Origin of the sequence: Pikeienuella sp. (assembly GCF_046290545.1) — a bacterium.
In the GTDB taxonomy this organism is placed as follows: domain Bacteria; phylum Pseudomonadota; class Alphaproteobacteria; order Rhodobacterales; family Rhodobacteraceae; genus Pikeienuella.
Genome location: NZ_JBKAGV010000006.1, coordinates 1 through 57,202 on the forward strand (window position 1 = coordinate 1; position 57,202 = coordinate 57,202).

Here is a 57,202-nt window from a genome sequence, read left to right on the forward strand (position 1 = left end):
GCTTTACTCGAGAGAGGCTGACCGCGGTCGGGCCCTCGTTGAGGTCGGCCACGGCGATGTCGAAGCTCTGGGCCCGAGACAGGCCGCCAGCGTCGGTCGCCGTGACGGTGACGCTCACCGTCGGCTCCGCCTCGTGGTCCAGGCTCACCCCGTCCTTCAGCTTGAGCTGGCCGCCGACGATCTCGAAGCGGGCGTCGGAAACGGAGAGCGTGTGCGCGTCGCCGTCATCGGGATCAGCGACGGTCACCGTCCCGATCACCGCGCCGGCGGCGTTCTCGTCCACGTCGGTCGCGGAGAGCGACACCGCGGTCGGGCCCTCGTTAAGGTCGGCCACGGCGATGTCGAAGCTCTGCGCTTTCGAGAGCCCGCCGGAATCCGTGGCGGTCACCGTCACCGAGACGGTGGGCTCCGCCTCATGGTCCAGGCTCACGCCGTCCTTCAGCTTCAGCTGCCCCCCGACGATCTCGAAGCGGGCGTCGGAGACGGAGAGCGTGTGCGCGTCGCCGTCGTCGGGATCAGCGACGGTCACCGTTCCGATCACCGCGCCGGCGGCGTTCTCGTCGACGTCGGTCGCGGAGAGGCTGACGGCGGTCGGGCCCTCGTTGAGGTCGGCCACCGCGATGTCGAAACTCTGGGCCTTCGAGAGGCCGCCGGAGTCCGTGGCGGTGACCGTCACCGAGACGGTCGGCTCCGCCTCGTGGTCGAGGCTCACCCCGTCCTTCAGCTTCAGCTGGCCGCCGACGATCTCGAAGCGCGCGTCGGAGACGGAGAGCGTGTGGCTGTCGCCGGCGTCCGGATCAGCGACCGTGACGGTCCCGATGACCGCGCCGGCGGCGTTCTCGTCGACGTCGGTCGCGGAGAGGCTCACCGCGGTCGGGCCCTCGTTGAGGTCGGAAACGGCGATGTCGAAGCTCTGCACTTTCGAGAGCCCGCCGGAATCCGTGGCGGTGACCGTCACCGAGACGGTCGGCTCCGCCTCATGGTCGAGGCTCACGCCGTCCTTCAGCTTCAGCTGCCCCCCGACGATCTCGAAGCGGGCGTCGGAGACGGAGAGGCTGTGGCTGTCGCCGGCGTCGGGGTCCGCCACAGTCACCGTCCCGATCACCGCCCCGGCGGCGTTCTCGTCGACGTCGGTCGCGGAGAGGCTCACCGCGGTCGGGCCCTCGTTGAGGTCGGAAACGGCGATGTCGAAGCTCTGGGCGCGGGAGAGCCCGCCGGAATCCGTGGCGGTCACCGTCACCGAGACGGTGGGCTCCGCCTCGTGGTCCAGGCTCACGCCGTCCTTCAGCTTGAGCTGGCCGCCGGCGATCTCGAAGCGCGCGTCGGAGACGGAGAGGCTGTGGCTGTCGCCGTCGTCCGGATCAGCGACCGTGACGGTCCCGATGACCGCCCCGGCGGCGTTCTCGTCCACGTCGGTCGCGGAGAGGCTGACCGCGGTCGGGCCCTCGTTGAGGTCGGCCACCGCGATGTCGAAGCTCTGCGCTTTCGAGAGGCCGCCGGAATCCGTGGCGGTCACCGTCACCGAGACCGTCGGCTCCGCCTCGTGGTCGAGGCTCACGCCGTCCTTCAGCTTCAGCTGGCCCCCGACGATCTCGAACCGGGCGTCGGAGACGGCGAGGCTGTGGCTGTCGCCGGCGTCGGGGTCGGAGACCGTGACCGTTCCGATCACCGCGCCGGCGGCGTTCTCGTCCACGTCGGTCGCGGAGAGGCTCACCGCGGTCGGGCCCTCGTTGAGGTCGGCGACGGCGATGTCGAAGCTCTGCGCTTTCGAGAGGCCGCCGGAATCCGTGGCGGTCACCGTCACCGAGACGGTGGGCTCGCCTTCTGTCCACGCCTCTTCAGCTTGAGCTGCCCCCGACGTCTCGAAGCGCGCGTCGGAACGGAGAGCGCGCGTCGGCATGGGTCGAGGCCGGTCACCGTCCCGATGACGCCCCGGCGGCGTTCTCGTCGATCGAGGCTGAGAGACGCGCGGTCGGGCCTGTTGAGGTCGGAACGGCGATGTCGAAGCTCGGCCCGAGACAGGCCGGTCGGTCACCGACGGTGACGCTCACCGTCGGCTCGGGTCAGCTCACGCCGTCCTTCAGCTTCCTGCCCGACGATCTCGACCTTGCGTCGGAGGCTGTGGCTGTCGCCGTCATCGGGGTCGGCGACGGTCACCGTCCCGATGACCGCCCCGGCGGCGTTCTCGTCGACATCCGAGGCTGAGAGGCTGACGGCGGTCGGGCCCTCGTTGAGGTCGGAAACGGCGATGTCGAAGCTCTGCACTTTCGAGAGCCCGCCGGAATCCGTGGCGGTGACCGTCACCGAGACGGTGGGCTCCGCCTCATGGTCGAGGCTCACCCCGTCCTTCAGCTTGAGCTGGCCCCCGACGACCTCGAAGCGCGCGTCGGAGACGGAGAGCGTGTGCGCGTCGCCGTCATCGGGATCAACGACCGTGACGGTCCCGATGACCGCCCCGGCGGCGTTCTCGTCCACGTCGGTCGCGGAGAGCGACACCGCGGTCGGGCCCTCGTTGAGGTCGGCGACGGCGATGTCGAAGCTCTGGGCCCGAGACAGGCCGCCAGCGTCGGTCGCCGTGACGGTGACGCTCACCGTCGGCTCGGCCTCATGGTCCAGGCTCACGCCGTCCTTCAGCTTCAGCTGCCCCCCGACGATCTCGAAGCGGGCGTCGGAGACGGCGAGCGTGTGGCTGTCGCCGTCGTCCGGATCGGCGACCGTGACGGTCCCGATGACCGCCCCGGCGGCGTTCTCGTCCACGTCGGTCGCGGAGAGCGACACCGCGGTCGGGCCCTCGTTGAGGTCGGCCACCGCGATGTCGAAGCTCTGGGCCTTCGAGAGGCCGCCGGAATCCGTGGCGGTGACCGTCACCGAGACGGTCGGCTCCGCCTCGTGGTCCAGGCTCACGCCGTCCTTCAGCTTCAGCTGGCCGCCGACGATCTCGAAGCGCGCGTCGGAGACGGAGAGGCTGTGGCTGTCGCCGTCATCGGGATCAGCGACGGTCACCGTCCCGATGACCGCGCCGGCGGCGTTCTCGTCGACCTCCGAGGCGGAGAGCGACACGGCCGTCGGGGCTTTGTTCGTTGCAGGGGCCGGCTCTTCTCCGTCCGGGTCCTGCGGCTCTGACTCCCCGACCGGTTCGCGCGGCGGCTCGGCCGGGCCTTCCGGCGGGTTCTCCTCGCCGGGCCGCTCCGGGTCTGCCGGCGCCGCCCCGTCGCCTGCGGGCGAAAGATCCACAATCGCCGCTGCCGACCGGGCGGGCGCGGCGCCTTGGCGGACCGGAGCCTCCGGAGCGAGATCGGGCGTGGCGTCGCCCTTGCCGTTCGGGATCGTCAGGGCGCCGTCCGGCGCGGGGGCCGCGTCGGATCGCGCGTCGGCGGCGAAGGCGTTGTACGGGGCGCCGCCCTCGGCGTCGCGCGGGGCCGCGTCGACTTCCGGGGCGGCGTCGGCGGGCGCGGCGCCGTCAGCTTCGCCGGCCGCGCCGCCCTCCTCGGCGACGGCGGAGCGCAGCGCCTCGGGCATCTCGGGCTCGCCATAGTGCAGCGTTGCGATGGCGCGGTTGTCTTCCTTCGCAAAGCGGTCGCCTTCGGTCGATTCGGCGAGGCGCCGACGCGCCTTGCGGTCGGCGTCCGCAGTCTCGACGTCGAAGCGCTCCGCGCCGCTCCAGGCTCCGTCCCGCGAATCCATAGGCCCCACCCCACGCACAACACGACAACCCGCATGGATGAGAATCGTTGACGCTTCCTTGCGGCCGCCTTCGCAGGAGCGGCGGGTTTTCGGAGAATCGCGCCTAGTCCGGGACTTGCCATAAAGAATGTCACAACCCGCAGCGGGCAAGTCTCAGGCGGTGGCGAGAGCCGCAGGAGCATCGATTCGGCATGAAAGAAGCGTTGACATCGGGAGAAGCGGCGATCGCCGCGCCCCCGCCGCCTGTCTCGGCGGTGGCGGCGTCGCTCGCCGTAAACCTGCTGACCCTGCTCTTGCCGCTCGTGATGCTGCAGATCTTCGACCGGGTGATCCCCTACCAGGCGTCGCACACGCTCCTTCTTCTGATCCTTGGGCTCTTCGCTGCGATCCTGCTCGATTTCGCGCTCAAGGCGGCGCGGGCGACGCTGATGTCGGCCTCGGCGGAGGACTACGAGCTTCGCCTTCACGCGCTGGCCACGAGGCGCGCGCTGGAGGCGGACCCGGCGGAGTTCGACGCCGAGCCGGCTCCGGCCCGGTTCGAGCGGCTCGCGGCCGTCACGCAGCTTCGCGACCATGCGGGCGGGGACGGCCGGCTGCTCGCGATCGACATCGCCTTCGTCGCGGTCTTCGCAGGGCTGATCTGGCATATCGGCGGCTGGCTCGTGGCGGTTCCGCTCGTCGCCGCCGCGCTCATGATCTGCGTCAGCCTCGCGTTCCGGAAGGTCCAGTTCCGCCTGTTCGACGAGCGGCGCTCGGTCGATGCGCGGCGATTCGCCTTCCTCAACGAGTTTCTCGAGCGGATGGCGACGATCAAGGCCCACCGGATGGAGGCGCCGCTCCTGCGCCGCTACGAGGTGCTGCAGGAGGGCTCCGCCTCGGCCAGCCGGCGGCTCGTGCTGCTCGCCAGCCTCAGCCAGTCCTTCGGTTCGGTCTTCGCGCAGGCGGCGACGGCGGCGATGGCTCTCTTCGGAGCCTATCTGGTGATCCATGGCGATATCGGCGTCGCGGAGCTTGCGGCCTGCACGCTGCTGAACGGCAGGGCGGTCCAGCCGATGCTGAAGCTGATCGGGGTCTGGTCGCATGCGGAGGGTGTGGCCGCCGCGCGGCGGAAGGTCTCGGCGCTCGCGGCGCTGCCCCGGCGCGCGGGTCCTGCCGTGACTCCTCCGGCGCTCTGCGGAGAAGTCGAGGCGCGGGGCCTGACGGCGCGGCGCGGCGGCTCGGAAGGCGCGCTGTTCGAAGGCCTTTCCTTCCACGTTCCGGCTGGCGGGCGTCTCATCGTCACGGGCGACGATGGCGCGGGCAAGACCACGCTCTTGCGTCTTATCCTGTCCGAAGAGCACCCGAGCGCGGGCGAGGTCCGGATCGACGGGGCGCCGGCGGCGGATCATGCGTTGAGGCGCGGGCGAGGCGGGATCGTCTACGTGGACCAGCGGCCAGCCGTTTTTCAGGGCTCGATCCTTGACAACATCGCCCTCACTGACCGGGCCGAACATGTGGAGCAGGCGCTGGAGGCCGCCCGTGCGCTCGGCCTCGACGAGGAAATCCGGCGGCTTCCCCAGGGCTACGAGACCATGCTTGGGCGTTCGGGCGGCGCGGCCTCTCACTCCTTCCTCCAGCGCGTGGCGCTGGCGCGGGCGCTCGCACTGAAACCGAAGCTCCTGCTCTTCAACGAGGCCAACACGGCGATGGACCGGCCCTCGGACGAGCGCGCGCTGGCCGCGCTCGCGGCGCTTGAGGGGACGACAACGTTGATCCTCGTCACGCGGCGGCCCGGATGGATGGCGTTAAGCCCGAACCTCGTGCGCCTGGTCTCGCCGGCCCGGCGGGCGGAGGAGACGAACGAAGTCTATCGCCTCAGTTGGCGGGAGATGACCTCCCGCGGCAACGGCGCGCAGCCTCCCTACCGGCTCAGCCTCGCCGAAATGGTCAAGCCCGGCCGGCCGGCGGCGCGGCCTCCGCGCCGGGCGCGGGCCGGCGGCCGCGCGTCCAGGCTGCAGGAGGCGGGATGAACGCCCCGGCCGCGATCCCCTCGCCCGAGGGCGCGACGCTCCGCGACGACGCGATAGGCCTCCTCCGCGCGCTGGTGCGGCAGGCCGGATGGGGCGGCGACGAGCGCGGGCTGCTGACCGCGCTGCCGCACATGGCGCCGGCGCTCGACGCCGCCGAACTGGTCTCGACGCTCGAGAATCTCGGCGTGCCGCACGCCGTGCTCCCCGCGCGGCTCGAACGGCTGATGGCGGATGATTGCCCCTGTCTTCTGATCGATTCGCGCGGCGCGGCGCGCGCGGCCTTCGATGCGCGCCCGGGCGAAGCGCTGATCCTCGAGCCGGGCGAGGCGGAGCCGTCTTGGCGGCGCGCGCCCCAGGGGGCGGGCCATGTCGTGCGCATCCTGCCGGCGACGGAGGGCAAACCGCCGCGGGTCATGGCGCTGATCGACCTCCTTCGCGGTTCGCGCGGGGTGCTGGCGAGCCTCCTGCTCGCCTCGTTCTTCACCAACCTGATGGCCTTCGCCACGCCGGTTCTGGTGATGGTGATCTATGACCGGGCGATCCCTGTAGGAGCGACGGACTTCCTGATCTCGCTCACCGGGGCGATGGCGATGGTGCTCGCCGCCGATATCGCGCTGCGCGTCATCCGGGCGCGGGCGCTCGCCGATCTCGGGGTGCGGGTGGAGCGCGGGCTCGGCCTCGCGCTCTTCCGCAAACTCATGGCGATGCCGCTCGGCCAGGTGGAGAAGTCCGGCGTGCACGAGCAGCTTTCCCGGCTCAAGCAGTTCGAATCGCTCCGCGACGTCTTCACCGGACCGCTCTTCTCGGCGGCGCTGGACCTGCCCTTCACGCTGCTGTTCTTCGTCGCCATCTTCGCACTGTCGCCGGTCATCGGCTTCATGCTCGCGGGGGTGACCTGCCTCTACCTGATCGCCGGCGTCGCCGTGGCCCCGGGGCGGCGGCGGCTCAACGAGGCGGCGGCTAAGAGCCGGGCGGCGCACCAGAAGCTTCTGTTCGAGATCGCGGTCAAGCAGCTCTCCATACAGCGGCTCGGCGCAGGTCCGGTCTGGGCGCAGAGGGCTGACAGGCTGGCTTCCGTCGCCGCGTCCGACGCAAGGCGGGCAAAAACCCGCGCGGTGATTGCACAGACGATCGGGCAGGGCCTGATGATGGCCGCCGGCGTGGGCGTCGTCGGGCTGGGCGCGGCGCAGGCGCTCTCGGGGGACCTCACTTTCGGCGGACTGATCGCGGTCATGGCGCTGGTCTGGCGCTATCTGGCGCCGATCCAGGCGCTCTACGCAGCGTCCGGGCAGATAGAGACCTTCTCCCGGAGCCGGCGGCAGGCCGATCGTGTGCTCGCCCTGCCGGAGGAGTTCACCCGAGGCGTCGCGACGAGCCGGATGAAGGCCTTTACCGGGCGGATCGCGGTGGTCAACGTCACGCACCGGTTCGACAGCGCGCTCGACCCCGTTCTCTCCGGCGTCTCGCTCTCGGCGGAGCCGGGCGAACTCGTCATGATCTGCGGCCATGGCGGCTCCGGCAAGTCGACGCTCCTGAGCCTGATCGTGAAGCTCTACGTCCCGACCGCGGGCAGCATCCAGCTCGACGGGATCGACTATCGCCAGATCGCGGCCGACGAGTTGCGCAACGCCATAAGCTATGACCTCCAGACGCCGGAATTTCTCCACGGCACCGTGCGCCAGAACCTGCAGATGGCGCATCCGACCGTCACCGACGAGGAAATCTGGCTCTGGCTCGAGCGGCTGCGCCTCGCGGCGGAGGTGCGGCGGCTGCCGGAGGGGATCGACACGCGGCTGACCGAGTCGCTGCTGAAGAGGCTCTCGCCGGCGATGGTGAAGGGGCTTTCGCTGGCGCGCTGCCTGCTGCGCCCGGCCGACATCTACCTCTTCGGGGAGCCCTGCATCGGGCTCGACAACGCGCGCGAGCAGGCCTTCCTCGACATCGTCGCGAGCCTGAAGGGCGCGAAGACCGTGCTGATGGTCACCAACAGGCCCTCGCATTTCGAGCTCGCGGACCGGCTCGTGATGCTCGATCGCGGGCGCGTGGCGGTGAATGAAAAGGGCGCGCCGGCGCGGCGCAAGGTCGCCGCCCTGCAGGCCCATCTGAACGGAAAGTGAGCAGGCCGTGTTCGGAAGAAAACCAGCGCAAGGCGTTCTGGCGGAGAAGCTGGCGCGCGAACGCTCGGCGGCGCCGCAGGCCGCGCGCCTGACCATCCTCGTCGTCGCCGGGCTGATCGGCGGCGCTATCGTCTGGGCGGGGGTTGCGGAAGTCGGCGAGCTCGCGCGGGCCGAGGGGGAGATCGCGCCGACCGGGGAGCTTCTCCGCGTCGATCATCTCGACGGCGGCGTGGTGGCGGAGATCCTCGTCCGTGAGGGAGAGCCGGTCCTCGCCGGCGCGCCGCTTGCCCGGCTGGAGCAGCCTCGCCTCCGCACGGAGCGGGATGAGACGGTGCGCCAGCTCGATTCGGCGCGGGCCGAGGCGGCGCGGCTTCGCGCGGTTCTGGCCGGGGAGGTTCCCGTCGCGACGCTCGCCTCGGCCGATCCCGGCGCGGCGATGGCTGATTATGCGGTCGCGCAGCACGCGCTCCATCGCGCGCGGATGGCGATGCTTGGCGAGCGGATCGAGGCGCGGCGCGCCGGCGTCCTCGCCGCGCGGCGGCTTAGGGACAATGCGGCGTCCCGCGTCCAGCTCAACGAGGGCAACGTGGCGCGGATGGAGGCGCTCTCCGCGAAGGGCCTCGTGAGCGAAGTGCAGATGACCCGGCAGCGCGACGTCACCGAGACGGTGCGCGCCGAACTGATCGGCGCGGAAGTCGCGCTCGCCGACGCGGAGACGGCGCTGGCCGAGGCGGAGGCCGCGCTCTCCGAAGCCGATCTCGCCTATCGGGAGGAGAACCTGAAGGCGCTCTACGTCGCGTTGCAGGAGGTGGAGCGCCTTTCGCTCCTGCTCGGGGAGATCGAGGGGCGGGAGGGCCGGCTCGTCGTCCGGGCGCCGGAGGCCGGCATCGTGCAGACCGCCGCCTACGGCGCCGCGGGCGAGGTCGTCCCGCCCGGCGGCGCGATGTTCGAGCTGCTGCCCACGGACCAGCGCCTCGTCGCGATCGTCCGCCTTTCGCCAAACGATATCGGCCATGTCGCGCCGGGCCAGGCGGTCGTCCTCAAGCCGACGACCTATGACGCGCGCCGCTATGGCGATCTCACGGGCACGATCGAATCCATCTCCCCCACTTCGGTGACGCCGGAGCAGAAGGAGCCCTATTTCCGCACGGTGGTCGCGCTCGACGACGACCATATCGGCTCCGGCGCCTTCCGCCGCCCGGTCCGCGCCGGCCTTGTCGTGAGCGCGGAAATCCAGACGGCGCGGCGGACCGTGCTGGAATATCTCCTGAAGCCCATCGAGCGGTCGCTCAATCACGCGATGACGGAGCGCTGAGCCGGTTTCCCCGCGCCGCCCGCCATGCCAGACTCGGGCGAGGCGAGCGGCGGCGGAGCGATGCGCATGGAGCGGGAGAGACTTGAGGCGCCTGTCGGTCGCCTGCGCCGGGTTCTGGACGGAAGCAGCGCGGCGCGCGCCGCGCCGGAGACGCCGACGGAGGCCTTCGCGCTGGCCGCGCTGGAGCGGCACAAGCGGGAGGGGATGGACCTCGCCTTCCGCGTCCGGCTCGGCGTCATGGGCGTCATCGCCGTGATGACCGTCTTCATTGCGCCGCGGGAGGAGGTTCTCTTCTACCTCGGCGTGGTCGCACTCTTCGTGCTCATCGGCTGGGCGCAACGGCGGGTCGCGCGCGTCGGCCGCTCTCGGGCGGAGCTGGCGCTGATCGTCTGCGACGTGGTTCTCCTCACGGTCGCCTTCCTCGTCCCCGGCCCGTTCTCGACGGCGGACTGGCCGGAGGCGATGCGCTACCGGCTCGACGGCTTCAAGTATTTCTTCCTCTTCCTCGCTCTCGGCTGCCTCGCCTATACGTGGCGCACGGTCTGGGCGATCGGCGTGATCGTCGCCCTCGCCTGGGGGCTCGGGCTGCTTGCCGTCGTGCTGCTCGGATCGGAGCGGCCGGAACTTGCGGCGGCGGCGCAGGCGGCGTTCGGCCATGACCCGGCGATGCTCGACTATCTCGACCCCACAGATCCGATGGCCTTTCTGCGCGCCGAGGAGGTCGTCGTCGTCCTCCTCGTGGCGGCGACGCTGGCGTTCACCATGCGGCGCTACGGCCGCCTCGTCCTCGGGCAGGCCGCGGCGGAGCGGGAGAGGGCCAATCTCGCGCGCTACTTTTCGCCCAATGTCGTCGCCGCGCTTTCCCGCAACGACGATCCGCTTAAGGAGATCCGCACGCAGGACGTCGCCGTTCTCTTCGTCGACATCGTGGGCTTCACCGCCTTCGCCGCGGAGCGGAAGCCGGTCGAGGCCATTTACGCGCTGCGGGACTTTCACCGGAGGATGGAGGCGGAGGTGTTCCGCCATGGCGGCACGCTCGACAAGTATCTGGGCGACGGGCTGATGGCGACCTTCGGAACCCCGGCCGCCGGCGAGGCCGACGCGACCCGCGCGCTCCGCTGCGCGCGGGCCATGGTCGCCGTCATGGCGGCGTGGAGCCGGGAACGGGAGGCGGCGGGGGAGCCGGCGATCCGCGCCGGCTTCGGGCTGCATTTCGGCCCCGCCGTGCTTGGCGACATCGGCGCCAACCGGCTGGAATTCGCGGTGATCGGAGATACTGTCAACGTCGCCAGCCGGGTCGAGGCGCTGACGCGCGAGCTCGGCGTCGAACTTGCGGCGACGGAGGCGCTCTGTGCGCAGGTGCAGGCGGAATCCGGGGCGGAAGAGCCGGCGCTCGCCGGGCTCGCGCCGGGGGCCGAGGCGACGATCCGCGGCGGCGAACGGCGCGTGGCGCTCCGGACGCTCGCCCGCGCATGAGGGGGAAGGCATGGATCTCGGACTGAAGGGAAGGCGCGCGGTCGTCACCGGCGCCTCGAAGGGAATCGGCTTCGGCGTAGCCGAGGCGCTGGCGGCGGAGGGCGCGGCGGTGACCCTCGTCGCGCGCGGCGGGCCGGGGCTCGACGCCGCGGTCGCCGCGCTGACGGCGAAGGGCGCGGAAGCGCGGGGCGTCGCGATGGACCTCTCCGCGCGCGGGAGCGCGGCGGCGCTCCTGGCGGAGACGGGCGCGCCCGACATCCTCGTGAACAACGCCGGCGCGATTCCGGGCGGGGATATCGACGCCATCGACGAGGCGCGCTGGCGCGAGGCCTGGGAGCTGAAGGTCTTCGGCTACGTCAACCTCTCCCGCGCCTTCCTCGCCGCGATGCGGGGACAGGGAGGCGGGGTGATCCTCAACGTCACCGGCCTCGCGGCGGAGCGGCATGACTGGGGCTATGTGGCCGGGACGACGGGCAACGCCGCGCTCAACGCCTTCACGCGCGCGGTCGGCGGGGTCAGCATCGAATACGGCGTCCGCGTCCTCGCCGTGCAGCCGGGCCTGACGGAGACGGAGCGGCTGGCGACGCTGCTGAAGACGGCGCGGAAGGCGAAGACGGGGGGCGAGGAGGGCTGGCGCGACGCGCTCGCCGCGAACCCGCTCGGGCGTGCGGCGACGGTGGCCGAGGTGGCGGACGTGGTCGCCTTCCTCGTCTCGGAACGGGCCTCCTACATGTCCGGAACGGTGGTGACGGTCGATGGCGGCGCGGGGGCGCGGAACGGGAATTTCTCCCGCTGAGGGCGCGGCGCGGGCCCCGGCGCTTCCCATCGCGGCGGGGGTCGGTTAAGCCTCTCGGCATGAGCAAGCCGCCCCTCACCCTCTTCCTCGCCGCGCCGCGCGGCTTCTGCGCGGGCGTGGACCGGGCGATCAAGATCGTGGAGATGGCGCTCTCGAAATGGGGCGCGCCGGTCTATGTCCGGCACGAGATCGTGCATAACCGCTTCGTGGTGGACGGGCTCCGGGCGAAGGGCGCCGTCTTCGTCGAGGAGCTGGAGGAATGCCCGCCGGACCGGCCGGTGATCTTCTCCGCCCATGGCGTTCCGAAGTCGGTGCCCGAGGAGGCGCGGCGGCGGGAGATGCTGTTCGTCGACGCCACCTGCCCGCTCGTCTCCAAGGTGCATATCGAGGCGGAGCGGCATCACCGGAACGGGCTCCAGATGGTCATGATCGGCCATGAGGGCCACCCGGAGACGGTCGGCACGATGGGCCAGCTGCCGGAAGGCGAGGTGCTGCTGGTCGAGACGGTCGGGGATGTCGCGCGCCTCGCCCCGCGGGATCCGGAGCGCCTCGCCTGGATCACGCAGACCACCCTCTCGGTGGACGATACGGCGGAGATCGTGGAGGCGCTGAAGGCGCGGTTCCCCGCCATCGTGGGCCCGCACAAGGAGGATATCTGCTACGCCACGACGAACCGCCAGGGCGCGGTGAAGGCGATGGCCCCGCGGATCGACGCGCTGATCGTGATCGGCTCCCCGAATTCCTCGAATTCCCAGCGGCTGGTCGAGGTCGGGCGGAAAGCGGGGTGCGGCTACGCCCAGCTCGCGCCGCGCGCGGCGGATATCGACTGGCGGGCGCTGGACGGCGCGAAGGCGGTCGGCGTCACCGCCGGCGCCTCGGCCCCCGAAGTGCTGGTCGAGGAGGTGATAGACGCCTTCCGCGCGCGCTACGACGTGACGGTCGAGCTGGTGGAGACGGCGGTCGAGAACGTCGAGTTCCGCGCGCCGCGGATTTTGAGGGAGCCGGCCTGATGCTGTCTGCGCAGTTTCTTCTCACCGCCTTCGTCGTCGTCCTCGCGCCGGGGACGGGGGTTCTCTACACCCTCGCCATCGGGCTCGGGGCGGGGCGGCGCGCCGCGATCTTCGCCGCGCTCGGCTGCACGTTCGGGATCGTGCCGCATCTGCTCGCGGCCTCGCTCGGCCTCGCGGCGGCGCTGCACGCCAGCGCGCTCCTTTTCACCATCGTGAAGTTCGCCGGCGTCGCCTATCTCCTCTGGCTCGCCTATCAGGCGATCCGCGCCGGCGGCGCGCTCCGGATCGAGCCGTCGCGGGAGCGGGAGCCGGGCTGGCGCGTGGCGCAGCGCGGCGCGCTCATCAACATCCTGAACCCCAAGCTCTCGATCTTCTTCCTCGCGCTCCTGCCGCCTTTCCTTTCCGGCGCGCCGGAGACGGCGACGGCGGAGATGATGACGCTCGGGGCCGTCTTCATGGCGATGACCTTCGCCGTCTTCGTCGTCTACGGCGCCTTCGCCGCCGCAGCGCGGGACTGGGTGCTGGCCTCCGAGCGGGCGATGCGCTGGCTGAACAGGACCTTCGCCGCGGCCTTCCTGCTCCTCGGCGCGCGGCTGGCGGCGGAACGCGCCTGAGGCCATGAGCTTCGCCATTCCCCGCCCGGCGCTGCTGCTCGGCCTCGCCGGGCTCCTGCCCTTCCTCTACGCCGCCCTTGCCGGGCAGGAGCCGCGGCTGGAGATCGACCTCGCCCCGGCGCTGCTGGTGGCGGAGGTCTACGGGCTCGTGATCTTCGCCTATATGAGCGGCGTCTTCTGGGGCTTCGCCGTGGCGGGGAAGAAGACGGCCGGGGATGCGGGCTGGCGCTGGCTCGGCCTCGCGGTGGCGCCCGCGGTCGTCATGGTCCTCGCGCTCGTGGTGGAGCCGGGGCGGCAGGCGGACCTCTTGCTCGTCGGCTTTCCGGCGCTCCTTCCCATAGACTTCCTCTTCCAGCGCGCGGGGCTCGCGCCGCGCTGGTGGCTCGCGCTGCGGCTCCTGCTGACGGCGGTGGTGGTCTCCTGCCTCTGGATCGCCGTGTCCGGCGCCGGGGAGGCGCTTTGATCCGCGCCGTCGTGTTCGACTGGGCGGGAACGCTCGTGGACCACGGCTCCCGCGCCCCGGCCCTCGCCTTCGTCGAGGCCTTCGCGCGCTTCGGAGTCGAGGCGACGGAGGCGGAGGCGCGGGCGCCGATGGGGCTGGAAAAGCGCGCCCATCTCCGCGCGATGCTGGCCGGGGCGCCGCTCCGGGCGCGCTGGGAAGCCGCGCAGGGCGAGGCCGGGGAGGCCGCGGTCGCCCGGCTCTACGAAGCCTTCGCCCCCCTCGCGGCGGACATCGCGGCGCGGGAGGCGGCGCCGGTTCCGGGCGCGCCGGAAGCGCTGGCCGCGCTCCGGGCCCGGGGGCTGCGGATCGGCTCGACGACCGGCTATGCGCGGGAGATCATGGATCATGTCATCCCCCGCGCCGCCGCCGCCGGCGTCTCCCCCGAGGTCGCGATCTGCGCCGACGAGGTGAAGGCCCCGCGCCCGGCGCCGGACATGATCCTCGCCGCGATGGCGGCTTTGGGCGAGGGCGACCCCGCCGCCATCCTCGTCGTGGACGACAGCACGCCGGGAATCGAGGCGGCGAGGGCCGCCGGCGCGCGGGCTGTCGGCGTCACGCTTTCGGGCAACGGCGCGGGGCTCTCCGCCGAGGCGCTGGCGGCGCTGGCGCCCGCAGCGCGCGCCGCGCTGCGCGGCCCGGCGGCCGCCCCGCTCCTCGCCGCAGGGGCGGAGGCGGCGCTCGACTCGGTGGCGGACCTGCCCGCATGGCTGGAGGCGCAGGCGTGAGCGGGGACGAGGAGACGCTCGCCTTCTATGACCGTGAAGGCGCGGCCTATGCCGACTGGTCGGCGCCCAAGGGCGAATACGCCTGGCTCGAAAAGTTCCTCTCGATGGCGCCGGAGGGGCGGCTCCTCGACTATGGCTGCGGCGGCGGCTGGGCGGCGAAGCGGATGCTGGACGCGGGCCGGAAGGTCGAGGCGTTCGACGGCTCCGCCGGCCTCGCCGCGGAGGCGTCGAAGCTGACGGGAATCAACGTGAAGGTGATGCGCTTCGAAGGGCTAGACGCCGTCGCCCGCTATGCCGGGATCTGGGCCTCCTTCTGCCTCCTGCATGCGCCCCGCGCCGCGATGGAGGGCAATCTCGCCCGCATCGCGCGCGCGCTCCGCCCCGGCGGGCTGCTCTATCTCGGCCTGAAGAAGGGGGAGGGCGAGGCGCGTGATTCGCTCGGCCGCTTCTATTCCTATTTCGGGCGGGAGGAGATCGGGCGCCTGCTCGCGGAGGCCGGCTTCCGCGACATCGACCTGCGGGAGAAGCAGGGCGGCGGCTATGACGGCGTGCCCGAGGAGGTGATGCACATCTTCTGCCGGAAATCCGATGCCTGAGTTCATCGCCTATACGGACGGCGCCTGCTCCGGCAATCCCGGCCCCGGCGGCTGGGGCGCGCTCCTCGTCGCGCGGAAGGACGGCGCGGTGGTGCGGGAGCGCGAGATCAAGGGCGGCGAGGCGCACACGACCAACAACCGCATGGAGCTCATGGCCGCCATCGAGGCGCTGAACGCGCTCGGCAAGCCGACCGAAATCACCGTCGTCACCGATTCCAACTATGTGAAGGGCGGCGTCACCCAGTGGATTCACGGCTGGAAGCGCAACGGCTGGAAGACGGCGGACCGGAAGCCGGTGAAGAACGAAGACCTCTGGCGCGCGCTCGACGCCGCGCAGGCCCGCCATTCCGTGACCTGGAAATGGGTCAAGGGCCATGCCGGCCATGAGGAGAACGAAAGGGCCGACAGCCTCGCGCGCGCGGGCATGGAGCCCTACAAGCCAAGAAAAAAGGGAGACGCGCCATGAGCTTCGATATCGCCGCCTTCGCCCGGCCCGAACTGGCCGAGAGCCCGCGCTGGACCGGCTTCCCGCCGTTCAACTTCGTCGGCGGGCACAATGACGAGACCTCCGTGCCGGTGGAGGCGCTGCGCGCCGCCGCCGACGCCGTGCTGGGCCGTGAGGGGCGGACGCTCGGCACCTATTTCCTGCAATCCGGCCCGCTCGGCTATCGCCCGCTGCGCGACTTCCTCGCCGCGAAGCTGAAGCGCGCGGCGGGGATGAGCGTGGACCCGGACGAGATCCTGCTGACGTCGGGTTCGCTGCAGGGGCTCGACCTCGTGAACGCGGCGATGCTGACGCCGGGGGACACGGTGATTGTCGAGGAATCGAATTACGGCGGCATCTTCCCCCGGCTCCAGCGCGCCGGGGCGCGGATGGTCACGATCCCGGTCGACGGGCAGGGGATGGACGTGGACGCCTTCGCCGCCGCGCTTGCGCGGCTGAAGGCGGACGGGGTGCGCCCGAAATTCCTCTACATCATCCCGACCGTCCACAACCCGACCGGCACGATCATGCCGCTCGAACGGCGGGAGCGCGTCGCCGCGCTCTGCCGGGAGCACGGGCTGCCGATCTTCGAGGACGAATGTTATTCGGACCTGATCTGGTCCGGCGAACGCCCGCCCGCGCTCGCCGCGCTCGCGCCGGAGAGGACGATTCATGTCGGCTCCTTCTCCAAGTCCATCGCCCCGGCGCTCCGCGTCGGCTACATCGTCGCGCCCTGGGCGATCCTCTCCCGCATCCTTTCCGCCAAGCATGACGCCGGCTCCGGCGCGCTCGAACAGATGGTGCTGGCGGAATTCTGCGCGGCGCATTTCGACGACCATGTCGCTAAGCTGAACCGCGCGCTGGAGGCCAAGCTCGATGCGCTCATCGCCGCGCTCGACGAGCATTTCGGCGCCTCAGTCGAATTCTCCCGCCCGCCGGGCGGCATCTTCCTCTGGGTGAAGCTGCCGGAGGGGGTGGATTCCACCCGGCTCGCGGAGATCGCCGCCGCCAAGGGCGTCGCCGTCAATCCGGGGCGCGAATGGTCCAGGGGCGGGGATGCCGGGCGCTGGATTCGCATCTGCTTCGCCAATCCCTGCCCGGAGACGATCCGGGAGGGGATCGGCCGGCTGGCGGACATCTGCCACGCCGAATTCGGGACGCCGGAGATCGGCGGGAACCGCCGCCGCGCTTCTTGACGTTTCCGTGACAAAGCCCGACCTTTCGCAGCGCACAACAACGGAGGCCTCCATGACCCCCCGCCGCTTCCTCACCGCCCTGCTCGGCTCGGCCGCGTTCGCCGCGACGGCGGGCGCCGCCGCCGCCGAGTATCGGCTCACCATCTTGCACATCAACGACCTCCACAGCCGGATCGAGGAGATTTCCCGCTTTGACGGCTCCTGCTCGGCCGAGGATTCGGCCGAGGGCAAATGCTTCGGCGGCGTCGCCCGCGTGAAGGCCTGGCTTGACCAGCGCCGCGCCGCGCTCGAAGGCCAGAACGTGCTGACGCTCGATGCGGGCGACCAGTTCCAGGGCTCGCTCTTCTATTCGACCTACAAGGGAGCCGCCGCGCTCGAATTCATGAACGAGATGGGTTTCGACGCGATGGCCGTCGGCAACCATGAATTCGACGACGGGCCCCAGGTGCTCGCCGATTTCATCAAGGGCGCGGGCTTCCCCGTCATCTCCGGCAACACCGACGTGAGCGCGGAGCCGCTCCTCGCCGGGCGGCTGCCCGGCCATGTGGTGGTGACTGTCGGCGGAGAGCAGATCGGGATCATCTCGGTTCTCGCCACCGATACGGACGAAACCTCCTCCCCCGGCCCGAACGTGAAGTTCGTCGACGAGATCGACTATCTGACCGGCGAGGTCGCGATCCTCGAAGCCAAGGGCGTGGACAAGATCATCGCGCTCACCCATGTCGGCTACAAGCGAGACATGGAGATCGCCGCCGCCGTGCCTGGGATCGACGTGATCGTCGGCGGGCACAGCCACACCTATCTCTCCGCCTCCGACCCGAAGCGCGAAGGCGCGTATCCCACCTGGGTGAGCGGCCCGTTCGGCGCGCTGGTGCCGGTGGTTCAGGCCTACGCCTATTCGAAATATGTCGGCGAGCTGACCGTCGAGTTCGATGACCGCGGCAACGTGGTCTTCGCCGAGGGCGACACCAAGCTGCTCGACGCCTCCGTCGCGCCCGACCCGGCGATCGCCGCGCGGGTGGCGGAGCTTGGCGGGCCGATCGAGGAGCTCAAGAACAAGGTCGTGGCCGAGACCGCTGCGCCCATCGACGGGGACCGGGCGAGCTGCCGCGCGCGTGAATGCGAGATGGGCGTCCTCGTCGCCGAGGCGATGCTGGACAGGACCGCCGCGCAGGGCGTGACCATAGCGATCCAGAACGGCGGCGGCCTTCGCGCCTCCATCGACGCCGGGCCGGTGACGATGGGCGAGGTGCTGACGGTGCTGCCCTTCCAGAACACCATCGCCACGATGAAGCTGAAGGGGGCGGACATCGTCTCCGCGCTGGAGAACGGCGTCAGCAAGGTCGAGGAAGGGGCGGGGCGCTTCCCGCAGCCGGCCGGCCTTCGCTATTCCTTCGATCCGGCGGCGGAGCCCGGCGCGCGGATCACCGGCGTCGAGGTCATGGCGGGCGGCGCCTGGGCGCCCATCGACCCGGAGGCGGTCTATGGCGTCGTCACCAACAACTACATGCGCCAGGGCGGGGACGGCTACGCCAGCTTCCGCGACGCGGCCGTCGACCCCTATGACTACGGCCCGAACCTCGAAGAGGCGGTGGCCGCCTATCTCGCCGCCAACTCCCCCTACACGCCCGCGCTCCGCGGCAATGTCGTGATCGGCGCGAGCCTCACCGGCGCGGCCGCGCCCGCGGCGGCCGCTCCGGCGGCGGCGCCTGCGGAGGCGGCGATGAGCTATGTCGTGCAGAAGGGCGACACGCTCTGGGCCATCGCCCGGTCAAAGCTTGGCGACCCGACGCTCTACACGAAGATCATGGAGGCGAACGGGATCTCCGAGGGCGCGATTCTCGCCATCGGGCAGGAGCTCATGCTGCCGAAGTGAACCGTCGGGCCTGACAAGAGGGCGCGCCGGCAAGGCGCGCCCTTTCTCTTCGAGAGCCGCGCCTTTAGCCTCCCCCCATGTGCGGACGCTTCGCCCTCACCCTCCCGCATGATGCGGTCGCCCGGCTCTTCGACGCGGCGCCCGATCCTTCGCTCATGGCGCGCGGGCCGCGCTGGAACATCTGCCCGACGCAGGAGGTGGAGGCGGTCGTCTCCGAGCATGGCGCGCGTCGGATGGCGCGGATGCGCTGGGGCTTCATCCCGCGCTGGTACAAGGCGCCGAATGACGGGCCGCTCCTGATCAACGCCCGGTCCGAGACCATCGCGGAAAAGCCCGCCTTCGCGGAGGCGGCGCGGGAGACGCGGTGCCTCATCCCCGCCTCGGGCTTCTACGAATGGCGGACGGAAGGGAAGACGAAGACGCCGTTCTGGCTCCGCCCCGCCGCGGCCGACCATGTCGCCTTCGCGGGCGTATGGCGGGACTGGGCGGGGCCGGAAGGGCTCCGCCTCTCGACCGTCGCCATCGTCACGACGGCGGCGAACGCGGCGCTCTCCACGATCCATCACCGCCTGCCGCTCGTCATCGCGCCGGAGGACCGGGCGCTCTGGCTCGGCGAGGCGGGCAAGGGCGCGGCGCGGCTGATGCGGCCGCCGGCTGAGGATTTCTGGGCCTTCCACGAGGTCGGGCCGGAAGTGAACCGCGCGAAGGCGGACGGCCCGGCGCTGACCGAACCCGCCGCCCGTCTCGTCTGATCTTGCCCGCGCCGCCGCGCGCCGCCATGTTCGAACCGGGGCCGCGGAGACGGCCCGAGACAGGGAGGCCCGCATGTACCCGCTCGACCTGAAGGAGGCGCATTGCCCCGCGCAGGGCGACATGGAGGTTCTGGACGCGACCGTCGGCGCCCTCCTCCGCGCCGCCGCCGCCGAAAGGCCCGAGGCGCCCGCGCTGCTGGAAATCGGGATGGACGGCAGGCCGGGCCGGAGCTGGACCTATGGCGCGCTGCTGGCGGACGCCGAGCGCCTCGCGCTCGCGCTTTCCACCCGCTTCGCGCCGGGGGAGCGGATCGTCGTCTGGTCCCCCAATTCGCCGGAATGGCTGCTGGTCGAATATGCCTGCGCGCTGGCGGGGATCACACTCGTCACCGCCAATCCCTCCTATCAGGCGCAGGAATTGCGCTATGTGCTGGAGAAATCCGGCGCCGCCGCGCTCTTCCTCGTCTCCGAATTCCGCGGCAACCCGATGGCGCGGATCGGGGCGGAGGCGGCGGCGGGCCTGCCCGCGCTCCGCGAGATCACGGACATGGAGGATGACGCCGCGCTCCACGAAAGCGGACCGCGCGCGCCGGCCTTCCACGAGGCGAGGCCGGAGGACGAGGCGCAGCTCCAGTTCACCTCCGGCACCACCGGCTTCCCGAAGGGCGCCCGGCTCCACCATCGCGGCCTTGTCACCAACGCCCACCTCTACGCCGGGCGCGCCGGCGTGCGGGAGGGGGCGGCATGGTCCTGTTTCATGCCGATGTTCCACACCGCGGGCTGCGGGATGACCGCGCTCGGCGCCCTTCAGACCTTCGGGCGGATCGTCATGTTCCGCGCCTTCGACCCGAACGCGATCCTCGACCGGGTGGAGGCGGACCGGATCGAGCTTCTCGGCGGCGTGCCGACCATGATCTTCGCCATGCTTGAGGCGCAGGCGCAGAAGCCGCGGGACATCTCCTCCCTCCGCATGATCGTCTCCGGCGGCTCGATGGTCGCGCCCGAACTCGTGCGCCGGGCGAAGGCGGGCTTCGGCTGCGGGGTGATGACCGTCTACGGCCAGACGGAGACATCCCCCGTCGTCACCCAGCACTGGCCGGGCGACAGCCTGGAGGACGTGACCTCCAGCGTCGGCCAGCCGCTGCCGCAGACGGCCATCTCCATCCGCCGGATGGAGGACAATTCGGTCGCCGCCATCGACGAGCAGGGGGAAATCTGCATCCACGGCTATTGCCGGATGCTCGGCTATGACGGCGACGAGGCGGCGACGGCGAAGACGATCGACGCGGAGGGCTGGCTCCATACCGGCGATCTCGGCGCGATGGACCGCCGCGGCTATGTCCGCGTCACCGGCCGGGTGAAGGAGATGATCATCCGCGGCGGGGAGAATCTCTTCCCCGTGGAGATCGAGAACGCGCTGCTCGAACATCCCGCAATCGCCGAGGTCGCGGTCGTCGGTCTCCCCGATGAAAAATGGGGGGAGATCGTGGCCGCCGCGATTCGCTTCGCGCCGGGGCCGGCCGTGGATGCGGAGACGCTCCGCGCCCATTGCCGCGCCCGCCTTTCGCCGCAGAAGACGCCGTCCGTCTGGCGCGTGGCGACGGGCTTTCCGCTCACGGGCTCGGGCAAGGTGAAGCGCTTCGCGCTACGGGACGAGATTCTGGCGGGCAAGCTCGCGGAACTCTGAGGTCAGAGCCTCAGCGCGATGTAGCGCACCGTCTTGCCGCGACCTTCGAGAACGGCCTCGCCCACCGTCTCGAAGCCGAAACGGGCGTGGAAGGCGTCGCTCTCCGGGTTCGGCGGGTCGCTGTTGATCTCCGCCGCGATGAGCGGGACGCCGCGCGCGGCGGCGAAGGCGATGAGGTCGCGATAGAGCGCGGCGGCGAGGCCGCGGCGGCGATGCGTCGCCGCCGTCGCCACCCGGTCCACATAGAGGAAGCGGTCGAACCGGGCCTTGTGCCAGAGGAAGTTCGGGCTGGAATAGTCGCCCCCCTCCCCGAAGGCGAGGAGGAAGGCGCCGCCCTCCGCCGCCCGGGCATAATCCGCCCGCGCCAGATGCGCCGCCATCTCCGCCTCGCTCATCGGCGAAAGCTCAAGCTCGTGCGCCCGGTTCAGCGCATGGACCCAGGGCAGGTCCTCCGCCCCGATATCCCGGATCACCGGGCCCAAAGGCCCCGCTCCTTCATCAGCGTCCCGAGGTCGGCCTCCGGCCGCGCGCCGACATGGCTGATGACCTCGCCCGCCGCGACGCAGCCCATCGACGCGCAATGCGCGAGGTCGCGCCCCTGCGCGAGCCCGGCGAGGAAGCCGGCGGCGAAGAGGTCCCCGGCCCCGGTCGCGTCCACTACCTTCGTCGCCGCCGTCGGCACATGGGAGCGGGCCGAGGGGGTGACGACATGGGCGCCGCGGGCGCCGACCGTCACCGCCGCGATCTCCACATCGCCCGAGACGCGCGCCATCGCGGCCTCGAGGTCGTCGGTCTCGTAGAGCGCCATCAGCTCGTGCTCGTTGGCGAAGAGGAGGTCGGTATGGTCCGCGATGAGCTTGCGGAACGCGTCGCGGTGGCGGTTCACGCAGAACGGGTCGGAAAGCGTGATGGAGACGCGCCCGCCCGCCCCCTTCGTCGCGCGGATCGCCTTGTCGAAGGCGGCGACGGAGGCCGCGCCGTCGAAGCGGTAGCCTTCGAGATAGAGCCAGGCGGCGCCCGCGCACATCTCGGGGTCCACGTCGTCCGGCCCGAGGCTTTCGGAGACGCCGAGATAGGTCGACATGGAGCGCTCGCCGTCCGGCGTCACCAGCACCATGCACCGGCCCGTCTCATGCTCCGCCAGCGTCTTCGGCGCGAGCGGCGTCTCGTAGACGGCGCCCATCGCCCGAAGATCATGCGCGAAGATCGCGCCGAGCTGGTCGTCCTTCACCTTGCCGACATAGGCGGTGCGGGCGCCGAGCATGGCGAGCCCGGCGATGGTGTTCGCCGCGGAGCCGCCCGAGATTTCCTGCGCCGGGCCCATGGCGCCGTAAAGCTCCACCGCGCGGGCGGCGTCGATCAGCTGCATGATTCCCTTCTCGACGCTGTTGTCGGAAAGGAAGGCGTCCTCGCAATGGCTGAGCACGTCCACGAGCGCGTTGCCGACGCCCACCACGTCATAGGTTTTCACGTCGTCTTCTCCTCGAACTGGCAAAGGTCGGAAATCAGGCAATCCGCGCAGCGGGGCTTCCGCGCCGTGCAGATGTAGCGGCCGTGCAGGATCATCCAGTGATGCGCGTGGCGCTGGTATTCGGCGGGCACCCGATCCTCGATCGCGCGCTCGACGGCGACGACGTCGCGGCCCGGCGCGAGGCCGGCGCGGTTGCCGAGGCGGAAGATATGCGTGTCCACCGCCTGCGCCGGCAGGCCCCACCACATGTTGAGGACGACATTCGCCGTCTTCCGCCCGACGCCGGGGAGCGATTGCAGCGCCTCCCGGCTCGAAGGCACCTCGCCGCCATATTCCTCCACGAGGATGCGGGAGAGCTTCATCACGTTCTTCGCCTTGTTGCGGAAGAGTCCGATGGTCTTGATGAACCCGATCAGCCGCTCCTCCCCCAGCGCCAGCATCGCCTCCGGCGTGTCGGCGACGGCGAAGAGCGGCCCGGTCGCCTTGTTCACGCCCTTGTCCGTCGCCTGGGCGGAGAGCGCGACGGCGACGAGAAGGGTGTAGGCGTTGAGGTGATGCAGCTCGCCCTTCGGCTCCGCCTCCGCGGCCGCGAACCGGCGGAAGGCTTCGCGGATCTCGTGATAGGTCATCGGGCGCAGCATGGCGGGCTTATGGCAAGCGGGCGGGCGGCGCGCAATGGCGCTCCCGGCGCCGCCCCGTCCTTGCGGGGCTTTGCCTCCCCCTCCGATCTCGGCTAAGGGACGCGCCGATGCGAAGGACGGACGGGGCCCATGAAATTCACGCTGAACTGGCTGAAGGACCATCTGGAGACCGAGGCGCCGCTTGACGAGATCGTCGCGGCGCTCACCGATCTCGGGCTGGAGGTGGACGCGGTGGAAGACCCTGCCCGCGCCCTCGGCGCCTTCACCATCGCCCGCGTGATCGAGGCGAAGCCGCACCCCGATGCGGATCGACTGCGCCTCTGCCGCGTCGAGACGAAGCCGGAAGGGCCCTCCGGCCCCTCGGTCGAGGTGCAGGTCGTCTGCGGCGCGCCGAACGCGCGCACCGGCCTCGTCGGCGTCTTCGCCGCGCCGGGGACGCATGTTCCGGGCACCGGCGTCGACCTGAAGAAGGGCGTCATCCGCGGCGTCGAATCGAACGGCATGCTCTGCTCCGAACGCGAGCTGATGCTCTCGGAAGACCATGACGGGATCATCGACCTGCCGGCGGATGCGCCGCTCGGCGCCCGCTATATCGACTGGGCGGGGCTGAACGACCCCGTCATCGAGATCAAGATCACCCCGAACCGGCCCGACGCGCTCGGCGTGGCCGGCGTCGCCCGCGATCTCGCGGCGCGCGGCCTCGGGCGGCTGATCGAGAAGCCGGTCGCGCCCGTGCCGGGCGGCTTCCCCTGCCCGCTCGCCGTGACCATCGACGCCGACGCTGTCGAAGCCGCGCCCGTCTTCTGCGGGCGGCTGATCCGGGGCGTGAAGAACGGCCCCTCGCCGGACTGGATGCAGCGCCGGCTCCGCGGCATCGGCCTCCGCCCGATCTCGGCCCTCGTCGATATCACCAACTACCTGACCTATGACCGGAACCGCCCGCTCCATGTCTTCGACGCGGACAAGGTGAAGGGCGCGCTCCGCGTCCACCGCGCCGCGGGGGGCGAAAAGATCGTCGCGCTCGACGACAGGGAATACACGCTCGAAGCCGGGATGCTCGCCATCTCGGACGACGAGGGCGTGGAGAGCATCGCCGGAATCATGGGCGGCGCCGCCACCGGCTGCACGGAGGAGACGGTGAACGTCTTCGTCGAAAGCGCCTGGTGGGACCCGGTGACCATCGCCGCCGCCGGCCGCCGGCTGAAGATCAATTCCGACGCCCGCTACCGCTTCGAGCGGGGCGCGGACCCGGACTTCACCCCGCCGGGCCTCGAACTCGCGACCCGCATGATCCTCGACCTTTGCGGCGGCGAGCCGTCGGTGGCGGTCATGGCCGGCGCCGTTCCCGATCACGCCCGCGCCTATCCGCTCAACCCGGCCCGCGCCGCCTCCCTCGTCGGGATGGACATTCCGGCGGCCGAGCAGGTCCGCATCCTTTCCGCTCTCGGCTTCTCCGCGGAGCCCGAGGGCGCCGGCTATCGCGTCTCCGTCCCCTCCTGGCGACCCGATGTGAAGGGCGAGGCGGACCTCGTGGAGGAGGTGGCGCGCATCGTCTCGCTCTCCCGCCTCGTCTCGAAGCCGATGAGCCGGCCCGCCGGCGTCGCCGGCGCCGTGCTGACCCCGATGCAGAAGCGGACGGCCCGCGCCCGCCGCCGCCTCGCCGCCGCCGGGCTCAACGAATGCGTCACCTATTCCTTCGTCTCGACGAAGGAGACCGCGCTCTTCGGCGGCGGGGACGCGCTCAGGAAGCTGGAAAACCCGATCTCCTCGGAGCTTTCCGACATGCGGCCCTCCCCGCTCCCCGGCCTCCTCGCCGCGGCGGCGCGGAACCAGGCGCGCGGCTTCGCCGATCTCGGCCTCTTCGAGGTCGGCGCCGAATATTTCGGCTCCGAGCCGGGCGAGCAGCGGGAGGTCGCCGCCATCCTCCGCGTCGGCCATGCCGCGCCGCGGGACTGGTCGGGCGCCCGCCGCCCGGTGGACATGATGGACGCGAAGGCGGACGCCGAGGCCGTCCTCGCCGCCATCGGCGCGCCGGTCGAACGCCTCGGCGCCGCGCGCGAGGCGCCGGAGTTCTTCCATCCCGGCCGCTCAGCCCTGCTGAAGCTCGGGCCCAGGTCGGCGCTCGCGGCGTTCGGGGAACTGCACCCGAAGGTCCTGAAAGCGCTCGATGTGAAGGGCCCCGCCGTCGCCGCGATCGTCTATCTGGAGGAAGCGCCCTTCCCCAAGGCGAAGGGCCGCACCCGCCCGGCGCTCGCCCTCCCCGCCTATCAGGCGGTGGAGCGGGATTTCGCCTTCGTCGTGGACGCGCGCTGCGAGGCCGAGACGATCCTCCGCGCCGCGAAAGGGGCGGACAAGACCCTGATCGAGAGCGCGAGCGTCTTCGACATCTTCGCCGGCCCGGCGGCGGAGGCGCAGATGGGCGCGGGGCGGAAATCCGTCGCCATCGCCGTCCGCCTCCAGCCGCTGAATGCGACGCTGACGGAGGCGGAGATCGAGGCCGTCTCCGCCCGCATCGTCGCCGCGGTCGAAAAAGTGACGGGCGGCGCCCTCCGCGCCTGATCCCGGACCCGATCCCGCCTTTCGCCCGCCGCAATCCGCGCTATGAAGCGGGGCGCGGCGAGGGCCGCGCGAACAGGAGAGGGAGAGAGCGAATGCTCAGGGAGTTTCAGGAATTCGCCATGAAGGGCAACGTGCTCGACATGGCGGTCGGCATCATCATCGGCGCGGCCTTCACGACCATCGTGACGACGCTGGTGAACGGGATCTTCATGCCGGTCGTCGGCTACATCACCGGCGGGGTGGATTTCACCGACATCTTCACTGTGCTCGGCGAGGGCGAATACGCCTCGCTGAAGGCGGCGACGGACGCCGGCGCGGCGGTGATCCAGTGGGGCGTCTTCGCCAATTCGGTCATCTCCTTCCTCATCGTCGCCTGGATCCTCTTCCTCATCATCCGCACGATGAACCGTGCGAAGGACGCGCTGGTGAAGAAGGAAGCCGCCGCCGCGCCGGCCCCCGCCGGCCCGACGCAGGAAGAGCTTCTGGCCGAGATCAGGGACCTTCTGGCCAAGCGCGCCTGAGGGCTTTCCTTTTCCGCTGCGCCGTCGCACCTTCCCCGCCAAACCGACAAGACGGGGGAGACGATGGCGCAGCCGCTCGACAGACCTGACCTTCCGGCGCGCTTCGCGTCCTTCGCGGACTTCCGCCTCGGCGCGAAGCGGCGCATCCCGCATTTCGCCTTCGAATATCTCGACGGCGGGATCGGCCGGGATGTCGGCCTCGCGCGGAACTATTCCTCGCTGGACCGGGTGCTGCTGACCCCCCGGACAATCGACGAGGGAACCCCGCCCGAAACCGCGCTGGACCTCCTCGGCGAGCGCTGGACCCATCCGTTCGGCGTCGCCCCCGTCGGCATGGGCGGGCTCTTCCACCCCGAGAGCGCGCCGGCGCTGGCGAAGCGCTCCGCGAAGCTCGGAACGCCATTCTGCCTCTCCTTCGTCGCCTCCCATTCGCTGGAGACGATCGTCTCCGCCATGGGCCGCGCGCCCTGGCACCAGTTCTACTGGCCGCGGCCCGACGACGTGCAGAACGACATCCTCGCGCGGATGAAGGCGCTCGGCGTCACCGTCATCATGCCGACGCTGGATATTCCGGGCCATCAGTGGCGCGAGCGGACGATCCGCGCCGGCGTCGCCGCCAAGCCCTCGCCCTGGGTCACGCTCCGCGACGTGGCGCCGAAGCCGCTCTGGGCCTGGGAGACGCTGAAATACGGCAAGCCCGGCCTCCCCAACATCCAGACCTATTCGGGCGGCGGCCCGGCGGAGGCGGAGATGTTCCTCCTCCAGAACTGCATCCGCCCCATCGGCCCGGAGGAAATCCGCCGCCTGCGCGACAAGTGGGACGGGAAGATCGTGGTCAAGGGCGTCATGGCGCCCGAGGATGCGGAGGATTTCGTGAAGGTCGGGGTGGACGGCATCGTCGTCTCCAACCACGGAGGCCGCCAGCTCGACGCGGCGCCGGGCGCGCCCGAGATGCTGCCGCCCATCGTGGAGGCGGTGGGGGGCAAGACGGCGATCCTCGCCGATGGCGGGGTGAGGGACGGGATGGACGTGCTCCGCCTCCTCGCGCTCGGGGCGGATTTCGTGATGGTCGGGCGGCTCCCCTATTTCGCCTGCGCCGCGATGGGCGCCCGCGGCGCCGCCTCGCTCGACCTTCTGGCGATGCAGGTCCGCACCGTGATGGCGCAGCTCGGCGTCCGGAATGTCGAGGAGCTGCGGCGGCTCAAGGTCGAGATCGCCTGAGCGCCGGCCGTGCGGGCCGTCGAGCGGCCCGCACGCGGCATCCCCTATTCCGGCTTGCCGAACCCGCCCCCGGTCGGCGTCGTGACGATCACCGCCTCGCCCGCCTTCAGAACGGTCTCGTCGCAGCCCTTCAGCTCCTCGACCGCGCCGGAAAGCCGGCGCACCTCGGTCTTGCCGAGCGCGCCGTCCTCCCCGCCGAAGAGGCCCTTCGGTCGAACCGTGCGGTGGGAGGAGAGGATCGCCATGCGCATCTCCTCGAGGAAACGGAGCGTCCGCTTCGTGCCGCCGCCGGCGCTCCACCTGCCGCGCCCGCCGGAGCCGCGGCGGATGTGGAAATCCTCCAGCAGCACGGGGAAGCGATGCTCCAGCACCTCGGGGTCGGTCAGCCGCGAATTGGTCATGTGGACCTGCGCCGCGTCCGTCCCGTCAAACCCGTCGCCCGCGGGCGTGCCGGAGCAGATCGTCTCGTAATACTGGTAGCGGTCATCGCCGAAGGTGAGGTTGTTCATCGTCCCCTGGCTCGCCGCCATCGCGCCGAGCGCGGCGAAGAGCGTGTTGGTGACATGCTGCGAGGTCTCCACGTTCCCGGCCACCACCGCGGCGGGATATTCCGGGCGAAGCATCGAGCCTTCCGGGATCACGATCTCGATGGGCCGGAGGCAACCGGCGTTCATCGGGATGTCCCCCGCCACCATGACGCGGAAGCAGTAGAGGACGGCGGCGCGGGTCACGGGCTCCGGCGCATTGAAGTTCGTCGCCTGCTGCGGGCTCGTGCCCGTGAAGTCCACCTTCGCCGTCCGCGCCTCGCGGTCGACCGAGATGCGGACGCGGATGCGCGCGCCCTGGTCCGTCACCGTCTCCGCCTCGGAATCATGGAGCGCGTCGATCACGCGGCGGACGCTCTCGGCCGCATTGTCCTGCACATGGCCCATATAGGCCTGCACCGTCTCCAGCCCGAAATGGGAGACCATGCGGCGAAGCTCCCGCACGCCCTTCTCGTTCGCCGCGATCTGCGCCTTCAGGTCGGCGACGTTCTGGTGGACATTGCGGACCGGCCAGGGGTGATCGGTGAGGAGCGTCTTCAGCTCCGGCTCGCGGAAGCGGCCCCGGTCCACGATCTTGAAATTGTCGAAGAGCACGCCCTCCTCGTTCACGTTCGTGGCCAGCGGCGTCATCGAGCCGGGGGCCGAGCCGCCGACATCGGCATGATGCCCGCGCGAGGCGACGTAGAAGAGGATCGTCTCGCCCGCCTCGTCAAAGACGGGGGAGACGACGGTGATGTCCGGCAGATGCGTCCCGCCGTTATAGGGGGCGTTGAGCGCATAGACGTCGCCCGGCTTCATGTCCGGGTTCTGCGCGATGATCGTCTCCACCGAGCGGTCCATCGAGCCAAGATGCACCGGCATGTGCGGCGCGTTGGCGACGAGCGCGCCCGTGCCGTCGAAGACGGCGCAGGAGAAGTCCACCCGCTCCTTGATGTTCACCGAATAGGCGGTGTTCTGGAGCGTGACGCCCATCTGCTCCGCGATGGACATGAAGAGGTTGTTGAAGACCTCGAGCATCACCGGGTCCGCCTCCGTGCCGAGCGCATGGGCCTTCGGCAGCGCCTCCACCCGGCGGAGCACGATGTGATCCAGCTCCGTCACCTCGGCCCGCCAGCCGGGCTCCACCACGATGGTCTGATGCGGCTCCACGATCAGCGCGGGGCCGGCGACGCGGCAGCCGGGCTTCATCCCGGCGCGGTCCGCGTGGATCGCCGCCTTCCGCCAGGCGCCCTCGGTGAAGATCTCCGCCTCCGCTTCTGCCTCGCGCTCATGCGCGGGCGCGTCATGGCGCGGCTCCTCGATCTCCGCTGCGCCGCCGACCGCCTCCGCCTCGACCGCCTCGATCACCACGGGCTTGTCGTCGAAGGCGAAGCCGAACTGCGCCTTGTGCGCCGCCTCGAAGGCCGCGCGCATCTCCGCCTCAGTCCCGAGGGGGACGGGGAGGGGCGTGTCCGTTCCGTCATAGCGGAGATGGAGGCGGGGGTGCACCTTCACCGCATCGGGGGAGACGCCCTGCCCCTCCACCTCCGCCCGCACGGCGGCGCCGAGGGCCTCCGCCAGCGCCTCCGCCTCGGGGAGCGCGGCGTCGAGCCGCTTTGCCACCGCCTGCGTGCGCGTGGCGCGAATGTCCGCGAGGCCCATTCCATAGGCGGAGAGGACACCCGAATGTGGGTGGATCAGCACTGTCTTCATGCCGAGCGCATCCGCCACGCGGCAGGCGTGCTGCCCGCCCGCGCCGCCGAAACAGGCGAGCGCGTAGCCGGAGACGTCATGGCCCTGCTGCACGCTGATCTTCTTGATCGCGTTCGCCATGTTCTCGACCGCGATGGCGATGAAGCCCTCGGCGACCTCCTCGGGGCTCCGCCCGTCGCCGATCTTCTCGGCCAGCGCGGCGAATTTCGCGCGCACGGTCTCCACATCGAGCCGCTCGTCCTGGTTCGGTCCGAAGATGGCCGGGAAGTTCTCGGGCCGGAGCTTGCCGACCATCACGTTCGCGTCCGTCACGGCGAGCGGCCCGCCGCGGCGATAGCAGGCGGGGCCAGGATTGGCCCCCGCGCTGTCCGGCCCGACCTTGAAGCGCCCGTCCGCGAAATGGAGGATCGAGCCACCGCCGGCGGCGACGGTGTGGATGCGCATCATCGGCGCCCGCATCCGCACGCCGGCCACCTCCGTCTCGAAGGCGCGCTCGTATTCGCCGGCATAATGGCTGACATCGGTGGAGGTGCCGCCCATGTCGAAGCCGATGATCCGCCCCTCGCCGGCCATCGCCGCCGTCTCGACCGCGCCGACGACGCCGCCCGCCGGGCCGGAGAGGATCGCGTCCTTCCCCTGGAAGAGCTCCGCCGCCGTGAGCCCGCCGGAGGATTGCATGAACATCAGCCGCGCGCCCGAGTCCCCCTCTGAGTTCAGGAGCCGCGCGACGCGCTCCACATAGCGCCGGAGGATGGGGGAGAGATAGGCGTCAACCACCGTCGTGTCGCCGCGCCCCACGAGCTTCATGAGGGGGGAGACTTCATGGCTCACGCTGACCTGCGCGAAGCCCGCCTCCCGCGCCGCCTCCGCCACGATCTTCTCGTGTTCCGGATAGGCCCAGGCGTGCATCAGGACGATGGCGCAGGCGTCGATCCCGCCCTCCCGCGCCGCCTTCAGGTCGGCGAGGATCGCGGCGCGGTCCGGCGCGCGCTCCACCGTCCCGTCGGCGCGGACGCGCTCGTCGATCTCGACCACGGCCTCGTAGAGCAGTTCGGGCTTGATCACCTTCTTCGCGAAGATGTCGGGCCGCGCCTGATACCCGATCTCCAGCGCGTCCCGGAATCCCTTCGTGATGACGAGGAGCGTCCGGTCCCCCTTCCGCTCCAGAAGGGCGTTGGTGGCGACGGTCGTGCCCATCTTCACCGCGGCGATGCGCTCGGAGGGGATCGCCGCGCCGGTGTCGAGGGAGAGGAGGTCCCGGATGCCCTGAACCGCGGCGTCCTCATAGGCTTCGGGGTTCTCTGACAGGAGTTTGTGCGCGCGGATCTCCCCTTCCGGGCTCCGCGCCACTATGTCGGTGAAGGTGCCGCCCCGGTCGATCCAGAACTCCCACTTCGCCCGCCCAGCGCCGCCGTCAGCCATGCCGAATCCTCCTCTAGCGCCGCGCATCCCGTCACGAAGGCGCGCTGACGTCAACAATTTATTGACAAAATGTCTGCGTCATGGCCCGATCATCTCATGACAGAGCGTGAGAAAACGGCCTCTCCCGGCCCCGTCGTCTCCTCCGCCCATCTCGCCTCGGGCGCGATGCCGGAGCTTTCCGAGCTCGAATTCGGGCTCATCATGTGCTCCAACGCCTTCAACCGATGGGCGGCGCGCTGCATGGCCGCGGCGGGGGAGATCGGGCTCTCCCCGCTCGAAGTGCTCTGCCTCCACGCCGTGAACCATCGCGGGCGGGCGAAGCGGCTGGCCGACATCTGCCTCGTGATGAACATAGAGGACACGCATCTCGTCTCCTACGCGCTGAAGAAGCTCGAAGGCCGCGGACTGGTGAAATCCGGCCGCGCGGGCAAGGAGAAGACGGTCGCGATCACGCCGGCGGGGGAGGAGGCCTGCCTCGCCTACCGTGCGATCCGGGAGGCGGCGCTGGTCCGCGCGGTGAAGGAGATGGGGGTGGACGGCCCGCAGGTCTCCCGCCTCGCGGCGCTCCTCCGCGCGCTTTCGGGGCAGTACGACCAGGCGGCGCGGGCGGCGGCGAGCCTCTGACGGCGGCGAGGCCGACCGGGCATCGATCAGCGGAACCGCTCCGGCCGCGCCTCGCGAATCGCCATCTTGACCGTCAGCAGGTGCTCCGCCAGGCGCCGGCAATCCTCCTGCATCGGCGTCGACCGGCGCCAGATCAGCGCGATCTCGTGAAAGGCGTCGGGGTGGTCGACGCGGCGCACGATGAAATCCGGGTCGCGCACCGCCTCCGCGAGGGCATAGAGGGAGGGAAGGACGGCGATCCCGGCGCCCATCACCGCCATCTGGCGCACCGCGTCGAGGCTGGAGCCCTTGTAGTCCCGGCTCACATAGGTTCCGGCCGCCGCAGCGAGGCGCTCGACGATTTCGGAAAGGCGAAATTCGGGGCTGAGGGAGAGCAGCGGCCGCCCCGCGAGATCCTCCACCGAGACCGGTCCGGTCGAGGCCGAGAGCGGGTCCTCCGCGGCGGCGCACACCCAGAGCGATTCCGCGAAGAGCGAGAAGCTCGTGAAGGTCGGGTCGCCGGTCGGCGCGCCGATCACGGCGTCGAGCCTGCCCTCGCGCAGCATGTCCAGAAGCGCCGTCGTCGACCCCTCCTCCACGAAGAGCCGAAGACCGGGATAGAGCCGATGCAGCAGACGGCTGACGCTCGGCATGAAATAGCCGCCGATCGAAGGCAGGACGCCGATCGAGAGGCGGTCGCCGAAGAGCCCGCCGACATTGCGCGCCGAGGCGCGAAACTCCCGGATCTCGCCGAGGATGATCCGCGCGCGCGGCAACAGCCTTTCGCCCGCGGCGGTGAGAGTGACGCGCCGGGATGTGCGCTCGATCAGCGCGACGCCAAGCTCCGCCTCCATCGTCGCGAGTTGCTTCGAAAGGCTCGGCTGGCTGACCGCCAGCGCGGAGGCCGCCTTGCCGAAGGAGCGGTGCTCCGCGACCGAGACGAAATACTGGAGTTGCCGGAAGGTCGGTCGCGCGGGTCCATCTCTATCCATGCTTTCAGACTATGGAACAGGAGCGATAAATCAATTGGCGCGATCAATCTTCCGCCCCCATTTGGCCCCAATGGCGTTTTGCGCCGCCAGCAACAGATGGAGAAAACCGATGTTCAAGACCGCCGCACTCACCGCCGGCCTCGCCGTCCTCGCGACCGCGGGCGCGCTTCATGCTTCGCCCTTGACGCCCGAGAGGGTCACGGCGCTGAAGACCGCCTGGGGCGAGGGCATCGTGAAGATCGGCTCGGTCCATACGGCGGGCGGCGATTACGAAGCCGCTGCGCGCGAGCATATCGAGACCTTCTACGCCTATGGCGTCAGCGAGGTCCTCTTCAAGCCGACCCTTGCGAGCGAGGACCAGTTCCGCGGTTCGTTCGACGAGGCGCTGTCCTACTTCGTCGGCGGCGATATCGCTGAGGACAAGGGCTTCGCCATCGCCCCCTACACGGCGGTCCGCTGGGAGAACGAGGGCACGACGATCGTCGGCGACGTCGCGTTCTCGATGGGCAACTACTACTTCACGAAGACGGACGGTTCCGAAGTGAAGGTCGAGTACACCTTCGGGATCAGGCAGATGGAGAACGGCGAGCTGAAGATCGTGCTCCACCATTCGTCCGTGCCTTTCGTTTCCGGCTGATCGGCGGGCCGAAACGGGCGCTCCGGGCAGGCGATGAAGCCCGGAGCGCCCGCGTCTGACGAGAGACGGCGGCGCGTCGCCGGGCGAAGGCGGCGGGCCGGTTCGCCCCCGCCTCGGGCGCGTCCGGCGTGAAGCCGGAGAGGGTCGGGGCGGCCGCGAGGGAAGGGGGCCGAGGCGTGTCGAAGGCCGCGCCCGCCGCCCCGGCGCAGCATCGGGAGCCTCCGAGACGCTTGCAATCCGCGCTGCGGCGCCGCCTCCTGCGGCAAAACGGAGGGAGGCGGCGATGGCGCTGGATCGTGAGGAATACTCGCTGGCGGGGGGCGTCCCGCCCATCAGCCACTACACGGATGCGGTGCGCTTCGGCGACACGCTCTACATCTCCGGCCTCGCGCCGCTCGACGCCGACCTGAAGGTGGTGAGCGACGACGTGGCGGAGCAGACGCGGAACCTCTTCGAGCAGATGAAGAAGATCCTCGCCTTGGCGGGCGCGGATTTCCGCAACGTCCTCCGCGTCACCGTCTATCTGACCGACGTGAACGACCGGACGAGGATCAACCCGGTCCGCCAGGAATATTTCGGCCAGACGCGCCCGGCGAGCACGCTGATCGAGGTCTCCGCCCTCGCCATTCCGGGCATGAAGGTGGAGATCGAGGCGATCGTCGGGCTGGAGCGTTAGAGCGGCCGGCATTCCGGCCGGCAGAGGGCGACGACAGGGCCCTCCGCCGCGTCGAGCGCCGCGCGCGCCGCGCCGCCATGGCGCGGGCAGGCCGGAACCGGCGCCCGCGCCGCGTCGCGCCGGGCGAGTTCGAGGAAGGCCGGGTCCAGCCCCTCGGAGTGGATCACCGTCCCGGCGGCCTGAAGGCGCTCAACGTCCCGCATCGTGAAGAGGTCGGGCGCAGCGGGAACGGGTATGAACGTGAGCGCCGCATCCCCGCCCTCCGGCGCGCCGCCGGCGGCGATGGCGGCCCCGATCATCGCGGCGGCCTCCGCCTCCCGCCCCTCGGCCCAGGCCCGCCAGGGCGCGCCGGTCAGCGCCCAGTTCCAGAAGCGGCGGCGCGCCGCGCCCGCCGGCACCGCCTCCGCCGCCTCCCGCCAGCCGCGCGCCATGGCGACGAAGGGGCCAAGGCGGGGGGAGAGCGCGGCCTCCAGCATCGTCTTGATCCGCCGGCCGAGCACGGGCGCCGCGCCCTCCGTCCCGATGGCGACCACCACCGGGTCCCGGTCCACCAGCGCGGGGAAGATCATGTCGCAATCCGCCGGCCGGTCGACGACGTTGACGAGCGCGCCGGCCGCCCGCGCCGCCTCAGCCGCCCGCATGTCCAGCGCCTCGTCCTCCGACGCGACGAACACATAGGCTGCCCCCGCGAGCGCCGCCTCGTCCAGCGCCGCCGCCACATGCGCCGCCCGCCCCGCGGCGACATGCCCGGCGAGTTCGGGGATCAGCGCCTCCGCCATTAGCGTCAGTCGCGCGTCCGTCCGCACGAGAAGGCGCATCTTCTGCGCCGCCTGCTCCCCCCCGCCGACGACCACGACAGGGCGCGCGGCCGTGTCGAGGAACATCGGGAACCAGCGCATTCAGTCCCGCCCGCGGGCGAGGTCGCGCGCGGTGACGATGCGCTTCTGGAAGAGCCAGATCCCGAGCGCGACGCCGAGGCCGATCGCATCCGTCAGCAGCCCGCCCTTGATCATGGCGATCGCCGCCCCGACCATCAGCGCCCGGAAGACGATGTTCAGCGGCCCCTGGAACCAGCCCACGATGGCGCAGGCGAGCAGGAACACCCCGCCGAGCGCCGTCGCCGTCACATGCAGGATGTCGATCCAGTCCCCCTGCATGAGGAGCGCGGGCGAGGCGAAGAACATGAAGGGCACGATGAAGGCCGCAAGGCCGATCTTGAAGCTCTCCACGCTCGTCCGCATCGGGTCGGAGCCGGCGATGGCCGATCCCGCATAGGCGGCGAGCGCCACGGGCGGCGTGATGGCGGACATGACCGCGAAGTAGAAGATGAAGAAATGCGCGACGAGCGGCTCGATCCCCATCCGCACCAGCCCCGGCGCGATCACGCTGGCGGCGACGGCGTAGGCCGCCGTCGTCGGCATCCCCATGCCGAGGATGATGGCGACGAGCATGGAGAAGAAGAGCGCGACGAACTGGTTGTCCCCCGCCACGGAAAGGAGGAGCGAGGCGAAGCGCGTGCCCACCCCGGTCAGCGCGATGACGCCCACGATCACGCCCGCCGCGGCGCAGACGGCGACGAGCTGGAGCGACATCCGCGCGGCGAGCTCGAAGGCGTAGAGGATCGCCCGCGGCCCCATCCGGTAGGGCGTGAGCCAGCTCACCACCGCCGCCGCGCCCATGGCGAGCGTCCCCGCGCGGATCACCGAGTAACCGGCGAAGAGCGCGCCGATCAGGATGATGATCGGGATGAAGAGGAAGGCCTGCCTCGCCAGCTTCGCGAATTCGGGAAGCTCGGAGCGCGGCAGCCCGCGCATGTTCCGCTTCACCGCCTCGAGGTCCACCACGAAATAGACGCAGGCGAAATAGACGATGGCGGGGATGATCGCGGCGACGACGATGTCCGCATAGGGGATCGCCGTGATCTCCGCCATGATGAAGGCGCCGGCGCCCATGATCGGCGGCATGATCTGCCCGCCGGAGGAAGCCGCGGCCTCCACCGCCGCCGAGGTTTGCGGCTTGTAGCCGACCTTCTTCATCAGCGGGATGGTCAGCGAGCCGGTGGCGACGACATTGCCCGCCGAAGTGCCGTTGATCATGCCCATGAGGCCCGAGCCGAAGACGGCGACCTTCGCCGGCCCGCCCCGCGCCCCGCCCGCCGCGGCGAAGGCGAAGTTGACGAAATACTCGCCCACCTTGCTCGCCTGCAGGAAGGCCGCGAAGGCGACGAAGAGGATGATGTAGGTCGAGGAGATCGCCGTCGTCGGCCCGAGGATGCCGTTGTCGGTGTAGATGAAGGCGAAGAACCGCGCCGGGTCATAACCGCGATGCGAGAGCACGCCCGGCAGCCACGGGCCGACAAAGGCGTAGGCGACGAAGACGGCCACGATGACGACGAGCGCGAGCCCGGCGAGCCGCCGCGTCAGCTCGAGGATCAGCGCGATCCCGGCGATCGAGGCCCACATGTCGTTCGGATGGGGGAAGACCTGCGCGCGCACCCGCAGGAATTCCGCATGCGCGACGATATAGGTTCCCACCGTCACCGCCGCGACCGCGAGCACCACATCGGCGGCGGAGAGGCGCGCGCGCGCGCCCGGCTTCTCCATCCAGGCCGCGACGATGGCGAGCGCGGTTCCCGCGGCGAGCGGCCAGCCGAAGGTCGCGAGCATCTTCGCGGGGGGCGAGCCCGTCGTCACAAGGTCCCCCGTCGCGACGGCGAGCCAGATCTGGCCTGTCGCGAGGGAGACGAGCACGGCCGCGGGCCCGATCAGCAGCCAGCGCCCCATCCCCTCCGGCGCCGTCTCGTCGGCGGAGAAGCTGCGCGAGGCGTGGATCAGGAAGCCGAGCGCAAGCCCGCCCGCCACATGGATCAGCCGATAGGCCCAGGGCTCCAGCGGGTAGAGGTTCATCACCCCGATATGAAAGGCGGTGTAGAGCACGCAGAAGGCCGCGACGGCGAGGCCGAGCCCGCCCTTGAGCACGCGCTGGTTTCCGGCCAGCACCTCCTCGTCCACGCCCTTGGCGATCAGGGGCTCGGATACGGGCGCGCCTGCGCCGGTCTGCGCTAATGTCATCGGTCTCAATCCCTGTTGCGGCGCCCGGTCTTGTTTCGCCGGTCTTGGTTTCGGCGACCGTAGCGCAAAAGGGCCGGAGCGCATAGCGCGCCCCGGCCCCCTGATGTTCAGGCCCGGATCAGCCCTTGAGGTTGTCCGGAACCGTCAGCCCCTTTTCCTCAAGATACCGCACCGCGCCCGGATGGAACGGCAGGAAGGCGTTGTTCACCCAGTTCTGCAGCAGCGTCGCCTTGGCGGCCGCGTGGATCTGCACCATGCGGTCGTTGTTCTCCATCACCAGCTTGGTGATCTCGTAGGCGAGGCTCTCCGGCACGTCCTTGTGCGCGATGGCGAAGTTCCACATCGCGACGGAGGCCTGATCCTCGGTCTGCCCGGTATAGGTGTTCGCCGGGATCGTGAAGTTCGAAACCTCGGGGAACATCTCGAGGATCTTGGCGTGCTCCTCCGGCGTGAAGCCGAGGAAGGTCACGTCCGCCTCGGCGGCGAGCTGGGAGAAGGCGCCGGTCGGCAGCCCGGCGGCGAAGGCGAAGACGTCCACGAGGCCGTCCTTGAGCTGGCCCGCCGTATCGGCCGCGCCCGCGTTGGAGACGGTAGCGTCCACGCCCAGCGCCTCGAGGAAGCGCGGCCAGTAGGTGCCGGGCGTGCCGCCCGCGGGGCCGACGCCGACGCGCTTGCCGCCCATCTCGGAGACAGACGTGACGCCGGAGGAGGTCAGCGTCACCGCATGGAACGGCGTCTCGTACATGGGGAAGAGCGCGCGGACATCGGTATGCGGCAGGCCGGGGGCGAGCTCGCTCTTGCCGGTCCAGGCCTCGAACATCGGGCCCATCGTGACCATGCCGAGCTGAACCTGGTTGGTCTGCACCAGCGTCGCGTTCTGCACCGGCCCGCCCGTCACCTCGCCGGAGACGTTAACGCCGAGCGCCTCGGAAATGTAGGCCGCGAGGCCGTTGCCATAGACGAAATAGACGCCGCCCTGGCTCGCCGTGCCGATGGCCATGTCGGTCGGCCAGCCCGTCCGGTCCTGCGCCTGCGCCGCGCCTGCGGCGATGAGGGCGCCGAGCGCGAGCCCGGCTCCGAATTTCCTGAGCATATGTGTCTCCCTGACGTTGTTCGCACGATTATGTTCGCGCCGGCGCGGAACATAGGGGGGGAGCGGCGGGGCGGCAACGGGAATCGGCGGCGGGCGCAGGCCTGCTGCGCCTCAGCGGCGGGCGAGATCGCCTCTCGCCCGCTCTGCAATCGCGTTCATCCGGAAGGCGCGCGGCGTCGTCGCCAGCGCCGCGCGGAAGGCGCGCGTGAAATGCGCCTGGTCCGCATAGCCGCAGAGAAACCCGATCTCTGCGAGGTCCCGCTCCTCCTCCGCTTCGAGGAGCCGAACCGCCGCCGCCGCACGGATGTCCGCGACGATGCGGGAGAAGGGCTTGCCCTGCTCATGCAACAGGCGCTGGAGCGAGCGCGGGGAGCGCCCGAGCTCCCGCGCCGCCGTTCCGACTGTCCAGCGCCGCGTCAGGTCGCGGCGAAGAATGTCGCCGAGCGCGCGGCGGCCGCACGCAGCCGGGTCGGGGCCGCGCCCCGGCTCCACCCGGTCCCATTCGATGATCCATACGGCGCTCTCCCCCTCGCCGGGGGCGCTTGTCCGGCACCCCTCGAAGGCCCAGCCCTCCGCGCCGCGCGGGCGGGCGCGGAGGCCCTTCGCGCCGGTCCGGCGGACGAGCGCCACGAGGAGGCCGAAGACGAGGAAATCCTCCTCGCGCAGCGGCGGCTCATGGGGGCTGACCGCGACATGACGGAGAACGAGTCGCCCGGGTTCCGAGGAAAGCGCCTCCGTCCGGTGCCGCGAATGCACATAGCGCTCCAGCCTGCGCCACCGCTCCACCGCATCCTCCGGGCTCTCCGCCCGCTCCATCGCCGCGAGCGCCGGCTCGTCGCGGAGGCTTTCCAGCGCCTCGCCGATCCGGAGCAGCGCCATCGCCCCGTGCCGCTCCGCGATGCGCCGCAGCGCCTCGCGCTTCGAGGCGAGGGGGACATGCGCGCCCGGTTCCGACCCGGCGGGACCGGCGGCGAACCCCTGGCGCGCAAGGCCCGCCCTGATGAGCCGCATCATCGCGGCGGAGGCGAAATCCTCCATCCGCCCGCCTCAGGAGCCTACGGGAAGTCGGGCGGGCGTCGCCCCGGCCAGCGAGGCCCAGCCGTTCGCGATGGCGGCGGGGGCGGAGGCCATCAGCGTCTCGCCCGCGCCGACGGGGGGCTCGCCGCCGTCGATCAGCGCGATCTCGATGGGCGGCGCGTCCCGCATCGTCGGGATCGGCGCATCCGCGAAATCGCGCTCGCGGATCGCCGCGCCGCGGAGCGTGAGCCGGTCTGACAGGACCATGCCGATGGACCACATCACGTTCCCCTCGCATTGCGCCCGCACCTGGTCCGCATTCACGATCACGCCGCAATCATGCGCGCAATAGACATGGCTGACGAAGGGCTCCCCGCTCTCGCGAAACGCCAGATCGGCGATCACCGCGCCATAGCTGACGCCCTTGTAGACGCCGCAGCCCACCCCGCGGCCCGCTTCCGGCGCCGGCCCCGCGAGCGCCGCCACCGCTTCGAGAACCCGGCGGAGGCGCGGGTCCGAGACATGTCCGAGGCGGAACTCCACCGGCGATAGGCCCGCACGCGCGGCGCAAAGGTCCATCGCCATCTCGATGGCGAGCGTGTTCGGCCCCGCGCCGAGCCCGCGCCACGCGCCGGTGCGCACCGGCAGCCGCTCCAGATCATAGCCGACGGAGAGCGCGGCGAAATCATAGGGCGGCAGCGCGTTCCGCGCGGCGCCGTCATCCCCGAGGAAATCGGTGAAGGTCTGCATCCAGGCCGGAAGCACGGCGCTGGTGTAGATGACATGGCCCGAGGCGAAGCGATGGCTCCACGCATCGATCCGCCCGTCCTTCAGCCGGGCGCGCACGCGATGGCTCGTCGGCGGGCGGTGATAGGCGAGCGCGAATTCCTGCGCGCGGGTCCACTGGACCTTCACCGGCCTGCCCGCGGCGCGGGAGAGCGCGGCGGCCTCGCGCTCGACCATGGGAACGACCTTGCCGCCGAAGCCGCCGCCGACCCGCTGCGGGATCACGACAAGCGCCTCCTCGTCAAAGCCGAGCTGGTCGACGAGGGTGTCGCGCACGAAGAACGCATCCTGCGTCCCCGTCCAGAGCCGCCCGCCCTTCGCCCCCATGTCGGCGACGGCGCAGCGCGGCTCGATGGGCGAATGCGCCGCGAGCGGCGTGTCGATGCGGAGGTCGACATCCCAGGGCGCCGTCTCGTCCACCCGGTCGTCCGCCAGGTCGTAGCGGGCGCCGCCCCGGGCGAGGCGCCGGTCTATATCGAGCGTCTCCGCGATCGCGCCCTCCGCAGGCGCCTCGTCGATCTCCCATTCGACGGCGAGCGCCGCCTCGATCCGGTCCAGCGCGCCGGGCGTCTCCGCGACGATCCCGAGGCCCTCGCTGTCGTTGAGGTCGAGATCGTCGCCTTCGACCAGCGCGACGAAGCCCGGCTCCGCCCGCGCCGCGGCCGCGTTCCACCGAAGCGGGCGCGACCCGATCTCGGGCGACGCCTCCGCGCGGACCACGCGGCCGAAGGTCATGCCCGGCAGCCTGATATCCGCGGCGAAGAGCGGCGCCCCGGTGACGATCGCCTCGCCGCCGACAAGGGGCGCGGCCCCGCCAAGCGCGCCGGGCCGGAAGGCGAGTAGCTCGGAGACAGGGCGTTCGTCAGTGTCGATCCGCCCCGTTCGCCCCGCGGCGAGCGCGCCGCGCAAGGACGCGCAGGCTTGCGCCAGCGGAAACACGAAGTCCTGCACGCTCTCGCTGCCGACCGTCGCGCGGTAGGGGGCGATGGCCGCTGTGTCGGCTTGAATCACATCGAGTTCGTCCCAGCCGACCCCAAGCTCGGCGCAGGCGATCTGCTTCATCGCGGTGGAGATGTTCTGGCCAAGCTCCGCCCGCGGGAGGGAGAGCGCATAGCGCCCGTCGCGGAAGGCGATCCAGGTCGAGGCCGCCTCCGCCGTCGGCTCGGGGCGTCCGGGAATGGTCGGCAGGGCGCGCGCCGGCGGCGCGAAGACGGCGCAGGCCGAGGCGCCGGAGAGCATCGCGAGGAAGGATCGCCGGTCCATCACGCCGCCTCCGCCGCCCGGCGGATCGCCGCCCTTATCCGTCCATATGTCCCGCAGCGGCAGAGATTGCCCGCCATCGCCTCGTCGATCTCTTCATCCGAGGGGCGGGGCGAGCGGCGCAGCAGCGCGACGGCGGACATGATCTGCCCCGCCTGGCAATAGCCGCATTGCGGGACGCTCGCCTCGAGCCACGCCGCCTGCACGGGATGCAGGCCCGCAGCGCCGGCCAGCCCTTCTATCGTCTCGATCCGCGCCGCGCCCATCTCGCCCGCGACCTCGATACAGGCGCGCCGCGCCTCCCCGTCGATGATGACGGCGCAGGCCCCGCATTGCCCGAGGCCGCAGCCGAACTTGGCGCCGACGAGCCCGAGCCCGTCGCGCAGCGCGGAAAGGAGCGTCTCCCCGCGCCAGGCATCCGGCAGGCTCATCGCCCGCCCGTTCACGTTCAGATCCATGGCCGCCTCCGTTTGCGATGAGGCGAAGATCGCGCGCCCTTGCGCCGGTTTCTTGAATGATCGCGCCAAAAAACGGAGGCGGCTCAGCGCCCCTCGCCCTCCCGGTCGCGTTCATGGAGCGCGAGGCCGGGGAAGGGCGGCAGCCAGGGCTCCCGCCGGATCGTCCAGAGCTCGTAGGTCGGCTCGAACGCGCCCGGCTCGTCCAGCGCCCCGAGATGGACCTTGATCTCGCCCTCCGAGCAGGAAAAGACGGAGGAGCCGCAGACCGGGCAGAAAGCCCGCCCCCTGTACTCCCGCACCTCCCCCGAGACCGTGACCGCCCCCTCCGGAAAGATCGCGGAGGCGTGGAAGAGCGCGCCGTGATGCTTCCGGCAGTCGAGGCAATGGCAGAGGCCGACCCGCAGGGGCCGCCCCGCCGCCGCGATCCGCACCGCGCCGCAGAGGCAGCCGCCCGTGACCCGCTCCACTACGATCCTCCTCAACTAGTCCGTCTGCCCCCCGATGTCTGTCTCTCTGCGATTATGGGCTATTTTCCTCGCAGCCCCCCAAGCTTGCGCCAATGGGCGTCATTCGGACGCTTGATCTCCCAGTATTTCCAACCGTCGAGGCTCGGTCTTGTTCCCTTTTTCGTAGTAGCAACACTTGCCGCAGCAGCGGAGGGGCTATTTGAACGCTTGCCGTCAATCACCCATTCTCCGTTCTCAATGCTTCCGCGAAACAGTTGCCCGTTATACTCCATCCTAAGTTCTGTGCCGTGGGGGAGTTCGACACCCTTCCCAGACCACGGCCGAATGCCCGGCAGCGAAGTTTTCTGAGGCGAAATTGGAGAGCCTGTCGTCGTTCCTAGTGCCTTTGGAGGCAGTTTGAGAAGTCGCCTCAAAGCGTCATTGGGGCTCTCCTCGAAGCCAGTTCGCTCCAACTCGATAGCCTGGTGAACATCGAAGTCGACCTCAATCGCTCTCATCTGGCCCATGAAGCCCTCCCAAAGGGTGCTATTGTGCCTATGAGATAGCGGAGAGAAAGGAGCGAATCAAGGGATTTCAGTGAAAATAGCAGTAAAGTCGAGCCATCTGCTCTCGACCCGCTCCCCGGTCATATCGCCCGCCCCGCGCCCTCCCACCACTTCGCGCGGAGCCGGCGCTTGAAGATCTTGCCCGAATCCTCCCGCGGCAGCGCCTCATGGAACTCGAAGATGCGCGGATGCTTCATCCGGGCCAGCCGCCCTTCGAGAAAGGCCCGGAGCGCGCCTTCGTCCCCCGCCGCGCCCGCCACGGGCTGGACCGCGGCGACGATCATCTCCCCGAACTCCTCGTGCGGCGCGCCAAAGACGGCCACGTCCGCCACGAGCGGGCATTCGATCAGCGCGGCCTCGATCTCCGCGGGGAAGATGTTGGCGCCGCCCGAAATGATCATGTCCTTCTTCCGGTCGGAGATGAAGAGGAACCCCTCCGCGTCCACGCGGCCGAGATCGCCGACCGAGACATGGCCGTGCGCCTCCTCCTTCGCTTCCGGCTCGTTGGAATAGTCGAACCCGCCGAAGGCCTCCATCCGCGCGAAGATGCGCCCCGTCTCCCCCGGCGGCAGCGCGCGCCCGGCCTCGTCGAGGATCAGGAGCGTCCCGCCCAGCGCCATCCGCCCCGCCGTGCCGGGCCGCGCCAGCGCGTCCTCCGGCCCCGCCATCGTCATGAAGCCGATCTCGGAGGCGCCGTAGCTCTCCCAGATCACGGGCCCCCACCACTCGATCATCGCGGCCTTCAGCGCGTGCGGGAAGGGCGACCCGGTGGAGACGGAGAACTCGACGGAGGAAAGGTCATGCGCCGCCCGCGCCGCCTCCGGCAGCTTCAGGAGGCGGGAGAACATCGTTGGCACCGCATAGAGATGCGTCGCCTTCCGATCCGCGATGGCGGCGAGGAATCCCTCGGGCTCGAAGCGCGGCAGCACCGTCACCTCGTTGTCCCCCATCGCCAGCGCCATCGAGGTCAGCGTCGAGGGCGCGGAATGATAGAGCGGCGCGGCGGTGAGGAAGCGCCCGCCGGGCCGCATCCGCATCATCTCCCGCGCCGCGCGGCGCAGCACGTCCCCGAAATCGCCGCCCGCCGGGGCGATGCGGCGGATGCCCTTCGGCCGGCCCGTCGAGCCCGACGTGTAGCGGAGCGGCGGCCGCTGCGGCCGCGGCGCCGGAAGCGGCGCCGAAGCTTCCCGCAGCGCCGCCCATTCCGGCAGGTCGGGCCGCGCCGCCGCCGCCTCCGCGCTCACGCCATAGGCGGCGCGGATCGCGGGCCCCGGCGTCACGGCGATGACCCGCTCCGGCCGCGCCTCCGCCAGCAGCGGCAGGAGGTCGCGATGGGCGACGACGACCTTCGCCCGGCAATCGGCGAGGATCTCCGCCGCCTCCCGCGCCGCCCCGTGCCAGTTGAGCGCGCAGAGCGAGGCGCCGGCCATGGCGACGGCGCGCATGAGTTCGAGCTGCGCGAGGTCGTTCCGCATCAGGAGCGCGACGATGTCGCCCGCCTCCACCCCCATCGCCGCCAGCGCGCCCGCGCCCTTCGCGCCCCGCCGCTCCAGCTCGTCCCGGCCGATCCGGCCGTCCGCATCCCCGACCGTGACCATCCCCGCCCCTTCGTCTTTGACTCTTCCGTCGCTTCGACTATAAGCCCGCGTCCGCGGCGCTTACACCCCTGGAGGATCGCCGCGCTGGATAGGAGAACATCATGGCTGACATGCCGATCATCGAGGCCCGGGCGCGGGCCGACGCGGGCAAAGGGGCCGCCCGCCAGACGCGCCGCGAGGGATACGTCCCCGCCGTGATCTACGGCGGCGGGCAGGCGCCCGAAACCATCGCGATCAAGGACAATGTCCTGATGCGGCACCTCAAGGCGGGCAAGTTCAAGTCCACCCTTCTCAACGTGAAGGTGGACGGGAAGGACAACCGCGTGATCTGCCGCGAGGTGCAGCGCGACGTGGTGAAGGACCTGCCGATCCACGCGGATTTCCTCCGCCTGTCCGAGCGGAGCCGGATCAACCTCTACATCCCCGTCGAGTTCGTCGGGCACGAGACCTGCCCCGGCCTCCGCGCCGGCGGCGTCGTGACCGTTGTGCGGCAGGAGGTCGAGCTGAAGGTGACCGCGGGCGACATCCCGGAGAAGCTGGTCGCGAACCTCTCCGGCAAGAAGATCGGCGACGTCATCACGATCAGCCAGATCGAACTGCCGAAGGGCACGACGCCGACCATCACCGGCCGCGACTTCGTGATCGCGAACATCGCCGCCCCGGCCGGCCTCATCGCCGCCGAGGACGAGGCGGAGGAGGAGGCGGAGGAGGCGTGAGCCTTCCCCGCCCCTGAGACGGATCGCGCCGCCCGGCTCCCGGGCGGCGCTTCGCTTTCGGGAGGGCGCGCATGAAACTCCTCGTCGGCCTCGGCAATCCCGGCGCCCGCTACGCCCGCACCCGCCACAACATCGGCTTCATGGCGCTGGACCGGATCGCGGAGGCGCATGGCTTCTCCCCGTGGCGGAAGAAGCACCAGGGCGAGGTCGCCGAAGGCCGGCTCGGAGACGTGCGGGCCCTCCTCCTGAAGCCGCAGACCTTCATGAACCTTTCCGGCCAGTCGGTCGGCGAGGCCGCGCGCTTCCTGAAGATCGAGCCGGCGGAGATCACCGTCTTCCATGACGAGATCGACCTCGCGCCCGGCAAGTGCCGGGTGAAGCATGGCGGCGGCCATGCCGGCCATAACGGCCTTCGGTCGATCCACCAGCATCTCGGGCCCGACTACGCCCGCGTCCGCCTCGGCGTCGGGCATCCCGGGCGGAAGGAGGAGGTGGCGAACTACGTCCTCCACGACTTCGCAAAGGCGGAGGAGGGCTGGCTCGACGACGTGCTGAGAGGCTGCGCCGACGGCGCGCCGGCCCTCGCGGCGGGGGATGACGCCGGCTTCATGAACGCGGTGGCGCTCAGGGCCGCGCCGCAGCGCCCGAAGCCGCCGAAGGCCGAGGCGCCGAAGGCCGAGCCCGCGCCGGAGCCGAAGCCCGAAACGCCGGAAAACCCGTTCGCCCGCCTCCTCGACCGCTTCCGCAAATGACCGCCCCCATCCCCGAACGCCTCGACGCGACCGGCCTCCTCTGCCCGCTCCCCGTCCTGCGGGCGCGCAAACGCCTCGCGGCGATGCCCCCCGGCGCCGTGCTCGAAGTGCTGGCGGACGATCCGGCGGCGGTGGTGGACATGCCGCATTTCTGCGCCGAGCAGGGGCATGAGCTGCTGGCGCAGGAGCCGCGGGAGCGCGGGGCGACGGCGTATCGGATCAGGCGGGGCGGCTGAGCCGCCCGCGGGGCGTCAGGCCGCGACGAGCCTGAAGCCGTCTCCGGCATACCACGCCTGCAAGCCGTCGCTGCGCTCCATCCGGCTCAGCGGTGGGGGCGACCCGCCCGAGCCGCGGAGCGCGGCGGACAGCGCTTCAGCCTCGGCGTCGCTCCGGGCGCCGCCGCAAGGATAGAACCCGCACCGTCCGAGCGACGCGGCGTTGAGCGCGCCCCCCTTGTCTTCGAGCCTGAGCATGAAGCCCCAGCCGTCTGATCCGGTGAAGGGAACCGCCATGCGACCGCCCGGCGCGAGCGCCGCGAGCCAGGGCTCCGGAACATGCGTTGCGCCGGCGAAGGCGACGATGACGTCCAACGCGGGTAACCCGGAAACGGCGGTGGCGTCGCCTGCGATGATCTCCACATTCGGGCGGCCTCTCAAGGCGGCCCTGGCGCGCGTCGCAAGCGCCGCATCGATCTCATAGCCGATCACCCGCCCGGAAGCCCCGACGAGTTCCGCCATGATCGCCGTGAAATAGCCGACCCCGGCGCCGACCTGCAGCAGGGTCTCTCCGGGCTTGATGTCGAGCTTGTCGAGATAATAGGCCCAGAGCGACGGGAGCCCGCTGTTCAGCCCTCGGGCGTCGTCAATGGAGATCAGGAGGTCGTGGTAGACATGGCGCGGATCAGCGCTCGGGCTAGCCACAGGCGGGCGGTCAAAGGCGCGCGGATGCAGCATCCACGGCCCGTCTCCAAGAAATTGCTCACGTTCGACCCGCGCGAACGCTTCGACAATCCGGGGATCATGGACGACCGGGGCCGCAGCCCTGATGTCTTCGGCGAACCGGCGCCGTGCCGCAGCAATATCGGCCTGCACGGCGCTCAATCCTTCCCCCGCGACTTCAGAAACGCCTCGCAGGGGTCCCCCCGGTCGAACGGCTCCGTATAGATCACCGCGTCGAACGGCGCGCCGCCCTCCAGCGCCGCCGGGTCCGCCCCCTCCGGTATCTCGATCAACCCGACCGAGACCACCGTCACCTCCGGCGCGGCGCGGCGGAGATAGAGGGGCGAGCCCCGGTCCGTCCGCGCATGGCCGTTGCCGGTGATGAAGACGACCGGCCGATGGCCCGCCTCGTGGAGCCTGAGCGCCGCGTCAGCGAAGGCGGCGTCGCGGAGCTGCTGCGCCTCGACCATGCCGGGGAGGATCGCGGTGGGCAGGGCGCCGCAATGCGCCTCGTCCTGCTCGCGGATCATGTCCTTCGCCACGTCCTCCGGCATCCGCTCGTCGAGCCGGTAGCGGGCCAGCGCCTCGCCCCCCGCCTTCGCCGCGCCTTCCTGCGCGCTCCGCATCAGCGCCTCGCGCGGCACGCCGCCGCCGGCGATCCATGCCTCCGGCGCGGCCTCGAAGATCGGCGCGTACATCGCCCAGTCCGGCCAGCCGGAATTCGCCCAGTCCAGCGCCTCGCCGAGATCCTCCCCGAGGTCGCGGGCGTTGTTCGCCGCGTCCTCCTTCTCCTGCGGGATCATCTCGAAGGCGAGGCCGCCGGGGGCCAGCGCCTCGGTCAGCCGCGCCTGCCATTCGTGGTGGCGCGGATTGTCATGGCGCTCGCCGAGGATGGCGATATCCGCCCCCTTGAGCAGCGCGAGGAGACCGGCCTCGTCCAGCGCCTCCCCCCCGGCGCAGATCGCGCCGGGGGCGGGGGCGCAAGGCGCGGCGGAAACGGCCGCCGGCGCGGCGAGAACGGCGAGGAGGAGAAGCGGGGCGCGGGTCATGGTGCGGGAGATAGGTGGAAATCGGAAAATGCGAAACCCGTCCCGCCCTTTCTCCTCGCACGCCTCGCGCCGGGAGGGTGGAAGCGCCGCCCGCGCGCCCGTCTCCTTCGGGAGAGGGGGCGGGGCTCCCCGTGAGACGCACGCGCGCGGCGCTGGCCCCCGGCGCGCCGGCGGGCCATATAGGAGGCATGGGCCGCAACAGCTATCACCACGGCAACCTGAAGTCGGCCCTCGTCGAGGCCGTGCTCTCGCTCATCTCGGAGAAGGGGCCGAACGGCTTCTCCTTCGCGGAGGCGGCGCGGCGCGCCGGCGTCTCCCCCGCCGCGCCCTACCGCCATTTCAAGGACCGGGACGAACTGATCGTCGAGACGGCCCGGCGCGGCTTCGAGCTTTTCGCCGCAAGGCTGGAGGCGGCGTGGGACGAAGGGCGCCCCTCCGCGCTCTCGGCTTTCGAGCGCGTGGGGCGCGCCTATCTCGGTTTCGCGAAGGCGGAACCCGCCTATTTCGCCGCGATGTTCGAGGCCGGCGTCTCGCCCGACCGGGATCCGGAGCTGCGCGCCGCCGCCGACCGCGCCTTCAACGCCCTCCATCGCGCCTGCGCGAAGCTGGCGGAGAAGATGCCGGAGGCGAAGCGGCCGCCCGTCCTGATGATGTCCTATCACCTCTGGGCGCTCAGCCACGGCGTCACCGCGCTTTTCGGGCGGGGGGACGAAGCGCGGCGCCGCGCGCCGATCCCGGCGGAGGACCTGCTGGAGGCCGGCGCCGCGATCTATCTGCGCGGCCTGGGCTTCATCCCCGAAGACCCCTGACGATTTTTCGCCCGTCGCCGCTTGACGGCCCGGAAGGCCTCTCCCATCTATGTGAATGTGATTAACATTAACATGCCGGGAAGGAGGCTGCTGACGTGAACAAGATCGGCGAATGGCTGAGAAGCGCCGAGGCGTGGCTGGACGAGAAGGGCCGCCCCGCCTGGATCGTGGCGATGGTCCTCGGTTTCATACTCGTCTGGCCGCTCGGCCTGGCGATTCTCTTCTACATGCTCTGGAGCGGACGGATGGGATGCAGCAAGGGCGGCTGGGGCCGCAAGTATCGCAATGAACGGATGGGCGAGACGGGCAACGCCGCCTTCGACGAATACCGCGCGGAGACGCTGCGGCGGCTGGAGGAGGAGCGGACGGCCTTCGTCGGCTTCCTCGACAAGCTCCGGAAGGCGAAGGACAAGGCCGAGTTCGACCAGTTCATGGCGGACCGGAACCGGCGCGACGACGGGCCGATCTCGGCCTGAGCCGAACGTCGCGGGATTTTCGGGGGCGCGGGGAAACCCGCGCCCTTCTCATTGCCGGCCGGGCGCGCCGCTGCAGCCGCCCTCCGCCCTGAAAAATTTCGAAATTTTGAAAAATCCTTTGGAATCAACGGACGAAGCCCGATTTCCATGGAAATCCGCCGCCCGAGAGCCTCAGAAGCCCTCGATCAACCCCTCCGTCCAGCACTTGAGGATGACCTGCGCCACCGCCCCCTTCCGCGCCGGGGCGATCCGGTCCGACCGGCCGGCGAGCGCCTCCGCCACCTCCGCCTTGGAGACCCAGAGCGCGTCCTCCAGCTCGTTCGCGCCGAGGTCGATGGCGTTCGCCTCCGCCCGCCCGGCGCAGCCGATCATCAGCGAGGCCGGGAAGGGCCAGGGCTGGGAGGTGACGTAGCGGACCTCGCCCACGGGGATGCCCGCCTCCTCCATCACCTCGCGCCGCACCGCCTCCTCCACCGTCTCGCCCGGCTCCATGAAGCCGGCGAGGAGGGAATACATCTTCGGCGGCCAGACCGTTTGCCGGCCGAGCAGAACCCGGTCCCCGTCGAGGATCAGCATGATGACCACCGGGTCCGTGCGCGGGAAATGCTGGCGCCCGCAGGCGGGGCAGTCCATCCGCCAGCCGGCATGGCCGACGGCGTTCTTGCCGCCGCAATTTGCGCAGTAGCCGTGCGTCAGCCGCCACTCGAAGATGCCCTTGGCCGAGGCCGCCACCCCCGCGTCCCGCTTGTCGATCTCCCCCATGATGGCGCGCAGTTCGATGAACTTCCGCTCCTCCGAGAGGTCGAGCGTCCGCCGGTCCACGAACTCCGCCGGCTTCTCGTCCGGCGGGGCGATGTAGGAGACGTCGGCGGCGAAATGGGCCACGCCCCCATCGTCGAGCCCGAGGAAGAGCGGCGGCTCCGGGCTCTCGCGCACCAGCGGCTCCGCGACGGAAAGCCAGGAAAGGCGCGGCCCCTCCTCCGTCAGGTCGAAGAGCGGCTTGCCGCGCCAGAACGGCACGGCGCGGCTTCCGGGTTCGGCGAGGCGGCGGGCGATTTCCGGCCCGTCGCCGCGCAGCTTGTCGGCGCGGTCCAGAAAACTGCCCGCGAAGGTGACTTCGGATTCGGGGATCATGGCCGGAGAATGCGACGGCGGCGCGGCCCGCGCAATCGCCCGAAGCCGGAAAAGGGCTCTGGACAGGCCGGGCCCGCGCCTGTATCCACCGCGCGTCGCGCAAGCGGCGGCCCGTTCCGGCGTAGCTCAGTGGTAGAGCATCCGACTGTTAATCGGACGGCCGTAGGTTCGAATCCTACCGCCGGAGCCAGGCCCCGCTCCGAAGCACCTGATACCATTGGAGAAACTCTGATGGAGCATGTGTTTCATGCACACAAACGGTCACACAAGGCGCAAGGGAAAGCCTGCCGCTATCCGGCACACGCTTCAGCGCAACGGGTCAATCTACTACAATCGCCGCGTCCCGTCTCACGCTGTCGAAGCCTTCGGGGAGTTCGTCCGGGTCAAGCTGTCTCGTGACGAGGATGAGGCCAGAGAGACGGCTGAACGGATCACCGAAAGCCTGAACGCCATATGGAAGGCGGAGACGGTTCGGCATGGCGTCGACCTTGCCGCGCTGGTGGAAGCCTCCAAGCCCCGCTCTTGCACTCTTGCGGCGTTGACGGAGGGATACCTGGGCCTCAGGCGGATCAACCCGGAGCCCGTCAGAACGGCTGTCAGGGCTTTGCTCTCTGTCGCTGGCGACAAGGATATCAGGGACTATACCAGACACGACGCCAGAGCCTTCGTCGCTCACCTGAGGGGCAAGGGAGGCACGACAGGAACGATCAGGCGCAGGGTCGGGTCAATCTCGGCGATCCTCAATCATGGCTATGCCGAGTTCGATATCGAGAAGCGGAATCCGTTCGGTCGGTTGCTCATTCAGGGAGAGGGGGAAGACGCAACGAAGCGGGAGCCCTTCACGACAGACGAGTTGAGGCGGGGCTATCGGCTGGCGCTTCGGTCAGGGTCTCACGTCAAGCTGCTTATGCCGATCCTTGGCGAGACGGGTTGCCGGATTGGTGAGATCGTGGGGCTTCGGCTGTCGGACATTGATCTTGAAGCGGGGATCATCCGCATCGTTCCCCATGAGGCGAGGCGGTTGAAGACGAAGGGAAGCGAAAGAGAACTCCCACTTGTGGGCATGGCGCTTGAGGCGATCAAGATCGTTGCCGGTGACCGCAGGGACGGTTACCTTTATCCTCAATATCTGAGGGACGGGCGGATACAGGCGACCCACGCCTCCAACGCGGTGAACGGCTGGCTCAAGAGGGAGTTCGATGGGAAGACGGCGCATTGCCTCAGACACGCGTTCAGGGACCGTCTCAGGGCGGTTGAGTGCCCCTTGGAACTGATAGACCAGCTCGGGGGATGGGCGTCTGTTGGGTCTGTAGGGAGCGGGTATGGCAAAGGTTATGGATTGGAAGCAAAGACTGCTTGGCTGAGCAGACTGCGCCTATAGATCAAATGATAAATTACTCGACTCCCATAAGTTATATCGACTATCTAATTCGTATCAGAAAAGGTTAAAATTTTTTCAATGATGCAAACTATTTCAATAAGCCTCTTTCTCATTGGCTTCATTCCTTTGTTATTTGACGGTCTTTATACTGCGACATTTGTCGATGCAGATTGCGATATCACTATAGAATACTGCCCATCTCCGTTATTGAGCCCGGATGGGCAGCTATTATTTTTTTTGCCATTGGCAATATCAGTGGTGTTGGCGGTGATAAACAAGCGCAATGAAGATTAAAAATAGGGAATTTACTGTTGTATCTTGCAAATATTCAGTTCTTACCATTAGAAGAAGTGGCAGAATTGATTGCTCAGGAAACGATAGGGGGGATTTCTCGTCAAGCGATTGAACGCGAGTTAAGGAGGTTTGTCTTTCAGATTTATCTCGGGCGGGATGTCGTTCGCTACGGTCAGATGCCCGAAGACGCTTTCCCTCCGTTAGACGAGCTTCCACCCGCCAGTGTTGATATAGGTCGAAACCAGCTAGCCCAGTTCTGTGAGGTTAAAGGTTGGCCGCTTCCGCGCTTCTGGTTCCCCGATCAGCAGCCTGAGCGGAGACCAAGGGGCCGTCCCTCTGACAAGGGTGCAACAGTGCAAGAGTTCCGGCGACGATTGGAAGCGGGTGAGGATATCGCTGCGACAGTCACAGAGCAGGCCCGACTGCTGCGCGCTTGGATGGCCGAGCAGGGGATGCAAGAGGTTCAGATACCCACGATAGTCCGATGGCTTCAGGGAGTGTATCGGCCATAAGCAAGACCAGATAAAATGATAAAACAATGCGAATTTATCGCATCTTTTAATCTGCTCTGATCGACCCATATAAGGGCTGTTGCGTCAATTTCTGGCGCAGTTTTATCAATCAAATTATAGAAAGTAAACATAATGTTAGATCAATTGAAAGACTGCATACTCAAGCACGGTTACGTCGGAAACACCAACCCGGCCATCTTGTCCTATCTCTGCATCGTATCGGCCCTGCTGGACAATCCAGTATCGCTCCTGATCAAGGGAGCCTCTGGCGCAGGCAAGTCGTTCGCGCTCAAAGCTGGACAGAGATACGTCCCCGAAGAGGCGTTCAGCGAGTTTCACGCCATGTCGGAAAAGGCACTCGCCTATATGGGCGACACGCTCGACCTGAAGCATCGGACGCTGATCATTCAGGAAGCGGCAGGCTGGGGGAGCGGCGATGGGCGGGTGTTCCTCCGCCAGCTACTCACGGAAGGGAGCATCAAATACGCCACTGTGCAGAGCACCAAGGCGGGATTGGAGGCGAGCACGCTTCCCCCGGTGGAGGGGCCTTGTTCGGTGATCATGACGACAACCAGCAACAGACTGCATCAGGAGGACGAGAACAGATTCCTGTCTTACACGGTGGAAGAAGGCGCAGAATACATCCGCGAGGTTCTGATGGCGCAGGCGATGGGAACGGTCACCCAGCCGTCGGCTGAAGAACTCCAACCGTTCCACGATCACTATCGAAAGCTGAGAGAGGGGCGGTTCAAAGTGGTCGTGCCCTTTGCGGATCAGATCGTGGCTTTGCTGCCCGCGAGACATCTGAGGATCATGAGGGACTTCCCGAAGGTCCTGAGCCTGATACAGACTGTTGCACTCTTGCACTGTTTCGAGCGGGAGAGGGACCAGAACGGGGCTGTCATCGCCACACTCGAAGATTACGGCGTCGTCCGCAGCCTGCTTGAGGACATGCTCGCTCGTGGTCTCGGTCTATCGACGCCTGACGGTGTGAAAGCCGTTGTCGAAGCGGTAACCGAGATGACGAGCAGCGACGGACACTGGAAGCACGGTGTCTTCGAAACGGTATCTCAGAGGCAGGTGGCCGACTTACTGAATATTGATCCCGGTGTCGTGAGCCGGAACGTTAAGGCGGCCGTGCATGAGGGCTACTTGATCGACGACAACCCAGGCCAAGGTAAGACCGCTCGCCTGAAGATTGGCGAGACGAAGGTTTCCTTTGGCAGCGTATTGCCCGAAGTGCAGAAGCTGAGGATGCCTGAGTTCGCCTGATCGAACGGGGGGAGAGGCTTCGGCTCCTCCTCTCTCATGTCAAGGCATCACCTGTGCCGCAGCACACCTTAGCGGACACTCGCAATAGACGCGCTAAGGTCTCCTCCCCTTCTCGAAAATCGATCTGCGGCAAATTTGGATATGAGTCGAGAACCACCGACCGCGGTGAGAATGCCGACCAGATGCGCGATATCCAGTCAGTCAGCATTCTCTCGCGGTACGGGATCTACATTCGAGCGGATGCTGACTTCGAGACAACGGCCGGTGATGAAAATCGGTGTTTGAGAACGAGTGAACCAGTGCTAACATCCGCGAATGACAACCAAAACGAAGCTACTCAAATGGGCCGGAAGCAAGTCACAAGTGTCTGACCAGATCAGACCGTATCTGAGCTTTGATCGAGCTTATGTTGAGCCCTTTTGCGGCTCTGCCTTTTTCTTTTTCGAGAACTCGCCAGCCGAAAGCTATTTAAATGATTTGAATTTTGAGTTGATTTGTTTCTTTAAGCATACGCGCAACACGCCCAATTTAGTTTGGTATTACTATGACAGAGTCCCCGTTGAGGAAGTTTCGTATTACCAAGCAAGAGACACGTATAACGAACTAGGTGACTGCCCAGAAAAGGCAGGGCTCTTTGTTTACTTGAACCACTTCTGTTTTAATGGCCTATACCGCACTAACAAAGCGGGCGAATTTAACACGCCGTATGGCGGGCGTCAAAAACCGAAAAGGAAGTTGTCGCGAGATAATTTTCAGGAGTTTTCACAAACCCTGCGATCGGCTCACCTCACAGCGAGAGACTTCGAAGCGTTCTTAGATCGACTAGATCCAGATGGTGCTTGTATCTACATGGACCCACCCTACTTCACCAATGATGAAAGAGTTTTTGGCGAGTATGGATCGAATACGTTCAAGAAAATTGACCTACAAAGATTACTGGAAGTTTCAGTGCGGATGTCTAGGAGAAACAAAGTAGTTGTTTCATATAAGAACTGCTCAGAATTTAGAGAAGCCTTCCGGAAATATATAGTAGGCGATATATCCGTCATCCGAAACGTAGGCGGCTTCGCCGGCAGGCGAAAATCCGAACAGGAACTAGTAGCAGTTTTGGGTGGTTAAGTCATTGAAACGATTTTTAATTGTAAGCGACATTCACGCGATATCGGAGGAACTGTCTAAGCTTAATGGCTATCATGGGGACGATGGAAGTAGTTTCAAGGTCGAAAGTAGAACCCCCGTAAGCAATCCAGTCTTGGCCATAGCAGAGTGCCTCAAGAGCAAGGAACTTTCGATTGATGCCCTGATCTGCTTAGGAGACTTCGCTCATCAGGCCAAGAAGCTTGTGATGCTGCAGGTTTGGCATGATCTGCACGAAGTGGCGGAAGCACTCAAGATACCTAATGTTATTGGTGTAACTGGAAACCACGACATTGCGACCCGCGTCGATGACATGGAGGAAGCAGCAGGGAGAGTCGAATTTCTGAAGCAGGTTAAACCCAAATTTCCATCGGCTGACGATGATTTTTGCAATGGATATCATCAACACGGTGTTGGCGCGCTCGAAATAGGGGAGTGCCTCGTCGTTGCGATCGATACTTGCATGCTGCATGGCATGGGAAAGGACAGTGCAACTTCTTCAAGTATATGGTCGGTGGGATACCTTACTGATGGCATGATTGACCGCATTATGACAGCGATCGATAATAGCTCTTGTAGCCATGTATTGATCGCCATGCACCATCATCCAGTTAAGGTCGATGGCGTATTGGATTCAAATTATGATGAAGTCCCAAAAGGGCCACGGCTTCTTGAACTACTCGCAGGATCTTCAAAGACATGTTTTGTCGTACATGGCCACAAGCATCTCGTAAAGTTAAAGAGACAGAATGCTGATACGAAATATCCAGCGTTGCTCTCAGCGGCGAGCCTTGCCGCTTATCCATACCTCGGGCAAGGTAGTCATTACTCTAATCAATTTCATCTGATCGAATACGACACCTCGACAACCGAGAGAGCTCAGGGCGCGGTGTTCTCGTGGGATTGGAGTGCTGCGCGTTGGGAGCCGAGCAAGAAACATTCAATGCCACACGTTCTCAAGTTTGGCCCCGTGCCCGAGCTAGCCAAGATAGAGCAGGCTATCAAAGATCTCAAGGTAGTCGCCTCAATAAATCGCGACAAACTATTCGAAGCTATACCTGAAATTGAATATTTAACGCCAGATGAAATCGACACACTGAACAGCCGGCTTGACGGAATTGGGCTTGAAGTCGTCACAAAGCAGTCTAGAATCAGCGGCGTAATAGTTCAAGGGGGCGGTGGATGAGAATCAATTCGTCTTTCAATGCTAGAAACGCAACTCCCAAGCAAATCGCTGAGTCATTTGTGATGCCCGACTACTTCGAGCAGGTTGCGGCTTTTCATAATCTAGTTTTAGTGGGGCCAAGGGGGCTAGGTAAGACAACCGTGATGAAGGCCCTGACCGCGTCGGGGCTAACACACCTTCACCAGAGAGACGACCTGAAGAGCATATTGCGGGACATCGATTTTGGATACGTGCCCATTTATATTCCTGCAGAGTCCATATGGCGAGGGACTGCTCAATCAATCTCGGGGGCTTTAAGTGAAGACTATGAGAGAGACCATATTCTAAATGGCCTTTTTGTTGATCATTGCTTACACCAGTTAGTAAGTTCCTTTGAGGATGCGTTGGTTGATACAGACCAAGGCGACAGCCAGGTTTTGCAGCCTTGGTCTGTCTCTCTCACTGACATAGAGGAAAAGGATATCTGCAATCAATGCTCTGTGTTTTGGGGACTTCAAAGAGCTCAAAATTCCTTTGTTGGTCTGAAGCTGGCACTTTTACAACGCTCAAATCAATACCGCTCTGCAATAACGTCGCTTCCGAACAGATCGGAACTCGAACTAGTTATGAAATATCAGAAGTATGATTTTCTTATTGCGCTGAAGGGCTTCTTTGATATTGTTGGCAGTCACTGTGCAGATCTGAGATGGAGCGTATGTTTTGATGAAATGGAGATTGCTCCTAAACGTGTTTTAGCTCAACTGTATGAGAACCTGCGCTCATTCGATCAAAGAGCTGTATTAAAGTTTTCTCTTTTCCCGTACATTGATTTCTACTCTCTCGAACAACGTATGGCCGCTTCTGAAAGCGGGCCGACAGACGGTCAGGATTTTCATACAGTTATTCTAGCGAACAAGTTCGCGAATCCAGACTACTCTCTGGCTAAGCGCCTTATAAAGAATGAGTGCGATCTGGCGGGAATCCAAATTGACACGTTCATTAATTATTTGAACTCGTCTTCATCAATACACCGCGGTACACGGCGTTTCACAGAGAATGGTTTCGAAAGAGATTTTGTGGCCATCCACGCAATGGCAGTTCAGGCGGGAGATAAATCTTACGTCGATTACATGAAGCGCAATGGAATAAATAGGGCTGGCGACCTACAGACACTGAAGGGCAACAATAAAAGAGCCCAGGTGATCCGAAAGCCGGCTCCGATTGCGGAGATCCGTAGTTATTATCTTGTAAAAGGGGGAGGGAAATCACATATAGATAGCCGGAGAACGTCGGCGAAGGGTTTCGGGTACTACCATGGTTTTGATCAGATGCTGGACCTAACAGAGGGGAATCCTCGCGCAATAAAGTACTATGTAACAGATTTACTTAGAAGTCTAGCGCGTGGCGAGAATTCCGCCGTAGCGCAGAACAGGGCGATAAGTCGGAATGTGGA

General features: G+C 68.3%; 49 protein-coding genes, 1 tRNA gene and 1 pseudogene (1 of these 51 cut by a window edge). 32 read left to right on the plus strand and 19 right to left on the minus strand.

All coding sequences use genetic code 11. The features are described 5' to 3' along the window. Positions 1-1,804, minus strand: a pseudogene (locus ACE37J_RS03940) (hypothetical protein); the annotation flags it as partial. Between the two features lie 227 nt (positions 1,805-2,031). Continuing rightward, positions 2,032-3,684 (minus strand): hypothetical protein, encoded by a 1,653-nt coding sequence (locus tag ACE37J_RS03945; protein WP_409707370.1) that lies wholly within the window; start codon positions 3,682-3,684, stop codon positions 2,032-2,034. Positions 3,685-3,875: 191 nt separating this feature from the next. Between ACE37J_RS03945 and ACE37J_RS03950 the strand changes: the two genes are divergently transcribed. The 15 genes from ACE37J_RS03950 (at position 3,876) to ACE37J_RS04020 (ending at position 20,839) form a co-directional block, all read left to right on the plus strand. Further along, positions 3,876-5,693 (plus strand): ABC transporter transmembrane domain-containing protein, encoded by a 1,818-nt coding sequence (locus ACE37J_RS03950; RefSeq protein WP_409707373.1) that lies wholly within the window; start codon positions 3,876-3,878, stop codon positions 5,691-5,693. Beyond that, on the plus strand, positions 5,690-7,810 hold the full coding sequence (locus ACE37J_RS03955; RefSeq protein ID WP_409707376.1) for a peptidase domain-containing ABC transporter: 2,121 nt from the start codon (positions 5,690-5,692) through the stop codon (positions 7,808-7,810). The genes ACE37J_RS03950 and ACE37J_RS03955 overlap by 4 nt, the downstream gene beginning before the upstream one ends. Before the next feature lie 7 nt (positions 7,811-7,817). Beyond that, on the plus strand, positions 7,818-9,125 hold the full coding sequence (locus ACE37J_RS03960) for an HlyD family type I secretion periplasmic adaptor subunit (RefSeq protein WP_409707379.1): 1,308 nt from the start codon (positions 7,818-7,820) through the stop codon (positions 9,123-9,125). A gap of 66 nt (positions 9,126-9,191) precedes the next feature. Beyond that, the gene (locus ACE37J_RS03965; RefSeq protein ID WP_409707382.1) at positions 9,192-10,601 is read left to right on the plus strand and encodes an adenylate/guanylate cyclase domain-containing protein; all 1,410 of its coding nucleotides are present in this window, start codon (positions 9,192-9,194) and stop codon (positions 10,599-10,601) included. A gap of 10 nt (positions 10,602-10,611) precedes the next feature. Then, the gene (locus tag ACE37J_RS03970; RefSeq protein WP_409707385.1) at positions 10,612-11,397 is read left to right on the plus strand and encodes a short-chain dehydrogenase/reductase; all 786 of its coding nucleotides are present in this window, start codon (positions 10,612-10,614) and stop codon (positions 11,395-11,397) included. A gap of 59 nt (positions 11,398-11,456) precedes the next feature. Further along, positions 11,457-12,407 carry a 4-hydroxy-3-methylbut-2-enyl diphosphate reductase gene (ispH, locus tag ACE37J_RS03975; RefSeq protein WP_409707388.1) on the plus strand — a complete coding sequence of 317 codons (951 nt, stop codon included), beginning with the start codon at positions 11,457-11,459 and terminating at the stop codon, positions 12,405-12,407. Further along, positions 12,407-13,021: a LysE family translocator gene (locus ACE37J_RS03980; protein ID WP_409707391.1), complete on the plus strand. Its 615-nt coding sequence runs from the start codon at positions 12,407-12,409 to the stop codon at positions 13,019-13,021. The genes ispH and ACE37J_RS03980 overlap by 1 nt, the downstream gene beginning before the upstream one ends. Before the next feature lie 4 nt (positions 13,022-13,025). Next, complete coding sequence (locus ACE37J_RS03985) at positions 13,026-13,484, plus strand: DUF3429 family protein (RefSeq protein ID WP_409707394.1); 459 nt, start codon at positions 13,026-13,028, stop codon at positions 13,482-13,484. Next, the gene (gene phnX, locus ACE37J_RS03990; RefSeq protein WP_409707397.1) at positions 13,481-14,248 is read left to right on the plus strand and encodes a phosphonoacetaldehyde hydrolase; all 768 of its coding nucleotides are present in this window, start codon (positions 13,481-13,483) and stop codon (positions 14,246-14,248) included. The genes ACE37J_RS03985 and phnX overlap by 4 nt, the downstream gene beginning before the upstream one ends. Continuing rightward, the gene (locus ACE37J_RS03995; RefSeq protein ID WP_409707400.1) at positions 14,245-14,844 is read left to right on the plus strand and encodes a class I SAM-dependent DNA methyltransferase; all 600 of its coding nucleotides are present in this window, start codon (positions 14,245-14,247) and stop codon (positions 14,842-14,844) included. Before phnX ends, ACE37J_RS03995 begins: the two co-directional genes overlap by 4 nt. Then, on the plus strand, positions 14,837-15,310 hold the full coding sequence (rnhA, locus tag ACE37J_RS04000) for a ribonuclease HI (protein WP_409707403.1): 474 nt from the start codon (positions 14,837-14,839) through the stop codon (positions 15,308-15,310). Before ACE37J_RS03995 ends, rnhA begins: the two co-directional genes overlap by 8 nt. Next, positions 15,307-16,524, plus strand: coding sequence for a PLP-dependent aminotransferase family protein (locus tag ACE37J_RS04005; protein ID WP_409707406.1), 1,218 nt, complete (start codon positions 15,307-15,309; stop codon positions 16,522-16,524). The genes rnhA and ACE37J_RS04005 overlap by 4 nt, the downstream gene beginning before the upstream one ends. Before the next feature lie 52 nt (positions 16,525-16,576). After that, positions 16,577-18,400 (plus strand): 5'-nucleotidase C-terminal domain-containing protein, encoded by a 1,824-nt coding sequence (locus ACE37J_RS04010; RefSeq protein WP_409707409.1) that lies wholly within the window; start codon positions 16,577-16,579, stop codon positions 18,398-18,400. A gap of 77 nt (positions 18,401-18,477) precedes the next feature. Continuing rightward, positions 18,478-19,152 (plus strand): SOS response-associated peptidase, encoded by a 675-nt coding sequence (locus ACE37J_RS04015; protein WP_409707412.1) that lies wholly within the window; start codon positions 18,478-18,480, stop codon positions 19,150-19,152. 73 nt (positions 19,153-19,225) lie between these two features. Beyond that, positions 19,226-20,839: a class I adenylate-forming enzyme family protein gene (locus ACE37J_RS04020; RefSeq protein ID WP_409707415.1), complete on the plus strand. Its 1,614-nt coding sequence runs from the start codon at positions 19,226-19,228 to the stop codon at positions 20,837-20,839. A gap of 2 nt (positions 20,840-20,841) precedes the next feature. Here the strand turns inward: ACE37J_RS04020 and ACE37J_RS04025 are convergent, their stop codons facing one another. Genes ACE37J_RS04025 through nth form a run of 3 tightly spaced genes read right to left on the minus strand, consistent with a single transcriptional unit; the run spans position 20,842 to position 22,951 of the window. Then, entirely contained in the window at positions 20,842-21,312 is a 471-nt protein-coding gene (locus tag ACE37J_RS04025; RefSeq protein WP_409707976.1) for a GNAT family N-acetyltransferase, read from the minus strand. Beyond that, a complete protein-coding gene (locus ACE37J_RS04030) occupies positions 21,309-22,310 on the minus strand; it encodes an adenosine kinase (protein ID WP_409707418.1) in 1,002 nt (333 codons plus the stop codon). Before ACE37J_RS04030 ends, ACE37J_RS04025 begins: the two co-directional genes overlap by 4 nt. Then, positions 22,307-22,951, minus strand: a complete 645-nt coding sequence (nth, locus tag ACE37J_RS04035) for an endonuclease III (protein WP_409707420.1) — start codon at positions 22,949-22,951, stop codon at positions 22,307-22,309. Before nth ends, ACE37J_RS04030 begins: the two co-directional genes overlap by 4 nt. Positions 22,952-23,080: 129 nt before the next feature. On the opposite strand from nth, the gene pheT reads away from it, so the two are divergent. The 3 genes from pheT to ACE37J_RS04050 all read left to right on the plus strand — a co-directional run bounded on the left by pheT (position 23,081) and on the right by ACE37J_RS04050 (position 27,252). Further along, positions 23,081-25,510 carry a phenylalanine--tRNA ligase subunit beta gene (pheT, locus tag ACE37J_RS04040; RefSeq protein WP_409707423.1) on the plus strand — a complete coding sequence of 810 codons (2,430 nt, stop codon included), beginning with the start codon at positions 23,081-23,083 and terminating at the stop codon, positions 25,508-25,510. 92 nt (positions 25,511-25,602) lie between these two features. Beyond that, positions 25,603-26,031: a large conductance mechanosensitive channel protein MscL gene (mscL, locus tag ACE37J_RS04045; RefSeq protein WP_409707426.1), complete on the plus strand. Its 429-nt coding sequence runs from the start codon at positions 25,603-25,605 to the stop codon at positions 26,029-26,031. A gap of 63 nt (positions 26,032-26,094) precedes the next feature. Next, the gene (locus tag ACE37J_RS04050) at positions 26,095-27,252 is read left to right on the plus strand and encodes an alpha-hydroxy acid oxidase (RefSeq protein ID WP_409707429.1); all 1,158 of its coding nucleotides are present in this window, start codon (positions 26,095-26,097) and stop codon (positions 27,250-27,252) included. A gap of 44 nt (positions 27,253-27,296) precedes the next feature. Here the strand turns inward: ACE37J_RS04050 and ACE37J_RS04055 are convergent, their stop codons facing one another. Beyond that, positions 27,297-30,911 carry a hydantoinase B/oxoprolinase family protein gene (locus tag ACE37J_RS04055; protein ID WP_409707432.1) on the minus strand — a complete coding sequence of 1,205 codons (3,615 nt, stop codon included), beginning with the start codon at positions 30,909-30,911 and terminating at the stop codon, positions 27,297-27,299. Between the two features lie 96 nt (positions 30,912-31,007). Between ACE37J_RS04055 and ACE37J_RS04060 the strand changes: the two genes are divergently transcribed. Then, positions 31,008-31,535, plus strand: coding sequence for a winged helix DNA-binding protein (locus ACE37J_RS04060; protein WP_409707435.1), 528 nt, complete (start codon positions 31,008-31,010; stop codon positions 31,533-31,535). 26 nt (positions 31,536-31,561) lie between these two features. On the opposite strand, the gene ACE37J_RS04065 is transcribed toward ACE37J_RS04060, so the two are convergent. Then, a complete protein-coding gene (locus ACE37J_RS04065) occupies positions 31,562-32,506 on the minus strand; it encodes a LysR family transcriptional regulator (RefSeq protein WP_409707438.1) in 945 nt (314 codons plus the stop codon). A gap of 109 nt (positions 32,507-32,615) precedes the next feature. Between ACE37J_RS04065 and ACE37J_RS04070 the strand changes: the two genes are divergently transcribed. Continuing rightward, the gene (locus tag ACE37J_RS04070) at positions 32,616-33,143 is read left to right on the plus strand and encodes a phosphoribosyl-AMP cyclohydrolase (RefSeq protein ID WP_409707441.1); all 528 of its coding nucleotides are present in this window, start codon (positions 32,616-32,618) and stop codon (positions 33,141-33,143) included. A gap of 283 nt (positions 33,144-33,426) precedes the next feature. Then, a complete protein-coding gene (locus ACE37J_RS04075) occupies positions 33,427-33,819 on the plus strand; it encodes a RidA family protein (RefSeq protein WP_409707444.1) in 393 nt (130 codons plus the stop codon). On the opposite strand, the gene ACE37J_RS04080 is transcribed toward ACE37J_RS04075, so the two are convergent. The 9 genes from ACE37J_RS04080 to ACE37J_RS04120 form a co-directional block, all read right to left on the minus strand. After that, positions 33,816-34,703 (minus strand): bifunctional precorrin-2 dehydrogenase/sirohydrochlorin ferrochelatase, encoded by an 888-nt coding sequence (locus tag ACE37J_RS04080; RefSeq protein ID WP_409707447.1) that lies wholly within the window; start codon positions 34,701-34,703, stop codon positions 33,816-33,818. The two genes, ACE37J_RS04075 and ACE37J_RS04080, sit on opposite strands and share 4 nt — an antisense overlap. A gap of 15 nt (positions 34,704-34,718) precedes the next feature. Beyond that, positions 34,719-36,890: a TRAP transporter permease gene (locus ACE37J_RS04085; protein WP_409707451.1), complete on the minus strand. Its 2,172-nt coding sequence runs from the start codon at positions 36,888-36,890 to the stop codon at positions 34,719-34,721. Positions 36,891-37,008: 118 nt separating this feature from the next. Continuing rightward, positions 37,009-37,983 carry a TAXI family TRAP transporter solute-binding subunit gene (locus ACE37J_RS04090; protein ID WP_409707454.1) on the minus strand — a complete coding sequence of 325 codons (975 nt, stop codon included), beginning with the start codon at positions 37,981-37,983 and terminating at the stop codon, positions 37,009-37,011. A gap of 111 nt (positions 37,984-38,094) precedes the next feature. After that, on the minus strand, positions 38,095-39,021 hold the full coding sequence (locus ACE37J_RS04095) for a helix-turn-helix transcriptional regulator (RefSeq protein WP_409707456.1): 927 nt from the start codon (positions 39,019-39,021) through the stop codon (positions 38,095-38,097). Positions 39,022-39,030: 9 nt separating this feature from the next. Continuing rightward, positions 39,031-41,049: a molybdopterin cofactor-binding domain-containing protein gene (locus tag ACE37J_RS04100; protein WP_409707459.1), complete on the minus strand. Its 2,019-nt coding sequence runs from the start codon at positions 41,047-41,049 to the stop codon at positions 39,031-39,033. Further along, positions 41,049-41,504 (minus strand): (2Fe-2S)-binding protein, encoded by a 456-nt coding sequence (locus tag ACE37J_RS04105; protein ID WP_409707462.1) that lies wholly within the window; start codon positions 41,502-41,504, stop codon positions 41,049-41,051. The genes ACE37J_RS04100 and ACE37J_RS04105 overlap by 1 nt, the downstream gene beginning before the upstream one ends. A gap of 83 nt (positions 41,505-41,587) precedes the next feature. Beyond that, positions 41,588-41,971, minus strand: coding sequence for a GFA family protein (locus ACE37J_RS04110; protein WP_409707465.1), 384 nt, complete (start codon positions 41,969-41,971; stop codon positions 41,588-41,590). A gap of 59 nt (positions 41,972-42,030) precedes the next feature. After that, entirely contained in the window at positions 42,031-42,477 is a 447-nt protein-coding gene (locus ACE37J_RS04115) for a hypothetical protein (RefSeq protein ID WP_409707468.1), read from the minus strand. 119 nt (positions 42,478-42,596) lie between these two features. Next, positions 42,597-44,114, minus strand: coding sequence for an AMP-binding protein (locus ACE37J_RS04120; protein ID WP_409707471.1), 1,518 nt, complete (start codon positions 44,112-44,114; stop codon positions 42,597-42,599). A gap of 98 nt (positions 44,115-44,212) precedes the next feature. Here ACE37J_RS04120 and ACE37J_RS04125 point away from each other — a divergent pair, with 98 nt between their 5' ends. From ACE37J_RS04125 to ACE37J_RS04135, 3 genes are all read left to right on the plus strand, one after another. Beyond that, a complete protein-coding gene (locus tag ACE37J_RS04125) occupies positions 44,213-44,830 on the plus strand; it encodes a 50S ribosomal protein L25/general stress protein Ctc (protein WP_409707979.1) in 618 nt (205 codons plus the stop codon). A gap of 71 nt (positions 44,831-44,901) precedes the next feature. After that, entirely contained in the window at positions 44,902-45,582 is a 681-nt protein-coding gene (gene pth / locus ACE37J_RS04130) for an aminoacyl-tRNA hydrolase (RefSeq protein ID WP_409707474.1), read from the plus strand. Continuing rightward, positions 45,579-45,818, plus strand: a complete 240-nt coding sequence (locus ACE37J_RS04135; protein WP_409707477.1) for a sulfurtransferase TusA family protein — start codon at positions 45,579-45,581, stop codon at positions 45,816-45,818. Before pth ends, ACE37J_RS04135 begins: the two co-directional genes overlap by 4 nt. 15 nt (positions 45,819-45,833) lie before the next feature. On the opposite strand, the gene ACE37J_RS04140 is transcribed toward ACE37J_RS04135, so the two are convergent. Beyond that, positions 45,834-46,673, minus strand: a complete 840-nt coding sequence (locus ACE37J_RS04140) for a protein-L-isoaspartate O-methyltransferase family protein (RefSeq protein WP_409707982.1) — start codon at positions 46,671-46,673, stop codon at positions 45,834-45,836. Between the two features lie 5 nt (positions 46,674-46,678). Beyond that, positions 46,679-47,569: a ChaN family lipoprotein gene (locus ACE37J_RS04145; protein ID WP_409707480.1), complete on the minus strand. Its 891-nt coding sequence runs from the start codon at positions 47,567-47,569 to the stop codon at positions 46,679-46,681. A gap of 188 nt (positions 47,570-47,757) precedes the next feature. Between ACE37J_RS04145 and ACE37J_RS04150 the strand changes: the two genes are divergently transcribed. After that, positions 47,758-48,378 (plus strand): TetR/AcrR family transcriptional regulator, encoded by a 621-nt coding sequence (locus tag ACE37J_RS04150; protein ID WP_409707985.1) that lies wholly within the window; start codon positions 47,758-47,760, stop codon positions 48,376-48,378. Positions 48,379-48,473: 95 nt separating this feature from the next. Further along, positions 48,474-48,854 (plus strand): DUF2852 domain-containing protein, encoded by a 381-nt coding sequence (locus tag ACE37J_RS04155; RefSeq protein ID WP_409707483.1) that lies wholly within the window; start codon positions 48,474-48,476, stop codon positions 48,852-48,854. 171 nt (positions 48,855-49,025) lie between these two features. Here ACE37J_RS04155 and nudC read toward each other — a convergent pair whose 3' ends face one another. Then, positions 49,026-49,988 carry an NAD(+) diphosphatase gene (gene nudC, locus ACE37J_RS04160; RefSeq protein WP_409707486.1) on the minus strand — a complete coding sequence of 321 codons (963 nt, stop codon included), beginning with the start codon at positions 49,986-49,988 and terminating at the stop codon, positions 49,026-49,028. A gap of 115 nt (positions 49,989-50,103) precedes the next feature. Between nudC and ACE37J_RS04165 the strand changes: the two genes are divergently transcribed. From ACE37J_RS04165 to ACE37J_RS04190, 6 genes are all read left to right on the plus strand, one after another. Then, a tRNA-Asn gene (locus tag ACE37J_RS04165) sits at positions 50,104-50,178 on the plus strand. 57 nt (positions 50,179-50,235) lie between these two features. Then, positions 50,236-51,369: a tyrosine recombinase XerC gene (xerC, locus tag ACE37J_RS04170; protein ID WP_409707488.1), complete on the plus strand. Its 1,134-nt coding sequence runs from the start codon at positions 50,236-50,238 to the stop codon at positions 51,367-51,369. Between the two features lie 950 nt (positions 51,370-52,319). Further along, entirely contained in the window at positions 52,320-53,447 is a 1,128-nt protein-coding gene (locus ACE37J_RS04175; protein WP_409707491.1) for a hypothetical protein, read from the plus strand. Between the two features lie 315 nt (positions 53,448-53,762). Next, entirely contained in the window at positions 53,763-54,566 is an 804-nt protein-coding gene (locus tag ACE37J_RS04180; protein WP_409707494.1) for a DNA adenine methylase, read from the plus strand. Beyond that, on the plus strand, positions 54,559-55,770 hold the full coding sequence (locus tag ACE37J_RS04185) for a metallophosphoesterase family protein (protein ID WP_409707497.1): 1,212 nt from the start codon (positions 54,559-54,561) through the stop codon (positions 55,768-55,770). Before ACE37J_RS04180 ends, ACE37J_RS04185 begins: the two co-directional genes overlap by 8 nt. Positions 55,771-55,832: 62 nt before the next feature. After that, positions 55,833-57,202 carry the 5' portion of a hypothetical protein gene (locus ACE37J_RS04190; protein ID WP_409707500.1) on the plus strand. 421 nt of this gene lie beyond the right edge of the window, so only the first 1,370 of its 1,791 coding nucleotides appear in the window; its start codon is at positions 55,833-55,835; its stop codon lies off the right edge, out of view.

Bases quoted from the DNA above. Each gene is read 5' to 3' on its own strand.
- ACE37J_RS03945 (WP_409707370.1), bottom strand. From the start codon at position 3,684: ATGGATTCGCGGGACGGAGCCTGGAGCGGCGCGGAGCGCTTCGACGTC.
- ACE37J_RS03950 (WP_409707373.1), top strand. From the start codon at position 3,876: ATGAAAGAAGCGTTGACATCGGGAGAAGCGGCGATCGCCGCGCCCCCG.
- ACE37J_RS03955 (WP_409707376.1), top strand. From the start codon at position 5,690: ATGAACGCCCCGGCCGCGATCCCCTCGCCCGAGGGCGCGACGCTCCGC.
- ACE37J_RS03965 (WP_409707382.1), top strand. From the start codon at position 9,192: ATGGAGCGGGAGAGACTTGAGGCGCCTGTCGGTCGCCTGCGCCGGGTT.
- ACE37J_RS03970 (WP_409707385.1), top strand. From the start codon at position 10,612: ATGGATCTCGGACTGAAGGGAAGGCGCGCGGTCGTCACCGGCGCCTCG.
- ispH (WP_409707388.1), top strand. From the start codon at position 11,457: ATGAGCAAGCCGCCCCTCACCCTCTTCCTCGCCGCGCCGCGCGGCTTC.
- ACE37J_RS03980 (WP_409707391.1), top strand. From the start codon at position 12,407: ATGCTGTCTGCGCAGTTTCTTCTCACCGCCTTCGTCGTCGTCCTCGCG.
- ACE37J_RS03985 (WP_409707394.1), top strand. From the start codon at position 13,026: ATGAGCTTCGCCATTCCCCGCCCGGCGCTGCTGCTCGGCCTCGCCGGG.
- rnhA (WP_409707403.1), top strand. From the start codon at position 14,837: ATGCCTGAGTTCATCGCCTATACGGACGGCGCCTGCTCCGGCAATCCC.
- ACE37J_RS04005 (WP_409707406.1), top strand. From the start codon at position 15,307: ATGAGCTTCGATATCGCCGCCTTCGCCCGGCCCGAACTGGCCGAGAGC.
- ACE37J_RS04010 (WP_409707409.1), top strand. From the start codon at position 16,577: ATGACCCCCCGCCGCTTCCTCACCGCCCTGCTCGGCTCGGCCGCGTTC.
- ACE37J_RS04015 (WP_409707412.1), top strand. From the start codon at position 18,478: ATGTGCGGACGCTTCGCCCTCACCCTCCCGCATGATGCGGTCGCCCGG.
- ACE37J_RS04020 (WP_409707415.1), top strand. From the start codon at position 19,226: ATGTACCCGCTCGACCTGAAGGAGGCGCATTGCCCCGCGCAGGGCGAC.
- nth (WP_409707420.1), bottom strand. From the start codon at position 22,951: ATGCTGCGCCCGATGACCTATCACGAGATCCGCGAAGCCTTCCGCCGG.
- pheT (WP_409707423.1), top strand. From the start codon at position 23,081: ATGAAATTCACGCTGAACTGGCTGAAGGACCATCTGGAGACCGAGGCG.
- mscL (WP_409707426.1), top strand. From the start codon at position 25,603: ATGCTCAGGGAGTTTCAGGAATTCGCCATGAAGGGCAACGTGCTCGAC.
- ACE37J_RS04050 (WP_409707429.1), top strand. From the start codon at position 26,095: ATGGCGCAGCCGCTCGACAGACCTGACCTTCCGGCGCGCTTCGCGTCC.
- ACE37J_RS04055 (WP_409707432.1), bottom strand. From the start codon at position 30,911: ATGGCTGACGGCGGCGCTGGGCGGGCGAAGTGGGAGTTCTGGATCGAC.
- ACE37J_RS04060 (WP_409707435.1), top strand. From the start codon at position 31,008: ATGACAGAGCGTGAGAAAACGGCCTCTCCCGGCCCCGTCGTCTCCTCC.
- ACE37J_RS04065 (WP_409707438.1), bottom strand. From the start codon at position 32,506: ATGGATAGAGATGGACCCGCGCGACCGACCTTCCGGCAACTCCAGTAT.
- ACE37J_RS04070 (WP_409707441.1), top strand. From the start codon at position 32,616: ATGTTCAAGACCGCCGCACTCACCGCCGGCCTCGCCGTCCTCGCGACC.
- ACE37J_RS04075 (WP_409707444.1), top strand. From the start codon at position 33,427: ATGGCGCTGGATCGTGAGGAATACTCGCTGGCGGGGGGCGTCCCGCCC.
- ACE37J_RS04080 (WP_409707447.1), bottom strand. From the start codon at position 34,703: ATGTTCCTCGACACGGCCGCGCGCCCTGTCGTGGTCGTCGGCGGGGGG.
- ACE37J_RS04085 (WP_409707451.1), bottom strand. From the start codon at position 36,890: ATGACATTAGCGCAGACCGGCGCAGGCGCGCCCGTATCCGAGCCCCTG.
- ACE37J_RS04090 (WP_409707454.1), bottom strand. From the start codon at position 37,983: ATGCTCAGGAAATTCGGAGCCGGGCTCGCGCTCGGCGCCCTCATCGCC.
- ACE37J_RS04095 (WP_409707456.1), bottom strand. From the start codon at position 39,021: ATGGAGGATTTCGCCTCCGCCGCGATGATGCGGCTCATCAGGGCGGGC.
- ACE37J_RS04100 (WP_409707459.1), bottom strand. From the start codon at position 41,049: ATGGACCGGCGATCCTTCCTCGCGATGCTCTCCGGCGCCTCGGCCTGC.
- ACE37J_RS04105 (WP_409707462.1), bottom strand. From the start codon at position 41,504: ATGGATCTGAACGTGAACGGGCGGGCGATGAGCCTGCCGGATGCCTGG.
- ACE37J_RS04115 (WP_409707468.1), bottom strand. From the start codon at position 42,477: ATGGGCCAGATGAGAGCGATTGAGGTCGACTTCGATGTTCACCAGGCT.
- ACE37J_RS04120 (WP_409707471.1), bottom strand. From the start codon at position 44,114: ATGGTCACGGTCGGGGATGCGGACGGCCGGATCGGCCGGGACGAGCTG.
- pth (WP_409707474.1), top strand. From the start codon at position 44,902: ATGAAACTCCTCGTCGGCCTCGGCAATCCCGGCGCCCGCTACGCCCGC.
- ACE37J_RS04135 (WP_409707477.1), top strand. From the start codon at position 45,579: ATGACCGCCCCCATCCCCGAACGCCTCGACGCGACCGGCCTCCTCTGC.
- ACE37J_RS04145 (WP_409707480.1), bottom strand. From the start codon at position 47,569: ATGACCCGCGCCCCGCTTCTCCTCCTCGCCGTTCTCGCCGCGCCGGCG.
- ACE37J_RS04150 (WP_409707985.1), top strand. From the start codon at position 47,758: ATGGGCCGCAACAGCTATCACCACGGCAACCTGAAGTCGGCCCTCGTC.
- nudC (WP_409707486.1), bottom strand. From the start codon at position 49,988: ATGATCCCCGAATCCGAAGTCACCTTCGCGGGCAGTTTTCTGGACCGC.
- xerC (WP_409707488.1), top strand. From the start codon at position 50,236: ATGCACACAAACGGTCACACAAGGCGCAAGGGAAAGCCTGCCGCTATC.
- ACE37J_RS04180 (WP_409707494.1), top strand. From the start codon at position 53,763: ATGACAACCAAAACGAAGCTACTCAAATGGGCCGGAAGCAAGTCACAA.